This is a genomic window from Arenimonas sp., from assembly GCF_036275555.1.
GTDB lineage: Bacteria > Pseudomonadota > Gammaproteobacteria > Xanthomonadales > Xanthomonadaceae > Arenimonas.
This window is the reverse complement of the sequence record NZ_DASUDO010000031.1, coordinates 1-55,234: the sequence shown is the minus strand read 5'-3', so window position 1 is coordinate 55,234 and position 55,234 is coordinate 1. Positions and strand designations below refer to the sequence as shown.

The following is a 55,234-nucleotide window of genomic DNA, read 5'->3' as shown; positions in this document are numbered from 1 at the left end:
GTCGTCGTTTCAGCCGCCGGCTTCCTCGAGTGCGCGCTGGCGCTCGGCCTCGTCCTTGGCCTGGGTGTCCTCGACCTCGCGGGCCTTGTCCAGCGGCGCCTGCATCGCGTCGCGCAGTTCGGTGTTGGCGGCCTGCGGCTCGGGCACCGTGTCGGGCGTCGGGTCGGGCTTGGGGGCGTCGCAGGCGGTGGCCAGCACCAGGCTGGCCAGGATCAGGACGAGGCGCATCGGCATGCTCCGTGGGGCGTTGGCCGGTATCCTAACCCCGGGCCGCAGGGAGCATCCGATGACGATCAACCGCTGGCGACTGGATGGACAGGTGGCGCTGGTGACCGGCGCCAGCGCCGGCATCGGCCGCGCCATCGCCGCCGAACTGCTGGGCCTGGGCGCCGACCTGCTGCTGGTGGCGCGCGACGAGGCCGCGCTGGAGGCCACGCGCACCGAGCTCGAGGATGAGTTCCCGGAAGCCCGCGTGCGTGCCTTCCCGGCCGACGTGTCCGACGCCGAGCAGCGGCGCGAGATCTTCGACTGGGTCGAGGACCTGGGCGAGGGCCTGCAGCTGCTGGTCAACAACGCCGGCACCAACACCAGCCGCGCGGCGATGGATTACGGCGACGAGGAGTGGCGGCAGATCTTCGAGACCAACCTGTTCTCGGCCTTCGAGCTCAGCCGTTTCGCCTTCCCGCTGCTAAGCCAGCACGCGGTGTCGTCGATCGTGAATGTCGGCTCGGTCTCGGGCCTCACCCACGTGCGCACCGGTGCGCCCTACGGCATGAGCAAGGCCGCGCTGCACCAGCTGACGAAGAACCTGGCCTGCGAGTGGGCGGAGGACGGCGTGCGCGTGAATGCGGTCGCGCCCTGGTACATCCGCACCCGGCGCACGTCGGCCAAGCTGGCCAATCCCGACTACCTTGACGAAGTGATCGACCGCACGCCATTGGGCCGCGTCGGCGAACCCGAGGAAGTGGCCGCCGCGGTCGCCTTCCTGTGCCTGCCCGCCGCCAGCTACATCACCGGCGAGTGCATCGCCGTCGACGGTGGCTTCCTCCGCTACGGCTTCTGACAAGAAAAGGGGTCAGAGTAATTATTTGTTTCAAACAAATAATTACTCTGACCCCTTTTCTTCGGTCCTACAGGTTTCAGCGGCAGGATTCGGAGACGATGGCGTCGAGGCGCTGGACTTCGGACTTGCGGTAGGCGGCGGTGTCGCTGAAGGCGTGCAGCGCGTCGGAGCGCGCCTGCTTGAGCTTGGCCTTGAACTGGTCGCAGGCCGCGTCGTCCGAGAGTCGCACGCAGGATTCGGTGACCCAGCGGCATGTGCCGGCCGCGGCGCTCGAGCCGCGCACGTCGTAGCCCAGCACCGGCAGCGGCACGCAGCGCGTGTTCGGGTCGTAGTTCTCGCTGAAGCGCGCGCTGCCGTCGAAGTCGGTGCATTGGAAGATCGGCGGCGGCGGGAAGGGCAGGCCGTAGCCCAGGTCTTCCGGCGGCGGCGTGGCTTCGACCGGCGGCGCCTGCGGCGACGGCGCGGCGGCGGGTGCCGGGGCGGGCTCGCGCGGCCGCACCATGCTGCGCTCTGACTGCTGCTGGCCGGCCGGGCAGGGCTCGTCCTGCAGGGTGACGCGGCCCTTGGCGTCCTGGCAGCGGTAGACCGTCAGGTCCTGGCCCGCAGCCGGGCCGACGAGGGCGAGCAAACTCGCTAAGCTGGCGACAACCCAAGGGCGCATGCCGGGATTCTCCCTCCGCGCCCCCGCCACCGCCAGCCCGGGACACGCCATGACGCGCCTGCTGTTCATCCTCGCCCTGCTCGCCGCGCCGCCTGTTTTCTCCGCCATCCCCGCCGCACCCGACCGCACCGAGGGCGAAGGCCCGTATCCGCAGCTGATCCTGCGCGGCGCCACCGTGATCACCGGCACCGGCGCGCCGGCCTACGGCCCGGTGGACATCGTCATCGAGGGCGACCGCATCCGCGAAGTGCGCATCGTCGGCAGCGCCAACACGCCGATCGACCCCAAGGGCCGGCCCGTGCTCAAGGCCGGCGGCCGCGAGATCGACCTCGCCGGCCAGTTCGTGATGCCGGGTATCGTCGACCTGCACGGCCACATCGGCGGCGAAGAGCAGGGCGTGGACGCCGAGTACGTCTACAAGCTCTGGCTCGGCCATGGCATCACCTCGGTGCGCGACCCGGGCTGCGGCAACGGCATCGACTGGTGCGTGTCCGAGCAGAAGCGCAGCGAGCGCCACGCCATCACCGCGCCGCGCCTGTTTCCCTACGCCTTCTTCGGGCAGGGCCGCGAGATGCCCATCACCACGCCCGAACAGGGCCGCCAGTGGGTGCGCGACATGAAGGCGCGCGGTGCGCTCGGCATGAAGTGCTTCGGCTTCCGCCCGGACATCCTCGAGGCGGTGTTCGACGAATTGAAGAAGCAGGGCATGGGCAGCGCCTGCCACCACGCCCAGCTCGACGTCGCGCGCGTGAACGTGCTGACCACGGCGCGCTGGGGCCTCACCACGATGGAGCACTGGTACGGCTTGCCCGAAGCGCTGTTCGACGGCCAGACCGTGCAGCAGTACCCGGCCGGCTACAACTACCTCGACGAGCAGGACCGCTTCGGCGAGGCCGGCAAGCTCTGGGCGCAGGCCAGCGAAAAGGGCAGCGAACGCTACGAGGCGGTGATGAAGGAGCTGCTCGCGCTCGACTTCACGCTCGACCCGACCTTCAACATCTACGCCGCCAGCCGCGACCTGATGCGCGCGCGCCGCGCCGACTGGCACGAGGACTACACGCACCCGGCGCTGTGGGATTTCTTCACGCCCAACCGAGGCAACCACGGCAGCTTCTTCTTCGACTGGGGCAGCGAGGAGGAGGTGGCCTGGCGCGACAACTACCGGCGCTGGATGGCCTTCGTGAACGACTACAAGAACCGCGGCGGCCGCGTCACCGTGGGCAGCGATTCCGGCTACATCTACAAGACCTACGGCTTCGGCACCATCGAGGAGCTGGAGATGCTGCGCGAGGCCGGCTTCCATCCGCTGGAGGTGATCCGCGCCGCCACGCTGTCGGGCGCGCAAGTGCTGAAGGCCGACGATCGGCTCGGCACGGTCGAGCCCGGCAAGCTCGCCGACCTGGTGGTGCTGCCGGAAAACCCGCTGGCCAACCTGAAGGTGCTCTACGGCAACGGCCACCTGCGCCTGGGCGAAGACGGCCGCCTGCGCCGCGTCGGCGGCGTGCGCTACACGATCAAGGGCGGGCTGGTGTTCGACGCGCCGGCGCTGCTGGCCGACGTGCGCCGCAAGGTCGCCGAGGAAAAGAAGCGCCGCGGCATCGAGCGGCTCGCGCAGCCCGGCGAATAGCCGGGCCGCGCGCGCAGGCGATCAGGCCGCCTTCGTCGCCTTCTTCACCGCTTTCTTGGCGGCGGGCTTCTTGGCCGCGGTCTTGGTCGCTTTCTTGGTGGCCTTTTTCGCGGCTTTCTTGGCGGCCTTCTTGGCCGGCGCCTTCTTCGGCGCGGCCTCGGTGGCTTCCTTCTTCACGGCTTTCTTCGCCGGGGCCTTCTTGGCCGCGACCTTCTTGCCGAAGCGGCCGCCCTTGCGCACCGGCTTGCCCTCGGCCAGCAGCGCCACGCATTCCTCCTGCGTGAGGCTGGCGGGGTCGCGGTCCTTCGGGATCTTGCCGTTCTTCTCGCCATCGGTGATGTACGGGCCATAGCGGCCGTTCAACACCTGGATGTCGGTGCCCGGGAAGACCTTGATGGTGCGGTTGGCGATCATCTCGATCTTCGCCTGCACGCGTTCCACCGCCTGCTCGAAGCTGATCGTGTACGGGTCGTCTTCCTTGCCGAGCGAGGCGTAGGTGTCGCCCCACTTGGCGAAGGGACCGAATCGGCCAATGGCGACCGTGACGTCCTTCCCCTCGAACTGGCCCAGCGCACGCGGCAGGTTGAACAGCGGCAGCGCCTCCTCCAGCGTGATGGTGTGCATGCTGGTGCCGGGGCGCAGCGAGGCGAACTTGGGTTTGTCTTCGTCCTCGGCGGTGCCGATCTGCGCGAACGGCCCGTAGCGGCCCAGGCGTACCGACACCGGCTTGCCGGACTTCGGGTCGGTGCCGAGCACGCGCGATCCGGTGGCCTCGGAGCGGTCGACCGACTCGCTCTTCTCGTCGATCGTGGCCTTGAACGGCTTCCAGAAGCGCTCGAGCAGCGGCACCCAGGCCGCCTCGCCCGCCGCCACCGAGTCGAGCTCGTCCTCGAGCTTGGCGGTGAAGTCGTAGTCCACGTACTGCGTGAAGTGGCCGGTGAGGAAATTGGCCACCGCGCGGCCGACGTCGCTGGGACGGAAGCGGCGGTTGTCCAGGTACACGTACTCGCGGTTCTGCAGCACCTGGATGATGCTGGCATAGGTGGACGGACGGCCGATGCCGTATTCCTCGAGCGTCTTCACCAGCGAGGCTTCCGAGAAGCGCGGCGGCGGCTCGGTGAAGTGCTGGTCGGTATGGATGCTGCCCAGCGGCACGGTCTGGCCCGTCTTCATGGGCGGCAGCTTGCGGCCCTCGTCGTCGTCCTCGGCCGACTTGGCGTCCTTGCCTTCCTCGTACACGGCCAGGAAGCCCGGGTCGATGACGGTGGTGCCGCTGGCGCGGAAGCTGTGCTCGCTGCCGGCCGCCAGTTCGACCGAGACGGTGTTCATCGTCGCCGGCACCATCTGCGAGGCGACGGTGCGCTTCCAGATCAGTTCGTACAGGCGGCGGGCGTCGTCGTCGAGGTACTTCGCGATCGACGCCGGCGTGCGCAGGGCGGAAGTGGGGCGGATCGCCTCGTGCGCTTCCTGGGCGTTCTTGGACTTGGACTTGTACTCGTTGGGCTTGTCCGGCACCGCCTGGGTGCCGAAGTCGCGGGCGATCACGTCGCGGATCTCGACCACCGCGTCCACCGACAGGTTCACCGAGTCGGTACGCATGTAGCTGATGAGGCCGACCGAGCCTTCCTCGCCGATCGCCACGCCCTCGTAGAGCTTCTGCGCCACGCGCATGGTGCGCGAAGTGGTGAAGCCGAGCTTGCGCGCGGCCTCCTGCTGCAGGGTGGAGGTGATGAACGGCGGTGACGGACGGCGCTTGCGCTCCTTGCTCACCACGTCGGTGACGCGCAGGGCGTCGCCGGCGGCCTTCACCAGGCGCGCGCGCGCGGCTTCGGCGGCCTTGGATTCGGTGATCGTGAACTGCTCGAACTTCTGCCCGTCCAGCTTCACCAGCCGCGCCGTGAAGGCCTGCTGCGGGTGGTTGAGCTCGGCCTCGACCGACCAGTACTCGCGCGGCACGAAGGCTTCGATCTCCTCCTCGCGCTCGACGATCATGCGCAGCGCCGGCGACTGCACGCGGCCGGCGGACAGGCCGCGCTGCACCTTGCGCCAGAGCACGGGCGAGAGGTTGAAGCCGACCAGGTAGTCCAGGGCGCGGCGCGCCTGCTGGGCGTCCACCAGGTCGCCCGCGACCTGGCGCGGGTGCTCGACCGCCGCCTTGATCGCCTTGGGCGTGATCTCGGTGAACACCACCCGGTGCAGGGCCTTGCCCTTGAGCAGGCCGCGCTCCTTGAGGATCTCGGAGATGTGCCAGCTGATCGCCTCCCCCTCGCGGTCCGGGTCGGTCGCCAGGTAGACGGCTTCGGCGACCTTGGCGGCCTTGGCGATGGCCTCGACGTGCTTCTCGTTCTTTTCGATCAGCTCGTAGCGCATCGCGAAGCCATGCTCCGGGTCGACCGCGCCCTCCTTGGGCACCAGGTCGCGGACGTGGCCGTACGAGGCCAGGACGTGGAAGTCCTTGCCCAGGTACTTGTTGATCGTCTTGGCCTTGGCGGGCGACTCGACGATGAGGAGATTCTTGGCCATGGCCGGGGGGTTGCTCCGCTGGGGCGCGCTTCGGGGCGCCCAGATGGCACGGCCCGCGGGGGTCGCGGGCCGGGGGTCTTCTTTTTCATTAAGGCACCAGCCCGGCGGGCACTGTCAAGCCGGGCCGGCGGGCGGGAGGGCGCGGGCCGGGGCCCGGGGGCAGGCCCCGGCCCGGGTCAGTAGCAGGTGGACGGCAGGTATTTGGCTTGGTCGAGGTCGCTGGAGCAGGCGTAGCGGCCGTCGTCGTCGCGCGTCAGGTAGAGGCTGCGGCCGGCCAGGGCGTCGCTGGCATGCAGGCTGCCCAGGGCGAGTTCGATCACGCACCGACCTTCGCCCAGCGAGACCAACTGCACCGACAGCTGGCCGTCCAGGGTGGGCTCGGACAGGCCCAGGTCGTTGAAGTCCGTCGGGCAGCGGCCCTGGCTCTGGAAGTAATCCTCCACCGCGACCACCAGGCCGCGTCCTTCGGCCAGGGCCCGGGTCAGCTTGGAGCGGATGATGTAGTCCTGGTAGGCCGGCAGGGCGATCGCCGCGAGGATGGCCAGGATGAAGACCAGGACCAGGCCGCCGCCGCCGATCACCAGGGCGGCGAGCAGGCAGCCGTTCTTTTTCTTGTCCTCGCCGGCGGGCGAGGCGGCGACCGCCGCGACGGGCGCGACGGCGGCCGGCGCCATCGGCGGGCCCATGCCCAGCTCGTCGCGGAACTGCCGCAGCGGCGCCCACTGGGCCAGGCCCTCGCGCCAGACCAGGCTGTCGTCGGTCAGCTGGCCGGCCTGGAAGGCCGCCGCCACGGCCGCGGCATCCACCGGGCCCTGGCGGTTCCGGGCCTTGTCCACGTAGTACCAGGTATCCATCGTTTTCCCCACGCCGCGCCGGGCGGTTTTCCCCAATGAAAACGCCCGGCCGGGGCCGGGCGCCGTGTCGTTCCGGCCGGGCTAGTGCACCGGTTCGGGTTCGTCCTCGAACATCTGGCTTTCCATCCAGGCGTAGGCCGCTTCCGAGCCCGGCTGGTTGAACAGCACCATCAGCACGACCCACTTCAGGTCGTCCACGTCCACTTCGTCCTGGTCGAGCGCCATGACGCGGTCGAGCACCAGCTCACGCTGGTCGGCGTCGATCACGCCGGTCTGCTCGAGGAACATCAGGAAGCCGCGGCACTCGATGTCCAGGCGGTCGAGCTCGGGCTCGGCGTAGACGCGGACCGGGGTGTCGAGGCGGGCGACGGACGACGCCGGGCGCTGGCGGGCGAGTTCATCGAGCCAGTCGAAGGCTTTGTTGATTTCCGCGGGGCTGAAGCCGGCCTGGATCAGGCCATTCTGGAGCGAGTCACGGTCCCGGACGGCGTCGGGGTCGTCGTAGAAGTAGTGTTCGAACAGGTACAGCAGCACATCCAGGATGGTCTCTTTCATTACCCTCAGCCTGCGCCGCGGGGGCGCGTTGGGAAGGTCAGGGACGGCGGGCGTAGCGACCGTTGTCGGCGACCACTCGCCCTTCCAACTCCATGAGAAGCAGCATGGAGGACAGGGCGGCCACCGTCAATCCTGTCCGCTCGGCCAGGGAATCCATGCCGGTGGGGTCGTGGCCCAGCGCCGACCACAGCCGGTTGTGGTCTTCCCCGGTCGGCGGCTGTCCGCGGGCTGACCGGTCGGCCGGGGGGGGCGGGGCGGTTTCCAGGCGCCCGCGCAGCGCATCGGCCAAGGCCTGGGCGACCGGTGCCAGGGCCTCGACCACCTCCTCCGGCGACTCGACCAGGGCCGCGCCGTCCCGGATCAACCGGTGGCAGCCGCGGGCGGTGGGGTTGTCCACCGAACCGGGCAGGGCGAAGACCTCGCGGCCGGCCTCGGCGGCCAGCCGCGCGCTGATCAGCGCGCCCGAGCGCATCGCGGCTTCGATGACCACGGTGCCCAGGCTGAGGCCGGCGATGATCCGGTTGCGGCTGGGGAAGTGGGAAGCCAGCGCCCCGGTGCCGGGCGGGTGCTCGGTTGCCACCGCGCCCGTGGCCACGATGCGCGCCATCAGGCCGGCATGCGAGGCGGGATAGCAGCGGTCCGCCCCGGTACCGACCACGGCGACGGTGCGCCCGGCGGCGAGGGCGCCGGCATGCGCGGCCCCGTCGATGCCCTCGGCCAGCCCGCTGGTGACAGTCCAGCCGGCGCGGGCGAAGGCCTCGGCGAACCGGTGCGCGCGTTCGCGTCCGCCCGCGCTGGGATGGCGGCTGCCGACGATCGCCACCTGCGGGTGCCAGAGCAGCCCCGCGTCGCCCGCCACGAACAGCAGCGGCGGCGGGTTGGGCGCACGGCGAAGCAGTGCCGGGTAATCCGGATCCTGCCAGCCCAGCAGCCGGTGACCCGGCGCGGACCGCCAGGCCAGGTCGGCGGCGAGTGCGGCGGGATCGGGCTGTTGCAAGGCCATGCGCATTTCGGGCGCGAGTCCCAGGCCGGCCCCGTGGCGCGCCGCGTCGAGTGCGGCCGCCGGCGCGGGGCGGGCCTCGAGCAGGGCGCGCAGGGTCGCGGCCGGCAGGCCGGCGCGGGCGAGGATCAGGAGGGCGCGGTCGTTTTCCAAGGCCCCAAAAGCATCGCGGCGCCCGAGGGCGCCGCGATGTAGGAACACTGCCTGACGCGATGTCTTATTCGACCGCGTCCGGGTGCTTGAGCACGTCGCCCTGCGAAATCGGGCGGATGCCGTTCATCACCAGCGCGTAGCTGACCTTGTCGAAGGTGCGGAACACCATCAGGTGGCCGAGGAAATCATCCGGCATCTCGACCTTGTCGCGGTTGGCCATGAAGGCATTGCGGTTGGCGATCCGGTCCGGACGCACCGCACCCTCACTCCAGACGGAGAAGGTGTGGCCGTTGCGGATGCCCTCGCGGGCACCGACCGACAGCGCGACCACGTAGCGCGGACCGGCGCCCATGCCATCGGCCACGGCCAGGATGCGGCCGTTCTCCGGGATGCTGTCCGGGGCCCGCGGCATGAACTGCAGGTCGTAGGGCTGCGATTCCGGCGGCAGGACGCGGTCACCGACGCGGATCTCGCGGCCCTCGTCGCGCAGCAGCACCACGGCCACCTCGCCCTGGACGCGGGTCACTTCGCCGCTGGCGTGCAGCTGCAGTTCGTGGCCCAGGATTTCGCCGGTGGCTTCGCCGAAGCCCATCGGGGTCGTCCAGTGGCCGTGCATGCGGTCGCCGCGGTCATTCAGCGGGGTGAAGCCCGGGATGCGCCGGCCCTTGCCGCCGCCGAAGAGGTTGACCGGGCGGACGATGTCCACCAGCTGGCCCGGCTGGGCACCGTCGAGGCCGCGGACATAGACCAGCTGGCCGGCCGCCGCGCGCATCCGGTCTTCCTCGAGGCCGACCACGTGGGGCAGCGACTCGATGTCGTCCAGCACGGTGAACTGCTTCAGGAAGGGCTCGATGTCGGACAGCGGGATCGTGTTGACCGCCTCGCCGATCTGCGGGCCTTCGGCCTGCACGACGGGCTTGCCGTCGATGTAGACCAGGCTGAGCACGTCCCCCGGATAGATGAGGTGCGGGTTCTTGACCTGCGGGTTGGCCTGCCAGATCTCGGGCCAGAGCCAGGGCTTCTTGAGGAAGCGACCGGCAATGTCCCAAAGGGTGTCGCCCTTCTTGACCGTGTAGGTAGTCGGATGATCGCCGGCAAGCTCCGCCGCGACAGCGGCAGTGGCGATGGTGAGCAACATGGCAGCAGTAACTGCAAGAAGCCGTTTAAGCATGGCGGCTATCCACCTGATTTTCCCCGGACAGGTTGGGCGACTATAGCCCAAATCCCGTCCCTGAATGCAAGCCCACCCGGGCTATACTGACGGCCCGGTCCCTTGAGGTCCGGTTCCGTCCTCCCCATCTCACCGTCCATGGCCAAGCTCCCCATCCTGGAATTCCCCGATCCGCGCCTGCGGACCGTCGCCAAGCCGGTCGGGCAGGTCGACGACGCCCTCAAGGGCCTGATCGCCGACATGTTCGAGACCATGTATGACGCGCCGGGCATCGGCCTGGCCGCGACCCAGGTCGATGTCCACCTGCGCCTGCTCGTATTGGACGTAAGCGAGGACAAAAGCAGGCCAATGGTCTTCATCAACCCGGAGATCCTCGAAACCGAGGGCAGCCAGGTCTACCAGGAAGGGTGCCTGTCGGTGCCCGGCATCTACGCCGACGTCTCGCGCGCCGACCGCATCCGCGTGCGCGCGCTGGACCGCGACGGCAAGCCGTTCGAGCTCGATGCCGACGGCCTGCTGGCGGTCTGCATCCAGCACGAGATGGACCACCTGGCCGGCAAGGTCTTCGTCGATTACCTCTCGCCGCTCAAGCGCGAGCAGGTCCGCAAGAAGCTCGCCAAGCAGCAGCGCGCCGGCGCCGCCTGAGTGGCCCTGCGCATCGTCTTCGCCGGCACGCCCGGCTTCGCGGTGCCCTGCCTGCGCGCGGCCGCCGCCCGCGGCGAAGTGGTGGCGGTCTACACCCAGCCCGATCGTCCCGCCGGGCGCGGCCGCCAGCCCGCCGCGTCGCCGGTCAAGATCGAAGCCCTGGCACGCGGACTGCCGGTGTTCCAGCCCGAGAACTTCAAGTCCGCCGCGGCGCGCGAGCAGCTGCGCGAACTCAAGCCCGACCTGATGGTGGTCGTGGCCTACGGCCTGATCCTGCCGCAGTCCGTGCTCGACATCCCACGCATGGGCTGCTGGAACGTGCACGCCTCGCTGCTGCCGCGCTGGCGCGGCGCCGCGCCGATCCAGCGCGCGCTGGAGGCCGGTGACGCCGGGACCGGCGTCTGCCTGATGCAGATGGAGAAGGGCCTCGATACCGGCCCCGTGCTGCTGTCGCTGTCCACGCCGATCACCGCGGAGGATACCGGCGGCAGCCTGCACGATCGACTGTCCCTGCTCGGCGCCGAGGTGCTGGAGGATGGCCTGAAGCTGCTGCGCGCGGGCATGCGTCCGCTGGCGCAGCCGCAGCCGGCGGAAGGCGTCACCTACGCGCACAAGCTCGACAAGGCCGAGGCCCGCCTCGACTGGTCGCGGCCGGCGCGCGAACTGGCCAATCGCGTCCGCGCCTTCAACCCCTGGCCCGTGGCCGAGGCGGAGCTGGCCGGCGAACGCGTGCGCATCCACGCCGCCGCCGCCCTCGAAAACGCGCACGGACGCCCGCCCGGCACGGTGCTGGCCGCGGGCCGCGACGGCATCGACATCGCCTGCGGTGAAGGCGCGCTGCGCCTGCAGCAGGTGCAGCGCGAAGGCGGCCGCCCGATGGCCGCCGCCGATTACCTCAACGCCCGCCCGGCCCTGCGCGGCGCATGAATTCACCCGCCGGCGCCGCCTTGCGCGCCCGCGCCGCCCGCGTGCTGGCGGCGGTGCTGGGCGAAGGACGCTCGCTCAAGGCGATGCTGGGCCAGGCGCTGCCAGCCGTGCAGGATCCGCGCGACCGCGCCCTGCTCGAGGCGATCTGCTTCGGCGCGCTGCGCCACCGCCGCCGCTACGACCACGCCTTGTCGCAGTGGCTGGCCAAGCCGCTGGCCGCACGCGATTTCCCCGTGCACTGCCTGCTGCTGGCCGGCCTCGCGCAGCTCGATGCCCTCGGCCTGCCGGCGCACGCCGCCGTCGGCGCCACCGCCGAAGCCACCCGCGAACTCGGCCGGCCGCCGCTGGTCGGCCTGGTGAATGCGCTGCTTCGCCGCGCCAGCCGCGAGCCGCTGCCGGAGAGCAAGGACCTGGCCATCCGCAGCAGCCACCCGGACTGGCTGGTCGCCGCGCTGTACCGGGACTGGCCCGACGAGGTCGCGGCGGTGCTGGAGGCTAACAACCGCCCGGCGCCGCTGTGGCTGCGGGTCAACCCGGGCCAGCTGGGCATCGACCGCCTGATGCGCTCCCTGCGCGAAGACGGCCTTGCCGCCGCCACGGTGGAGGCGCTGCCCGACGCCGCGCGCGTGGACGACCCGATCCCGGTCGAACGGCTGCCGTTCTGGCACACCGGCGCGCTGGGCGTGCAGGACGGCGCCGCGCAGCTGGCCGTGCACGCGCTGGCGCCCGGCCCGGACGAGCGCGTGCTCGACGCCTGCGCCGCGCCCGGCGGCAAGACTGCGCAGATCGCCGAGCGCCTGTTCGGCGGCCACGGCGAGCTGCTCGCGCTGGATATCGAATCGCGCCGGCTCGCGCGCGTCACCGAGACGCTGGCGCGCCAGGGCCTCGACTACGACCGCGTGCAGGTGAAGGTGGCTGACGCCGCCGCGGTCGACGCCTGGTGGGATGGCCGCCCCTTCGATGCCATCCTGCTCGATGCGCCCTGTTCCGCCACCGGCATCATCCGCCGCCAGCCCGACATCAAGTGGCATCGGCGCGCGGACGACATCCCGGCGCTGGTGGCCCAGCAGGCGCGCCTGCTGGAGGCGCTTTGGCCGCTGCTGCGTCCCGGTGGCCGCCTGCTCTACGCCACCTGCTCGGTGCTGCGCGAGGAGAACGAACGCCAGGTCGACCGCTTCCTGGCGGCGCACGCCGATGCCTCCGCGGTGCCGCTCGACGCGCGCTTCGGCCGCCCCAGCGGCGCGGGCCGCCAGCGCCTGCCCGGCGAGGACGGCATGGACGGCTTCTTCTACGCGCTGTTGCAGCGGAAGGCCTGACGCCGAGCGCGCCGGTTTGACGATCGTCAGGACACGCCGCCAAGCCGCCTGCTAACGTTTTCCACCATGACCCCGTCCGCCGTCGATCGTCGCGACACCTGGCTGTTCTTCCTGCTGGCCTTCTGGGTGCTGGCGGTCGGTTTCGGCCTGCGCGATCCGTGGCCGGCCGACGAGCCGCGCTTCGTGCTGGTGGCGAAGCAGATGGTCGAGAGCGGCGACTTCCTGTTCCCGCATCGCGGCGCCGAGCTGTATCCGGACAAGCCGCCGCTTTATTTCTGGCTGCTGTCCCTGGCTTACGGCCTGATCGGCAGCTGGCGCTGGAGTTTCCTGCTGCCCTCGCTGCTGGCCGGCCTGGGCACGCTGGCGCTGGTGCGCGACCTCGCCGCGCGCCTGTGGTCGCCGCGCGCGGGGCTGTGGGCGGCGACGGCGGTGCTGGTGTGCTTCCAGTTCCTCTACCAGGCCAAGCGCGCGCAGATCGATCCGACCCTGGTGTTCTTCACCACGCTGTCGCTGTACGGGATCCTGCGGCACCTGCTGCTGGGGCCCGATTGGCGCTGGCTGTCGCTGGGCGGATTCGCGGCGGGGCTGGGCGTGATCAGCAAGGGCGTGGGGTTCCTGCCGCTGCTGGTGCTGCTGCCGTATGCGCTGATGGTGCGTGCGGGCTGGCAGGGACTCGCGCCGCGCGGCACCCACGATGGCGCACGCTGGGCGCTGCTGTTGCCCGCGTTCCTGGCGCCGGTGGTGCTGTGGCTGGGCCCGGTGCTGGCCGTGGCTTTCGCCAGCGGCAACCCGGAGCACGAAGCCTACCTGCGCAACATCCTGCTCAAGCAGACCGCGGAGCGTTACATCGATCCCTGGCACCACAACGAGCCGTTCTGGTACTTCGGCCAGGTGGTGCTGCTGTTCTGGCTGCCGTTCTCGCTGGCTTATCCGTGGCTCGTGGCGCCGTGGCGCGCGGCCTGGCGGGCACGCGATGCGCGCGTGTGGCTGCCGCTGGCCTGGGTGGCGCTGGTGCTGCTGTTCTTCAGCGCCAGCGGCGGCAAGCGCGACATGTACATCCTGCCGGCGCTGCCGGCGCTGGCGCTGGCGGCGGCGCCCTTCCTCGACGCGATTTCGGCGCGCGCGGGTTTCCGGCGCGCGGTGCTGGGCTTCGTGCTTTTCTTCTCCACCCTGCTGCTGGTCGCCGGCGCCATGGCCCTGTCCGGCGAGCCCGGTTTCGAGCGGAAATTGGTGCTGGAACGCGGGCTGGGCGACGAGGCGCGCTGGCTGTGGTGGATGCTCGCCGGCGTCGGGGGTGCGGGCCTGCTGGCCGCGGCGCTGGGGCGCGTGCGCCACGCGCTGGCGGCTTGCGCGCTGATGCTGGGCTTGCTTTGGAGCGGCTACGGCCTGGTCGTGCACCCGCTGCTGGACGATGAGAATTCGGCCAGGCGCCTGATGGCGACCGCACGCGAGCGCGCGGGCGACGACGTCGCCATCGGCCTGGTGGACTGGAAGGAACAGCAGCTGCTGCAGGCGGTGGGCCCGGTGGCGGAATTCGGTTTCCGGCAGCCGGTGCCGGTGCAGTTGGAGCGCGCCACGGCCTGGGTCCGCGAGGCGCCGGGCGAGCGGCGGCTGCTGGTCCAGCGCACCGGGGTCCTGGCGTGCGTGGCGTTCGACGACGCGGTCCAGGCCGAGCCGCTGGGCGCCGCCAACCGGCGCGACTGGTGGCTGCTGCGCGCCGGGGCGCTGGCCGGCTGCCCCTGACGCCGGCCGCGCGTACACTATGCGCACCCGGGGCGACCCGGGCGCGGCGGCGGCACCCCTCGACGACAAGGCCCAGGCTTCAATGAAGATCCTCATCCTCGGTGCCGGGCAGGTCGGCAGTTCGGTGGCTTCGGCGCTCGCGTCCGAGAACAACGACATCACCGTCGTCGACACCGACCACGCCCGCCTGCGCGAACTGGCCGAAAAGCTCGACATCCGCACCGTCGTTGGCCACGCCTCGCTGCCCAACGTGCTGGCCCAGGCCGGCGCCGACGAAGCCGAGCTGCTGGTCGCGGTGACCTCCAGCGACGAAGTGAACCTGATCGCCTGCCAGGTCGCCCAGCACCAGTTCCGCACGCCCACCCGCGTCGCCCGCCTGCGCGAGGCGCAGTACCTGGAAGTCGCCGCGCTGGCGGACCCCGAGCACTCGGCCGTGAGCGCGGCGATCAGCCCCGAGCAGCTGGTCTGCCGCCACGTCGAGCGGCTGATCGAATTCCCGGGCGCGCTGCAGGTACTCGATTTCGCCGATGGCCGCGCCCAGCTGGTGGCGGTTCGCGCCGTACCGGGCGGCGCCCTGGTCGGCCACGAGATCCGCGAGCTGCGCGAGCACCTGCCCACCGGCGTCGACGCCCGCGTGGCGGCGATCTTCCGCAAGGGCAAGCCGGTCAAGCCCGAGGGCAACACGGTGATCGAGGTGGACGACGAGGTGTTCTTCCTCGCCGACCGCAAGAACATCCTCACCGTGATGAGCGAGCTGCGGAAGGTCGACCCGCGCCCGGCCCGGCGCCTGCTGATCGCCGGCGGCGGCAACATCGGCCGCAACCTCGCCCGCAGCCTGGAGTCGCGCTATTCGGTGAAGGTACTCGAGCGTTCGAAGGAGCGCGCCCGCGGCATCGCCGAGGACCTGCTGAATTCGATCGTGCTGGTCGGCGACTGCGCCGACGAGGACCTGCTGCGCGAGGAAAACATCGACCAGACCGACGTCTACTGCGCGATGACCAACGACGACGAGGCCAACATCCTCTCGGCGATGCTGGCCAAGCGCATGGGCTGCCCGCGCGTGATCTCGCTGATCAACCGGCCGTCCTATGCCGAGCTGGTGGAAGGCGGCAGCATCGACATCGCGGTCAGCCCGCAGCTGGTGACGCTGGGCGCGCTGCTGGCGCACATCCGCGAGGGCGCGCCGGCGCGCGTGTACTCGCTGCGCCGCGGCGCCGCCGAGGCGATCGAGGCGGTGGTGCGCGGCGATCGCCGCACCTCGCAGGTGATCGGCCGCGGCCTGGATGAACTAGAGCTGCCGCCGGCCACCACCATCGGCGGCCTGGTGCGCGGCGACAAGCTGCTGATCGCCCACCACGACGTGGTGATCGAGCCCGGCGACCACGTCATCCTGTTCGTGATGGACAAGCGCGAAATCGCCCAGGTCAGCGCGCTGTTCCAGACCGGGGCGACCTGGCTGTGATGAGCCAGCGTTTCCGCGCCATCCAGCGCATCCTCGGCGTGATCATCGTGCTGTCGTCGATGACCAAGCTGCCGCCGGCGCTGTTGGCGCTGGCCTGGGGCGAGCAGGGCACGCCGCAGGTGTTCTTCGGCAGCTTCCTGGTCAGCCTGCTGATCGGCATCGGCCTGTGGGTGCCGGTGCGCAACGTGAACTACGACATGCGCCTGCGCGACGGCTTCCTGATCGTCACCATGACCTGGGTGTTCGCCAGCCTGGTGTCGGCCTTGCCCTTCGTGCACGGGCCGCCGAACCTGAGCTATACCGACGCGATCTTCGAGGCCACGTCGGGCCTGACCACCACGGGCGCGACGGTGATCAACGGGCTCGACGACCTGCCGCGCAGCGTCCTCTTCTACCGGCAGCTGCTGCAGTTCCTGGGCGGCATGGGCATCGTGATCCTGGCGGTGGCCATCCTGCCCATGCTCAAGATCGGCGGCACCCAGCTGTTCCGCGCCGAGAGCACCGGCCCCACCAAGGACACCAAGCTCACCCCGCGCATCGCCGAGACGGCCAAGGCGCTGTGGGCGGTCTATTTCGGCCTGACGGTGATGTGCGCCGCCTCGTTCTGGGTCGGCGGCATGAGCCTGTTCGACGCCATCGGCCACGCCATGTCCACCGTGTCCACCGGCGGCTTCTCCACCTACGACGCCGGCTTCGGCACCTGGAACAGCCCGGTGCTGGAGTGGATCGCGATCCTCTTCATGATGCTGGGCGGCATCAACTTCGGCCTGCATTACATCGCGTGGCGGCGGGCGTCCATGGGCGTGTACGGCACCGATTCGGAGCTGCGCTCCTTCCTCCGCATCGTCCTCGGCGCCAGCCTGATCGTCGCGGCCACGCTCTGGTTGGGCGGCGATTACGCGGGCATGGCGGATGCGTTCCGGATCGCGACCTTCCAGGTCGTCTCCAACATCACCACCACCGGTTTCGTGGTCACCGGTTTCGACCAGTGGACGGGCCCCGCGCCCTTCCTGGTCGTGACCATCGGCGTCATCGGCGGCTGCGCCGGCTCCACCGTGGGTGGCCTGAAGGTGGCGCGCGTGGTGATGGTGGTGCGCCAGGGCTATCGCGAGATCAAGCAGCTGGTGCACCCGAAGGCGCAGTTCCTGGTGAAGATGGGCGGCCGCCGCGTGTCCGAGAGCGTGGTGCTGTCGGTGAGCGGTTTCATAGCGATCTGGATGCTGTGCTTCATCATGCTGGTGGTCGGCATGAGCGCCACCGGCCTCGACCTCGAGACCTCGTACGGCGCCGTGGTGGCGACGATGGCCAACTCGGGCCCGGGCCTGGGCGCGGTCGCCTACAGCTTCGCGTCCGTCAATGACGCCGCCATCTGGCTCGGCACCCTCGGCATGATCCTCGGTCGCCTCGAAGTGTTCTCGCTGCTGGTGCTGCTTACGCCGGCGTTCTGGCGGGAGTAGCGGCGGCCTCCATCGCCGCGGCCAGCTGGTCGCGCAGCGCGCGCGCTTCGGCCTCGGGCAGGTAGCGCACCCGCAGCGGCGGTTCGAACGGGCTGGCGCCCACCGTGTCCATCAGCAGGCTGGCCATGCCGTGGCGGCGGTCGAAGGGCGAGCGCGACAGCGTCAGCGACTGCAGCTTGCGCACCTCGGCGAAGCGCCAGCGCTTGTCCAGCCAGCCTTCGCGCACCGCCACCAGCCCGCCTTCGAGGCTGTAGCCGGCGTAGCGCGCCCACACCACCGCGCGCAGCGCGAACACCGGCAGCAGCGCCAGCGCGGCCAGGCCCCACGGCCCGTTGAGGAAGGTCAGCACGCCCGCCACCGCGAGCGCGAACAGCGCCGGGATCGCGAACTGCCGGCGCCAGGCCTTCGGATGCAGCGGCCGCCACTGCGACATCGGCCAGGCGTGGCCGGGCAGCAGGTGGCGGATCAGGTCGGCCATCGCTTCCGGCGTCGCCACCGGCGCCAGGTCGCGCAGCGAGCGCTGGTCGTTGGCGGTTTCGATCGAGGCGCTGTCCACGCGCAGGCCCTGCCGGCCCAGCCAGCGATGGGTGAGGCTTTCGCGCAGGCTCCAGGCCTGGATGCGCGAGCGGGGCATGCTGGCGCGCAGGCGCGTGAGCAGGCCGCGCTGCGCGCTGAGGCGGCGGCCGTTCTCGGTGAGCACGAAGCCGTGGTACTGCAGCAGCGCCAGCAGCACCGACAGCAGCCGCAGCGCCACCAGCGCGAACACCAGCATCGCCACCGCCGCGACCACGCTGCCCGCCACGCCGAGTTCATAGGCCTTGGACCAGCCGGCGGCGTGGTCGGCGACGTATTCGATGGCGTCGCCCACCTGCTCGCCCGCGGTCTGCGCCGCGATGCCGAACCCCGCGGCGACCAGCAGCATGCCGCGGTTGGAGATCAGGCCCAGGCGAACGACCTCGCTGGTGGGCAGCTCGAGCAGGGTGCGGCCCTCCTGTTCGGCGGGCGCCGCGCCGGGCGCCGCCTCGCGCCGCGCCTCGCGGCCGTGGCTGCGCACCAGCCGCTCCAGCGCATGGGCATCGGCCAGCGACAGCACGCGCATCTCGCCTTCGGCCTGCATGCCGCCGGCGGACTCGAGCCGTACTTCGGCGACCTTGAACAGGCGGTGCAGCAGGGTCTGGTGCAGGGCCACGTTGTGGATGCGCTGGAACGGGATGTGGCGCAGGCTCTTCTGCAGCAGGCCCTTGCGGATGACGATGCCTTCGTCGTCGACCCGGAACCGGTAGGTGAAGTACTGCCCCAGCGACACCAGCACCAGCACGCCGGCGCCCACCAGGCCCCACAGCTCCCAACTGTTGCCGCGCCCGGTGAACAGCAGCACCAGCAGCGGCAGCGCGAAGCTCTTGAGCTGCTGGATCAGGACGAACAGCCAGGACCAGGGATGCAGCCGGCGTTCGTCGCCGCCCGCGACCACGCCCTCAGAGGGAGTCGTCATCGCGCTCCGCCTCCGGCAGCAGGGCGTCGCGCAGGGCCAGCGCGTCGGCGTCGAGCAGGCCGTGCTGGCGCAGCGCGTGCAGCCGGGTGCCGGCGGTGTGCACCACCAGCGTGGCCAGGCCGAAGCGGCGCTCGATCGGGCCGCGCTCGATGTCGAGGTGCTGCACGCGCGAACGCGGCACCAGCAGCTCGTGCTTCCAGACCAGGCCGCGCCGCACCTGCAGGCCGCGGGCGTCGAGCTTCCAGTGCGTGCGGCGCGCGCGGGCGCGGCCGAGCAGGGCGCCCGCGGCGGCCGTCGCGATGACCAGCGCCGCGCCCAGCACCAGCCGCGCCGGCAGCCCGTCGAAGGCCGTGCCCAGGATGCCCGCGCCGACCAGGAACGGCAGCCCGACCAGTGCGCCGACGATGGCCGAGACCTTGGCGGCGGCGGGCGGCAGCGCCTGCCAGTCGTCCGGCGCGGTCCAGGCGGGGGGAAGGGGCGTTTCGTTCAAGGCGTCACCTGCATTCTGGGCCGTAGGGGTCGATTTCGCTGGAGCCGGGTGGCCGCAGCGTGAAGCGTTTGTAGGTCCACTGGTATTGCCTGAAGTCACGCCGGGCGATGGCTTCCACGCCGGCATTCATCGCGGCGGTGGCGGCGGCGATGTCGGCGCCGCCGATCGCGGGGTCGGCAGGCTCGAGGTGCAGCTCGAAGCGGCCATCCCCGCGCCGCTCGGCGTAGGCAAACAGCACCGCCGCCCCGCTGCGCTCGGCCAGCCGCGGCACCAGGCTCAGCGTCAGCGCCGGCTTGCCGAAGAAGGGCGCGAACTCGCCCGCGCCCAGCTTGGGCTGCTGGTCGGGCGTGATGCCGACCACGCCCCCGGCCTTGAGCGCCTTCCACAGCGGGCGCATCGCGTTGCCTTCGGCCGGCACCAGGGTGATGTTCTCGCCGCCGCGGGCCAGGCGCAGGAAGCCGTCGCCAATGCGGCTGTCCGGCACGCGGTACACCAGGGTGAACGGCCCGCGCGCCGCCATCGCCTCGATCACCAGCTCGAGGTTGCCGTAGTGCGGCGCGGCCAGGATCACGCCGCGGCCCGCGGCCAGCGCGGCGGCCAGGTGCGCCTCGCCGGACACGGCCGCCACCAGCGCGAGGTTGTCGGCGCGTGGCCGGGTCCAGATGCGCAGCGTTTCGAAGGCGTTGCGGCCGGTGGCGCGCAGGATGCCGGCCACGGCCTGCTCGCGCGCCACGTCATCCGGCGCCGCGGCGACCAGGCCGAGGTTCCGGCGCGCGACGCGCGCCTCGCGGGTGTCGCGCCAGTGCGCGAACCGGCCGAGCCCGTCGCCCAGCCGCTGCTGCAGGCCCAGCGGCAGCCGCCCCACGCACCACGCGGCGGCGTAAAGCAGGCGGCTGGCGAACGGGATCGGGGGCATGCGCCGAGTGTAAGGGATGCCCGCCGGCGCCCGCGCCCTTACACTCGCGCCATGATCGCCCTCATCCAGCGCGTCACCGAAGCCAGCGTCCGCGTCGACGACGAACTCGTCGGTGCCATCGGCCCGGGCCTGCTCGCGCTGGTCGCGGTCGAGCCGGGGGACGACGAGGCCCGCATCGGGCGCATGGTCGATCGCCTGCTGGGCTACCGCGTGTTCGCCGACGCCGCCGGGCGCATGAACCGCTCGCTGGCCGACACCGGCGGCGGGCTGCTGCTGGTCAGCCAGTTCACCCTCGCCGCCGACACCTCGAGCGGCATGCGCCCCGGCTTCAGCACCGCCGCCACGCCCGAGGCGGCCCGGGCCGGGTTCGATCGCCTGGTCGCCGCTTGCCGGGACCGGCACCCGCGGGTTGAAACCGGGCGCTTTGGCGCCCACATGGTCGTCAGCCTGGTCAATGACGGCCCGGTGACCTTCCGACTGCAGTCCTGAGCCCCTCCGGGGCCTCCCTCTTTCCCCAATTTAATCAACAGGTTATCCACGGGGCGGCGGCACCTGTATACTGCGCGGTTCCATTTTCCCAGTCTCGGGACAGTTTTCATGGCCAACGATCGTCCGGCTCAGCAGTCCGAAATCAAGCAGCTGATCAGCAAGGGCCTCGAGCAGGGTTATCTGACCTATGCCGAGGTCAACGACCACCTGCCCGACGACATCGTCGATGCCGAGCAGCTCGAAGACATCATCGGCATGATCAACGGCATGGGCATCGAGGTGCACGAAGTCGCGCCCGATGCCGAGACCCTGCTGCTGTCCGATTCCTCCTCGCAGCGCGATTCCGACGACACCGCCGCCGAAGAAGCCGCCGCCGCGCTCACCGCGCTCGACAGCGAGGGTGGCCGCACCACCGACCCCGTGCGCATGTACATGCGCGAGATGGGCTCGGTCGAGCTGCTGACCCGCGAGGGCGAGATCGCCATCGCCAAGCGCATCGAGGAAGGCCTGAACCAGGTCCACGCCTCGCTGGCCAGCTTCCCGTGGTCGATCCAGCTGCTGCTCGAGGACTACGACCAGCACCTCGAGGGCAAGAAGCGCCTGAACGAAGTCGTGGTCGGCTTCCTCGACATCGAGGAGCCGGAGGAAGTGATCCCGGTCGCCGCGGTCGAGGAGATCTCCGAGGACGACGACGACGCCGAGGTCGCCGGTGGCGACGAGGAAGAAGCCGCGGTCGACACCGGCCCGGACCCGGCCGAGGTCGGCCGCCGGATGGACACGCTCAAGGGCCTGTACACCAAGTTCCAGAAGACCCACGCCAAGTACGGCGCCGCCGACAAGAAGACCATCAAGGTCCGCGAGGAGATGGCGGCCGAGTTCCTGCGCCTGAAGCTGCCGCTGGCGCTGATGGACGCCTTCGTGCGCAAGCTGCGCGAGGTGGTGAACTCGATCAAGGAGCACGAGCGCCGCATCCTCGACGTCTGCACCCGCAACGCCAAGATGCCGCGCAAGGACTTCCTGCGCGCCTGGCCGGGCAACGAGGTCAACCTCGACTGGGCCGACGACGTCATCCGCCGCAAGCAGAAGTGGTCGTCGGGCATGCGTGAGTTCAAGGACCTGATCGTGGCCGAGCAGCAGAAGCTGGTCGGCATCGAGCAGTCGCTGTGGCTCACCCTGCCGGACATCAAGGAAATCAACCGCGCGATGGCCTACGGCGAGGCCAAGGCCCGCAAGGCCAAGAAGGAAATGGTCGAGGCCAACCTGCGCCTCGTGATCTCCATCGCCAAGAAGTACACCAACCGCGGCCTGCAGTTCCTCGACCTGATCCAGGAGGGCAACATCGGCCTGATGAAGGCCGTGGATAAGTTCGAATACCGCCGCGGCTACAAGTTCTCCACGTACGCCACCTGGTGGATCCGCCAGGCCATCACCCGCTCGATCGCCGACCAGGCGCGCACCATCCGCATCCCGGTGCACATGATCGAGACGATCAACAAGCTCAACCGCATTTCCCGCCAGATGCTGCAGGAAATGGGCCGCGAACCGACCCCGGAAGAGCTGGCGAAGAAGATGGAGATGCCGGAGGACAAGATCCGCAAGGTGCTCAAGATCGCCAAGGAGCCCATCTCGATGGAGACCCCGATCGGCGACGACGAGGACAGCCACCTGGGCGACTTCATCGAGGACACCAGCATCGAGTCCCCGATCGAGGCCACCACCAACCTCGGCCTGATGGAGACCGTGCGCGACGTGCTCGCCGGCCTCACGCCGCGCGAGGCCAAGGTGCTGCGCATGCGCTTCGGCATCGACATGAACACCGACCACACCCTCGAGGAAGTCGGCAAGCAGTTCGACGTCACCCGCGAGCGCATCCGCCAGATCGAGGCCAAGGCCCTGCGCAAGCTGCGCCACCCGACCCGGTCGGAGCAGCTGCGGTCCTTCCTCGACCTCGAATAAGCCGCGGCTAGTGCTAGCATCTGGGGGCCCCGCATCCGCGGGGCCCTTTCGTTTGGGGACCTCGGGATGGCAAGCAACAACAAGCTCACGTGGTGGATCCTGGCGGGCCTGGTGCTCGGCGTGGTCGTCGGCACCACCCTCAACTACACCGTGTCGGACACGGCGCCCTGGGTTTCGGGCTTCGGCGTGGTCACTACCACCTTCCTGCGCCTGATCAAGATGATCATCGGCCCGCTGGTGTTCGCCACCCTGGCGGTGGGCATCGCCAAGATGGGCGACCTGGGCACGGTGGGGCGCGTGGGCATCAAGTCGCTGGCCTGGTTCATGGGTGCCTCGCTGGTGTCGCTGGGCCTGGGCCTGGTGCTGGTGAACCTGCTGCAGCCGGGCGTGAACCTCGGGATCGAGCTGCCCGACATCAGCGCGCGCAGCGACATCGCCGTCACCGGCCTGAGCTTCGCCGAGTTCGTGACGCGCCTGGTGCCGACCAGCATCGCCGATGCGATGGCCCGCAACGAGATCCTGCAGATCGTGGTGTTCTCGGTCTTCTTCGGCGTCGCCGCCTCGGCCGTGGGCGAGAAGGGCAAGGTGCTGGTGGATGCGCTCGAGGGCCTGTCCTACGTGATGCTCAAGGTCACGATGATCGTGATGTGGGCGGCGCCGTTCGCCGTATTCGCCGCGGTGGCGGCGGCCATCGCCAAGAGCGGCCTGGGCGTGCTGGCGGTGTACGGCAAGTTCATGGGCCAGTTCTACCTGGGCATAGCCATCCTCTGGTTCCTGCTGTTCCTGGCCGCGCTGGCGGTGCTGGGCAAGCGCGCGCCGAGGCTGTTCCGGGCGGTGCGCGAGCCGACGCTGCTGGCCTTCGCCACCGCCTCGTCCGAGGCCGCCTACCCCAAGACGCTGGCGCAGCTGGAGAAATTCGGCTGCAGCAACCGCGTTGCTTCGTTCGTGCTGCCGCTGGGCTACTCGTTCAACCTCGATGGCTCGATGATGTACTGCACCTTCGCGGTGATGTTCATCGCCCAGGCCTACGGCATCGACCTCACCCTGGGCCAGCAGCTGGCCATGCTGCTGGTGCTGATGGTCACCTCCAAGGGCATCGCCGGCGTGCCGCGTGCCTCGCTGGTGGTGATCGCGGCCACGCTGGCGCAGTTCAACCTGCCCGAGGCCGGCCTGTTGCTCCTGCTGGGCATCGACCACTTCCTCGACATGGCCCGCTCGGCCACCAACGTCATCGGCAACAGCGTCGCCACGGCGGCGGTGTCACGCTGGGAAGGCCAGCTCCGGCCCGAGGGCGAGCCGGTGCCCGAGGACCTGGCGCACGTGATCGAGCCGGTGCATTCACCCGATCACCGCCCCTAGGCCGCGGGCGGAACCGGGTGCGGCGGGCCCGGCAGCAGGGTTCCGCTGCTGCCGGTGCGCCGTCAGATCACCTCGGCCTCGATGTCGCTGCAGGCGCGACGCGCCATGGCCAGGTTGGCCTTGCTGCGGTCGAGCACGTAGTAGATGAACAGCCCCGGCTTGGCGCTGACCAGGCGGATGATGTGGTAGTGCTTGCCCAGCGAGATCAGGATGTCCTCGATCTTGTCGTTGAGGCCGAGCGCCTTCATCGTCTTGGCTTTCGCCCGCACGACTTCGGTATTGCCGGCGGCGGCAACTTCCAAGTCGACGCCGCTGCCGGCCGAGCCGAGCAGCATGCCGCTGTTGGCATCCACCACCGCGGCGCACATCGCGCCATCGACGTCCAGCAGCTTCTTCAGTGCATCATTGATGTTGGCCATTTTCGAACTCCAGTTGGGTGGAACGGCACCGGGGAGGGAGGGGTCGGCGTGGTGCGGCGCCGATCCGGGGACGGGTCATTCGGCGATCCGGGTGATCGCGGTTCCGGCGTTGCGGGCGGCCCACAGCAGGTGGCCGAGGATCGCCTGCTTGCTGGCGACCACCGCCAGCGAAAGCGGGGGATGCGCCTCGCGCAGCGACAGCAGCAACACGGTGCCGGTGTCGGACTCGATGATCAGGTTGCGCGAGGTGCTCAGGCCCGTTTCGCGGGTGATGGCGTCGGCCAGCGCGGTGATCGAACTGGTCATGGCGGCGACCTTCGCGGCCGCGGCCTCCGCGCCGTGGGCCTGGTAGGTCGCCACTTCGAAGCCGTCGGCGCTGGTCAGCACGGCAAGCTGGATGCCTGGGCTGTTCTCACCCAGCTGCCGCAGTTGCCGCTGGATCGATTCGACGGCGGTCTTGCCGAGGCGGTGCAGGGCTTTCATCGGTGGCTTTCCTCGGTGGGCGCGACTTCAATCAGGTTCACGAGTGCTTCCATGAGCAGCAGCACGTCATCGCGCTGGCGCACGTCCACGCTGAACACCGGCAGCGCCAGGCGGTCGATGCGGAGGCGGCGCAGCACGTCGGCGGGCTTGAGGCTGCCCGGCGCCTCCGTGCGGCCCAGGCCGATCACCAGCCGCCCTTCGCGTGCCTGGGCATCGAAGCTGGCCAGGTAGGTGTCCAGCTCGGTCAGCGCCGTTACGCGCGAGGCATCGAGCAGGAGGATCACGCCCAGCGCGCCGGTGCCCAAGATCTGCCACATGAAGTTGAAGCGGTCCTGGCCGGGCGTGCCGTACAGGCGCACCACCAGGCCGTCGTCGAGCTGGATCTGCCCGAAATCGAGCGCCACCGTCGTGGTGTCCTTGTCGGCGCTGGCGCGGTCGGCGTTGTGCACTTCGGTCGCGACCGGCGCGGTGTCGCTGAGCGCGGCGATGGCCGTGGTCTTGCCCGCGCCCATCGGGCCGGTGAACACGATCTTGATTTCCCTGCCTTCGTACATGGCCGCTCCTCAGTGGTCCGTCGCCGCAAGCCCGAGCTTGCCGCGCAGCTTCGACATCAATCCCGTCATGAAGCCCGCGGGCCTGGGCGGGGCAATCGTTTCGCGCTCCGGCCGGTGTTCCGGCTTGAGCAGGCCGGAGGCCGCGCAGGCGTTGAGGTAGCGGTTCACCGCCAGCCGGCCCGCTTCGTCGCCCTGGCCCACCAGCGCCACCAGTTCATCGCGCGTGCGCGCCTCCGCCGTCATCAGCGCACTCATCCGCAGGTGCAGTCGTTCCGGTCGGATCCGGCCGAAGTCAGGCCAGAGGCGCAGCCGGTACGGCGTGTCGGATTCAAGCGTGGCGCTGAGCTGGCCGCGCCCCGAGTTAAGGCCGATCTGCCAAAGCAGCTGGAAGCCGTCCTGCCGCGGCAAGGAAGCCGGCGGCGGGTCGCAGGGTTCCAGCGGTGCCTGCGGTACGTCGCCGCGACGGATCGCGGCAATGGCACCCGGGCTGGCGGCGAACTCGCGCAGGTCGTCCCGCACGCAAATGGATTCGCCCTCGGCGACGTCCACCTTCCACCAGCGACCGCTGCCGCTCTGCAGCGACAGCGCGTGCAGCGCATCGAACAGCGCCCAGCTGGGATGGCTCAACGGCGGCGCGGCGGGCGCGGCCGGATCCGCGACCGGGCCGTCCAGCTCCAACTCCTGCATCAGGCCCAGCACCTGGAAGACGCGGAAGGGATAGTCGAGCTGCAGCCGGAAGCCGGCGGCGTCGTCGTCGCTGCGCTTGACGTGCACCACCTGCCGGACGCTGGCCGGCACGCTGATCGCGCCGCCGGCGGCGGCCCCCATGAACAGGACTTCGGCCTTGCTGGCGTCCGCCTGCACCCACTGCGAACTCACGCGTCCGCGGAGCACGTCCATCATGCAGCGCAGCGCGGTGCCGGCGTCGCCGTCGAGGCCCGCGAGGGCGTAGGTCCGAAGCTTTCCGCTGGCAGCTGCCGTGTGTTGCATGGGGGGCGTCCGGGGTTCGACGGAACCCACTCTGCTCCCGGACCACGGTGGCGCACATCGGGGTGATGCTGGAAAGCGGTGCGGGGGGTTTACGCGATCAACGATCGGTGCGGCCCCGGGCCCGCTAGGTGAATCCCCTAGGCGCGCCCTTCGCGCGCCACCCAAAGCGTGGCGTAGCGCACAAGTTGCAGCGCGCAGCCGAGTTCCAGCTTGCGCTGGAGATTGCCGCGATGGGCTTCGACGGTCTTGACGCTGCGGTGCATGCGCGCCGCGATCTGCTGGGTCGTGAGGCCTTCGCCGATCAGGCGCAGCACCTCGGCCTCGCGCGGACTGAGCGAGGCTTCGCCGGTGGCGCGTTCGGCGCGATGCCCGGCCATCGCCGACAGCATCTTCGTCTGCACCTGCGGGCTGACCACGATGTCGCCGCGGGCCACGCTGAGCACCGATTCGACCAGGCGATCGGGCGCGGATTCCTTCATCACGTAACCGCGCGCACCGGCGCGAAGCGCGCGCTCGGCATGCAGCGATTCGTCGAAGACCGACAGCACCAGGCAGCGGGTCGGCATCGCCGCGTCCTTGAACCGCGCCACCAGGTCCAAGCCTGATTCGCGCCCCAGCGACAAGTCGACGATGGCGACGTCCGGCGGGCAGGCGCTGGCGGCCGTCAGGGCCGAGCCGATGTCGGCCGCCTCCTGCACCCGGGCATCCGGGATCTGGGAGGTGAGCAGGTAGCGCACGCCTTGGCGCACGACCGGGTGGTCATCGACGACGAGGATGTTCATGGCGGGGAATCCATCGGGGGCTGGGGCGGGAAGAGCGAGGGGGCGAGCACGCTGGCTTGCGGGAACCGGGCGACGACGTGGGTCCAGCCTTTGCGCCGCGCGATCCGGAGGCGGCCGCCGAGATGGCGCGCGCGCAGCCGCATGCTGTGCAGGCCGATGCCACCCGGGCCGGGCTCGGCGCGACGCGGCGGAACAGCGAAGCCGCGGCCGTCGTCGCTGACCGCGAGGCGCAGGTGGGCGCCGCGCAGGGCCAGCGTCACCCGCACCGTGCGGCAGGCGCCGTGGCGGGTGGCGTTGTTGAGCGCTTCCTGGCAGATGCGGAAGATCTGTCGCGCGGCATCGGCGCTGGCGCTTTCGCTCGACGCCCGTGCGGCGGGCTCGATGGCGAGCTGGCAGGAGAGGCCGTACATCCGCTCGGCGTCCGCGCAGAGTCGGTCGAGTGTCGAGATCACGTCGCCTTTCTCGAGCTCGGTCGGGCTGAGCTGGCGCGACAGCGTGCGCACGTCCTCGACGCAGCGCCCCAGGATCACCTTGATCCACTCCGCGTCGGCCGCCGCATCGGCATTGATGCCGCCGAGCTTGCTGGCAAGCGCCTTGGCGAGGAAGGCCGCACCGGCCAGCTCCTGGCCCAGGCCGTCGTGCAGCTCGCGGCCGATGCGTTCCTGCTCCTGTTCCGCGACCGAGATCAGCGCATGTTCCAGCCGCCGGCCGGACAGCGCGATGCTGGCTTGGCCGGACTCGGCGGCGATCGATGAAGCGCGCAGGGGCATGGGGCGCGGACCTGGGTGGGGTATGCGCTGGTGTAGATCAATTTCATGTCGCCAGGAAGCGCGGGAGCGTGGAGACGTGGCGCCGGTCACGGATTTGCCGCTCGTCGCGGATGGGCGGGCGCAGGCGCCGCCGGTCGCCCCGGGCGCGCGGCGCGGGGCGGGTCACGCGTTACAATCCGGGCCGCGGGGCCTATAGCTCAATGGTCAGAGCACGGGACTCATAATCCCTTGGTTCCAGGTTCGAGTCCTGGTGGGCCCACCACTCTGCCGCATTCCGGTCATGCACGCCCGCTACGCTGCCGGGCTGCATCCCGAGGAAGCCCCGTCATGACCGCCACCCTGCGCGCCAGCCTGCTGGCGTCCTCCCTCGCCATCCTCCTGGCCGCCTGCTCCGGGCCGGCCAACGCGCCTGGCGCCGACGCGCCCGCGGAGGCCGCCGCGCCGGCCGCGCCCGCCCCGACCGACGAAGCGGGCCTGCGCAAGGCCGTGCGCGAGGCGACCTCCGCCCAGCGGGTGTACGCGCCGGCCGGCGACAACGCCATCGAGTACTACCTGGCGCTGCGCGACCTGCGCCCCGAAGACCCGGCGGTCGCCACCGCGCTGATGGAGCTTCTGCCCTACGCCGTCATCGGCAGCGAGCAGGCCGTTGGCCGCGAGGACTTCACCGAGGCGCGGCGATTGCTGGGCCTGATCGAACGCGCGGACGCCAGTGCTCCCGCGCTCTCGCGCCTGCGTGAAAGCATCACCGCTGCCGAGGCCAGCGCCGCGCGCCGGCTGATCGCCGAGGCCGAGGCCGCCAAGCTGCGCCAGCAGCAGGCCGCGGAGCAGGCGGCCGCGGAAGAACGCGAGCGCCAGCTGGCCGGGCAGGTCGTACGCCCAACGCCTGCACCGACGACCGCTGCGTCCCCTGCGGCGGCGTCTGCCGCGGCGGTGCCGCCGCCCACGGCGGCGCCGGCCGTTCCCCGGGTTTCGGCGAATGGCATCGGGACTGAAGTCCCTCCCACCCGAGGGGCGGCGCCAGCCCCGGCGGAGCCGCGCCTGATCAGCGCGCCGCCGCCGCGCTATCCGCTCACGGCGATGCGGCGCAAGCTCGAAGGGCAGGTGACGCTCGAGTTCACGGTGCAGCCCGACGGCAGCGTGTCGTCCCCGCGCGTGGTCAGCGCCACGCCGGAAGGCGTGTTCGACGAAGCCGCGCTGGTGGCGGTCTCGCGCTGGCGCTTCGAGCCGCTGCCGCGCGCGGTGACCACGCGAAGGCAGCTGCAGTTCAAGCCCTGAGCCCGGTGGTAAGGTTTCCTGACCTCAATTCAGGAACACCAGGGTGGACGGGTTGCCGGCGGCGGTGCAGAAGTATCGGGCGGAGTACCGGGCGACGGAAATCCCCGCGCGCTACCGCGGGACGGCGCATGCGCTGTTCACCTTCGGCGCGGTGCCATTGTTGCTGGCGGCTTGCCTGCTGCCGCTTGAGGCCGTGTCGTGGCGGGAGTGGCTGGTGGTGCCGGCCGCGCTGGTCTACGCGAACCTGGTCGAGTACGTCGGCCACCGCTGGCCCATGCACCGGCCCTTCCCCGGTCTCGGCCTGGTCTACAGGCGCCACGCCGGCCAGCACCACCGCTTCTTCACCCACGAGGCCATGCCGGTCGAATCGCGCCGCGACTTCCGGGCGCTGCTGTTCCCGCCGGTGCTGGTGGTGTTCTTCTTCGGCGGCTTCGCGGCGCCGGTGTGGTTCCTGCTCGAGGCCTTCGTGTCGGCCAACGTGGCCTGGCTGTTCGTGGCCACCGGCATCGCGTATTACCTCAACTACGAGGTGCTGCACACCGCCTACCACCTGCCGGAGAGCCACTGGCTGGCGCGCGTCGGGCTGGTGCGGCGGCTGCGCTGGCTGCACCAGGCGCACCACGACCCGCGGCTGATGGCCAGCCGCAACTTCAACATCACCTATCCGCTGGGCGACTGGCTGTTCGGGACCCTTCACCGCCGTCGGCCTGGGCCGAACGCTTGAGCTCGAGCTTGGCAATCGTTGCGTTGTGCACTTCGTCCGGACCATCCGCCATCCGCAGCGAGCGCGCGGCCACGTAGAACTGCGCCAGCGGGAAATCGTCGCTGACGCCGGCGCCGCCGTGGGCCTGGATCGCCCAGTCCACGATCTGTTGCGCCATCTTCGGCGCGACCACCTTGATCATCGCGATCTCGCGGCGGGCGACCTTGTTGCCCACCATGTCCATCGCCTGCGCGGCCTTGAGCGTCAGCAGGCGCGCCTGCTCGATCAGGCAGCGCGACTCGGCGATGCGCTCGTGCCACACCGAGTACTCGCCGATCGGCCGGCCGAAGGCCACGCGCGTGCGGACGCGCCGGCACATCAGCTCCAGCGCGCGCTCGGCCAGCCCGATCAGCCGCATGCAGTGGTGGATGCGGCCCGGACCCAGCCGGCCCTGCGCGATCTCGAAGCCGCGGCCTTCGCCGAGCAGCAGGTTCGAGGCCGGCACGCGCACGCCCTCGAGCGCGATGTCCATGTGACCGTGCGGCGCCTCGTCGTAGCCGAACACGGTGAGCGGCCGGATCACGCGGATGCCCGGCGCGTTCGCCGGCACCAGGATCATCGACTGCTGCTGGTGCACCTCGGCGGCCGGGTCGGTCTTGCCCATCACGATGAACAGCTCGCAGCGCGGATCGCCTGCACCCGAGGACCACCACTTGTGCCCGTCGATCACGTAGTCGTCGCCGTCGCGGCGGATCGCGCACTGGATGTTGGTGGCATCCGACGAAGCCACGTCCGGCTCGGTCATCAGGAAGGCGGAGCGGATGCGGCCTGCGAGCAGCGGGTCGAGCCAGCGTGCCTTCTGTTCTTCGGTGCCGTAGCGCTCCAGCGTTTCCATGTTGCCGGTGTCCGGCGCCGAGCAGTTGAACACCTCGGGCGCCCAGGGCACGCGGCCCATTACCTCGCACAGCGGCGCGTACTCGAGGTTCGACAGCCCCTCCGGCGCGCGTTCGGAGCGGGGCAGGAACAGGTTCCAGAAGCCGCGCTCGCGCGCCAGCGGCTTGAGCTCCTCGATCACCGGGTTCGGCACCCAGGGGTTGCCGGCGGCGCGCGCCCTGTCGGCTTCGGCCCGGTAGCGGGCTTCGTTCGGATAGATATGCGCGTCGAAGAAATCGCCCAGGTCGCGCAGCATCGCCTGCACGCGCGGGGAATAGTTGAAGTCCATGGCCGTCCTGCGGAGTCGGGGATTCGCCAGGCCCGGCGGGGGCTTGCGGCGACTGCGGCCAGCCTAGGCCGCGCGGGCGAAGGCTGGCAAGGCCGTCCCGGCTTGACATGCAAATGCGAACCATTATCATCAAGTCCGCACCCCGTCCCGGAGCCCGCCATGAACCTGCCGCCCTTGCCCGCCCAGGCCCACGCGCCGACCGCCGAATCCCTCGCCAGCGAGCTGCCGCTCGCCTTCGACAGCCGCGAACTGCTGCGCGGCGTCCGCGAAGTGCTGATCCGCCACGCCGGCCAGGTCTACCGCCTGCGCCACACCCGCAACGACAAGCTGATCCTGGTGAAGTGAGGCCGGGCCGCGCGCGCTGGGCATAATGGCGCGTCCCGCCACCGCCCGAAGCGCACCGATGACCCTGCTCGAAACCGTCGAACACCAGACCGGCCCCGATCCGCGCTGGTCCATCCTCTGGCTGCACGGCCTCGGCGCCGATGGCCACGACTTCGCGCCGATCGTGCCGGAGCTGCTGCGTGCGGGCTGGCCCGCGCTGCGCTTCGTGTTCCCGCATGCGCCGGTGCGCGCGGTGACGATCAACAACGGCGCCCGCATGCGCGCCTGGTACGACATCCGCAACCTGCAGATCGACCAGCGCGCCGACGAGCAGGGCGTGCGCGAGTCCATCGCCCAGGTCGAGGCGCTGATCGCCCGCGAGGTCGAGCGCGGCGTGCCGCCCGAGCGCATCCTGCTGGCCGGCTTCTCGCAGGGCGGCGCCATCGCGCTGGCCGCGGGCGTGCGCCGCGAGGCCGCGCTGGGCGGCCTCGTCGCGCTGTCCACCTACCTGCCGATGGCCAGCACCACCGCCGCCGAGGCCACCAAGGCGGGGCTGGGCACGCCGGTCTTCATGGCCCACGGCGTGCACGATCCGGTGGTGCCCGAATCCCTGGGCCAGCGCAGCCGCGTGGCGCTGGAATCCCTGGGCATGGCCATCGACTGGCACGCCTATCCGATGCCGCACAGCGTCTGCGCCGAGGAGATCCGCGACCTCGGCGACTGGATGCACCAGCGCTTCCTCGCGGGCTGAACGCGGCGCGGGCCTCGGGCATACTGCCCGCATGAAGCTCCTGCTCGTCGACGACGAACCGCTGGCCCGGCAACGCCTGGCCGCGCTGCTGCGCGAGCTCGGCGGCCAGGACGTGGTGGGCGAGGCCGGCAACGGCCGCGAGGCAGTCGAAATGGCCGAAGCCCTCGGCGCCGAGTGCGTGCTGATGGACATCGCCATGCCGGTGATGGACGGGCTCGAGGCCGCGCACCACCTGGCCGGCCTGCCGGCGCCGCCCGCCGTCGTCTTCTGCACCGCCTTCGACCAGCACGCGCTGGCCGCCTTCGAGGCCGCCGCGGTGGATTACCTGGTCAAGCCCGTGCGCCGCGAACGCCTGGCGGAAGCGCTCGAGCGCTCCCGCCGCCAGCTGGCCGCGCGCGAACCCACGCGCCAGCTGCCGGCCGACGCCCAGCGCCGCCGCAGCCATCTCAGCGCGCGCCTGCGCGGCAGCCTGCGCCTGATCCCGGTCGAGGATATCCACTACCTGCAGGCCGAAGAGAAATACGTCGTCGTGCACCACGCCCGCGGCGAGGACCTGATCGAGGAATCGCTCAAGTCGCTCGAGGCCGAGTTCGCCGACCGCTTCCTGCGCATCCACCGCAACTGCCTGGTCGCCAACGACGAGTTCGCCGAACTGCGCCGTTCGCCCGACGGACAGGTGCACGCCATCCTTCGCAATTCCAAGACCCCGCTCGAAGTCAGCCGGCGCTGCCTGCCGCTGCTGCGCGAGCGGCTCAAGCATCTCTGAGGGGAGAGACCCGATGCCGACCATCCGCCTGGCCACCCGCGAAAGCGCGCTGGCGCTGTGGCAAACCAACCACGTCGCCGACCGCCTGCGCGCCGTGCATCCCGGGCTCGAGGTCGTGCTGGTGCCGATGACCACGCGCGGCGACCAGGCCATCGACCAGCCGCTGGTCGAGATCGGCGGCAAGGGCCTGTTCCTGAAGGAGCTCGAGGTGGCGATGCTGGAAGGGCGCGCCGACGCCGCCGTGCATTCGCTCAAGGACGTGCCGATGGAGCTCGACGGCCCGTTCGAGCTGCCGGCCATCCTCGAGCGCGCCGATCCCTTCGATGCCTTCGTGTCGGTGAAGTACGCCGCCTTCGAGGAGCTTCCCTTCGGCGCGCGCGTCGGCACGTCTTCGCTGCGCCGCCAGGCGCTGCTGCGCGCGCACCGCCCCGACCTGGTGCTGGTGGACCTGCGCGGCAACGTCAACACGCGCCTGGCCAAGCTCGACGCCGGCGACTACGACGCCATCGTGCTGGCCTGCGCCGGCCTCGAGCGCCTGGGCATGGGCGAGCGCATCCGCGAACGGCTGTCCGCGCCGCGCTTCATCCCGGCCGCCGCGCAGGGCGCCGTGGTCATCGAGTGCCGCCAGGGCGACGCCGCCGTCCGCGACCTCGTGGCCGTGCTCGACCACGCCGAAACCCGCGCCTGCGTCAGCGCCGAGCGCGCCATGACCCGCGCGCTGGGCGGCAGCTGCCACGTGCCCATCGCCGCCTTCGCCACGCTCAACAAGGACCGGATGTCGCTCGAAGGCCTCGTGGGCGACGCCAAGACCGGCCAGACCGTCCGCGGCTATGCCAGCGGCCCGATGTCCGAACCGGACAAGCTGGGTACCCAGGTCGCCGACATGCTCGTCGCCCGCGGCGCCGACGCGCTGCTGCCCTGAACCTGTAGGAGGGCCTTCAGGCCCGAAGCTTTTCGCCAAAAAGCCTCGGGCCTGAAGGCCCTCCTACCGGTTGGGGCTAGTAGTACAGCGTCACGACGTGGCGGGCCTGGGCGAAGAACAGCCAGCGCTCCACCGCCGCGCCCAACATCGCCGAGACCGCGGCGAGGCCCATCGGCCAGGCCGCATTGGCGTGCGGCAGCAGCCAGACCGGCAGTGCGCACAGCGCCGGCACGACCGCGAACAGCAGCACCGCGATGACCCGCAGCCGCCGCGCGTGCTTGCGCGCCAGCACATGGCCCATTTCGGTCGTGAGGTAGTTGGCCTCGGTGTGCGGCCGCTCGAACACCGACGCCACGCGGTCGGGCGGCAGCCCCAGCGCCGAGGCGCGCGTGGCCGGCAGCGGATCGCCATCGATCGCGCGCCAGTAGCCGTGCTTGAGCCACGCCAGCAGCGCCGACGAGAAAATGATGGCCAGTCCGCCCAGGTTCCAAAGGTCGCTGAACGCCGCCAGCAGCCAGGCCAGCAGGATGCCGCCGGTATGCAGCGCGAACAGCAGGTAGACCGGCACGACCCGCCGGTTCGACCAGGCCGGAATCGGCGTCAGCGAGGCGTAGATCATCGCCGTGCAGGCCACCGTGGCCAGCGAGAGCAGGGCAAGCAGGAGCAGCAGCGTCGGCCCCATCGTCTTGAGCACGTGCGAGCCGGTGAGCGCGCCGACCAGCAGGGCCACGAACGGCAGGTAGCAGGCCAGCGCCAGCACGCCCTCGCGCGACAGCCAGCTGCTGCGCCACTGGCTGAAGGCGCGCCACGCGCGCAGCGGCTTGCCCAGGTGCAGGGTGGAGCTGAGCAGGCCGGCGGTGACCAGCACGAAGCCGAGCAACATCGCGATGCCGTGCCCCGCCAGGCCTTCCTTCCCGGGCGGGAAACCCCATAGCGCGAGTGCCGCCCAGAACCAGAGCCCGTAGCCGGCGCCGGAAAGCGTGGTGAAGAAGATGACGGAAAAGGCCGGATGCATGTCAGCGACTCAGCGCGCGGTCGAGCCAGCGCAGCAGCGGGTTGAGTTTCGTGGTGTCCAGGGTTTCCTCCGGCGTGGCCTGCGCCTCGCCGGGCGGGCCGGCGCGGCGCGCGCGCTGCGGCAGGTAGCGGTTCACCGGCGCGTAGCCAAGCTCCGGCATCAGCGCCACGCCGCCGCGCTCGACCACCAGCTTCGAGACGGCCGAATCGGGATCGCCCAGGTCGCCGAAATGGCGCGCCTTGGTCGGGCAGGCCTGCACGCAGGCCGGCTGGCGCGAGGCCTCGGGGATGGTCTCGTTGTAGATGCGGTCCACGCACAGCGTGCATTTCTTCATGACCCCTTCGACCGCGCTGTACTCGCGCGCGCCGTAGGGGCAGGCCCAGCTGCAGAGTTTGCAGCCGATGCACTTGTCCTCGTCCACCAGCACGATGCCGTCCTCCACGCGCTTGTAGCTGGCGCCGGTGGGGCAGACGGTGACGCAGGCCGGCGTCTCGCAGTGCAGGCAGCTGCGCGGGAAGTGCAGGGTGGTGGCGGGCTGGGCCGGCGTGGCGGCCACTTCGTAGGAATGCACGCGGTTGAACCAGACGCCGCTCGGATCCTTGCCGTACGGCTGCTCGTCGGTGAGCGGCCCGGCGATGCCGCCGGCGTTCCACTCCTTGCACGACACGGCGCAGGCGTGGCAACCGACGCAGGTGTCGAGGTCGATCACCAGGCCGAGCTTGACCTTCGAGGGAGGCGGGAGTGTCGTCATGGCGTCGGCGTAAAGGGCCAGATCATCGGGATCATGATGATGCCGATGACCCAGAACAGCAGGTTGAGGGGAATGCCGACCTTCATGAAGTCGGTGAAGCGGTAGTTGCCGATGCTGTAGACCATGGTGTTGGTCTGGTAGCCGACCGGCGTCGAGAAGCTGGTGGACGCCGCGAAGGTGACGGCGACCAGGAAGGGCGTCGGGCTCAGGCCCATCGAGATCGCCGCGGAGACGGCGATCGGCACCAGCAGCACCGCGGCCGCGGCGTTGCTCATCAGCTCGCTCAGCACCAGCGCCATCAGGTACACCACCGCCAGCACGACCACCGGGTTCATGCCCTCCATGCGGCCGATGGTGTTGCTGGCCAGGATGTCGGCGGCGCCGGACTGCTGCAGCGCGATGCCCAGCGGCAGCACGCCGGCCAGCAGCACGATGATCCGCCAGTCGATGGCCTCGTAGGCCTCCTCCGGCTCCAGGCACTTGGTGACGACCAGCGCGACGCAGCCGATCAGCGCGGAAATGACGATCGGCATCAGGCCGAGGCCCGAGGAGACGATGACCGCGGCCATGATCAGCAGTGCCAGCGGCGCGCGCCGGCGCGAGTGGGCTTCGTCCTCGCGCTCGGTCACGACCACCAGGTTCGGGTTTCGGCGCAGCGACGGCAGCTCGTCGCGCGGCGCCAGGATCAGCAGCACGTCGCCCACGTTCAGCGTCACCTCGCGGATCTTCTCGCGCAGCACCTCGCCGCGGCGATGGATGGCCAGCACGGTGGCGTTGTAGTGCCAGCGGAAGTCCAGCTCGCGCAGGGTCTCGCCGGCGAAGCGGGAGTTCGGCGCCACCATCACCTCGACCAGCGACTGCGAGTCACCGGCGAACTTCTCGTCGCGCAGCTTGAACTCCGGCTCGATCTCCAGCTTCATCTGGTCCTTGAGCTCGCTCAGCCGGCTCCAGTCGCCGCGCGCCAGCAGCACGTCGCCCACCTGCAGCACTTCGGCGCGGGGCGACCACACCTCTTCCTTGCCGCGGATCAGTTCGAGCACGTAGACGCTGAATTTCTCGGCGAGCTTGCTCTGGGCGACCGACTGGCCGATCAGCGGCGAACCGTCCATCACGCGCAGTTCGGTGATGTACTTGCCCAGCTCGTAGGTTTCGGTGATCTCGGTGGCCGCACGGTCGGGCAGCAGCCAGCGACCCACCGTCATCAGGTAGACGATGCCGGCCACCGTGCAGGCCACGCCGAGCGCGGTGAACTCGAACAGGCTGAAGCCGGGCTGGCCCAGGTCCTTGGCCAGCGAGTTCACCAGCAGGTTGGTGGAGGTGCCGATGAGCGTGCAGACGCCGCCCATCTGCGCGGCGTACGAGAGCGGGATCAGGTATTTCGACGGCGACAGGTTCTTGGCGGCCGTCGCCGCCAGCACGATCGGCAGGAACACCGCGACGGCGGCCGTGTTGTTGACGAACGCCGACACCGTCGCGATCGTGAGCATCACCGCCAGCCCGAACGCCCAGGGCCAGCGGATGCGCGCGAACAGCAGGCCCAGAGAGCGCAGCGCGCCGGTCCGCTGCAGCCCGGCGCTGAGCACGAACATCGCCGCGACGGTGATGGTGGCTTCATTGGCGAAGCCCGAGATCGCCACGTCGGGACCCACCACGCCCAGCAGCACCAGCGCCGACAGCGCCAGGATCGCGACGATGTCCACCGACAGCTTCTCGCTGACGAACAGCGCCACCGCGCCCGCCATCACGCACAGCGTGAGGATGGCGTCCCAGCCCATCAGCGCGGGCTCCTGAAGCCGGCGCCGTAGCGCAGCGGGCGGTCGTCATCGGGCCCGGCGCCCAGCGGCGGGAACTGCGGCAGGCTGGCCTCGTGCGCGCCGGCCTTGTGCAGGCGCACGCGCAGGTCGAACCAGGCGGCCTGGCCGGTCACCGGGTCGGCATTGGCGTAGTCGCCGCCGGGCAACTGGTCGGAGATCAGGTGGTTGAGCAGGAAGCCCTTGCGCGATTCCGGCGCATCCGGCGACAGCTTCCAGGCGCCCCGGCGCTTGCCGATCGCGTTCCACGTCCACACCGTGTCGGGCTGCACGTTGCCGGCCAGGCGGCACTGCACGGTGATGCGGCCGTGGTGCGAATCCACGTGCACCCAGTCGTCGTCCACCAGCCCGTGCCGCGCCGCGGTGTCGGGATGCAGGTACAGGAAGTTGCGCGCCGTGATCTGCCGCAGCCACGCGTTCTGCGAGCCCCAGGCGTGGTACATGAACGGCGGGCGCTGGGTGACGGCGCTCAGCGGGTAGTGCTGCAGGTCGAGGCGCGCGCCTTCGAAGGGTTCGTACCAGGTCGGCAGCGGGTCGAAGTAGCGGGCCACGCGTTCGCGCTCGGCCTGCGGCGGCTGCACCGGGCCGTGGCCCTGCGCCGCGAGCCGGAACTTCTGCAGCGTCTCGGAATACAGCTGCAGCACCACCGGCTCGGCCTTGGCGATGAAGCCCATCTGCTGCGACCACTGCAGGTAGTCGCGGTTGGCCATCTTGAAGTAGCGGCCCGCGGCCGGCACCGGCGCTTCCCAGAAGCCGCCGTGGCGGCGGTAGTGCTCGAGCTGGTCGGGATTCGGCGGGCCCTTGCCGTGCTGGCTGCCGTCGCCGCGCCAGCCGGCGAGCAGGCCGACGCCGGGCGCGCGCTCGTGGTTGACGATGTAGTCGGCGTAGTCGGCGTAGCGCGGCGTGCCGTCCTCCTTGAGCAGCGCCGGCAGGCCGATGCGCGCGCCGAGGTCGAGCAGCACCGACTGGAAGCCGCGCACGTCGCGGCCCTCGCGCTGCGTCGCCGCGTCGAGCACCGGGTGGCGGATGGCATCGGCGGCGTGGTCGGCGTCGGAGATCGGCCGGTCGAGCAGCGAGATCGCGTCGAAGCGCTCGAGGTAGGTGGTGTCGGGCAGCACCAGGTCGGCATAGGCCACCATCTCGCTGGAATACGCGTCCGAGTAGATGATCTTCGGGATGCGGTACTCGCCGCTGGCGTCCTTGTCGGTCAGCCACTGCTGGGTCTCGGCGGTGTTCATGGCCGAGTTCCAGCTCATGTTGGCCATGAACAGGAACAGCACGTCCACCGGTTTCGGATCGGCCGCCCAGGCATTGCGGATGACGGTGTGCAGCATGCCGTGCACGGCCAGCGGGTAGCGCCAGGAATAGGCGTGGTCCAGCCGGCGCGGCTGGCCGTGGGCATCCACCAGCAGGTCCTCGGGGCCGTGGATGAAGCCCAGCGGGGGCGCGTCGAGCGCACCGTTCGGCTGGCGCGCCTTGCCTGGCCGGTTCGCCGGCGGGATCGGCCGCGGGAACGGCGGCTGGTAGCGGAAGCTGCCCGGCGTATCCACCGCGCCCAGCAGCAGCTGCAGCAGGTGCAGGGCGCGGCAGGTGTGGAAGCCGTTGCTGTGCGCGCTGATGCCGCGCATGGCGTGGAAGGACACCGGGCGGCCGACCATCCTCTCGTGGCGCACGCCGTGGCTGTCGGTCCAGGGCTGCTCGATCACGCAGGGCGCGTCGAAGGCCGCGGCCGCGAGCTCCTTCGCGATGCGGCGGATGGTGGCGGCGGGCACGCCGCAGCGCTCGGCCACGGCGTCGGGGGCGTATTGCGGGTCGAGGTAGCGTTCGGCGACGAGGTGGAACACGGGCACGGCGCGGCGGCCGTCGGGGAGGGTGAACTCGCCGACGATGGCGGGGGTGATGCCGGTGGATTCGGCGGGGGTGGGGCGCCCCTCTCCCCAACCCCTCTCCCCCGAGGGGAGAGGGGCTTTTGACTCCCTCTCCCTTTGGGGGAGAGGGTTGGGGAGAGGGGGGCTTTTCCCGCGCGCCCAACACAAGGCCTTGCCCTCGCCATCCCGCGCGAACAACCCGTCATCCGCCCCACCCGGATTGCGAACGACCAGCCAATGCGCATTCGTGCAGCGCACCAGGTAATCCAGGTCGACCTTGTCCGCCTTCAACAGTTCATGGACCAGCGCGAACGCAAACAACCCGTCGGTCCCCGGCCGGATCCCGATCCACTCATCCGCGATCGCGCCATACCCCGTGCGCACCGGATTGACCGCCACCACCTTGGCGCCGCGGCCCTTGAGCTTGCCCAGGCCCAGCTTGATCGGGTTCGAGTCGTGGTCCTCGGCCACGCCCCACAGCATCAGGTACTTCGAGTGCTCCCAGTCCGGCTCGCCGAACTCCCAGAAGCTGCCGCCCAGCGTGTACAGCCCGCCCGCGGCCATGTTCACCGAGCAGAAGCCGCCGTGCGCGGCGTAGTTGATGGTGCCGTACTGCTGCGCCCACCAGCCCGTGAGCGCCTGCGACTGGTCGCGGCCGGTGAAGAAGGCCAGGCGGTCGGGGTCGCGCTCGCGGGTCTCGCGCAGCCAGCCGGCCGCCAGCGCCAGCGCCTCGTCCCATTCGATCTCGCGGAACTTGCCCTCGCCGCGCTCGCCCACGCGCAGCAGCGGCTTGTCCAGCCGCGCCGGCGAGTAGTGCTGCATGATGCCGGCCGAGCCCTTGGCGCAGAGCACGCCGCGGTTCACCGGGTGGTCGGGGTTGCCCTCGATGTAGCGCACTTTTCCGTCGCGCAGGTGCACGTTGATGCCGCAGCGGCAGGCGCACATGTAGCACGTGGTCTGTTTGACCGCGTCGCCGACGGGCGTTTGCAGTTCGAGCACGGGATCGGACATGGGGCCATTGTGCCGGTCGCGGCCGTCCGCGGCGAGGGCCGCGGCGCGGCCTCACTCCGGCGGCAGGATCCGGATCGCGCTGGAGTTGAAATCGGAGTAGCGGATTTCCGAGTGGATCGGCTGGCCGCCGTGCTGGCTGGTGACGTCGAGGCGCAGGATCAGCCGGGACTTCGTGGACACCCAGGCCACCGTGGTGGCTTCGCTGCCACCCGAGGCCGCCGCCGGTGCGCCGGACATGGCCGAGGGCGGGGCCACGGCCTGCACGTAGCGGAACTTGCGCACCGGCTCGCCGTCCAGGCTGTCCTCGCCCAGGTCCTCGACCGCCATGCCCTCCTGCAGCCTGCGCAGGAAGGCTTCGTCGCGGTACGACGAAGTCAGGCTCTCCGTGGCGATCGGTAGTTTCATGATTCGGCCACCGATTTCCATGTAGCCGGAGTCCCCGATCACGACCGAGGTCGGGCCGTTCGGGATGCTGACGCGATACCGGTCGGGCGCCTGGAATTCGAGCTGGGTGACGGAGCGGCCGGGTTCGAGCACCGTGATCTCGGCGCGGAAGCTCTTCAGGGCGAGGAAGGCCTGCCAGGCCTTGAACAGTTCGTCCCCGGCGTCGTCGGCACGGGCAACGGCAGGGGCTAGGGCGAGCAGCAGGGGCAGCAGGGCGAGTGAAACGAGGAGGCGGCGGAGCATGGGGGGACTGTCCTTCGCTTGGAGGCGGGATGCGCCAATGCCATTCTAGGCACACCCGCGAACCCCCTGGACTGAACCGATGGACCGCTACGAGCGCATCCTGGCCCTGCACCGCAGCCTCAAGACCGCCCGCTACCCGGTGCCGATCAAGGGGCTGATGGAGGAACTGGCCTGCTCGCGCGCCACGCTGTACCGCGACATCGCCTTCCTGCGCGACGCGCTGGGCGCGCCGATCGAGAGCGAAGGCGAGGGCAGCATCCGCTACGACCAGAAGGAGGCCGAGCGCTTCGAGCTGCCCGGCCTGTGGCTGAACTCCGACGAGCTGCACGCGCTGCTGGCCGCGCACCAGCTGCTCGACCGCACCGGGCAGGGCGTGCTGTCGAGCGCGCTGGCGCCGCTCAAGGGCCGCATCGAGTCGCTGCTGGCGCAGCAGGCCGGCGGCAAGCGCTGGCCGGTCGAGCGCGTGCGCGTGATCGCCAGCGGCGTGCGGCGCCGCGACGAGCTCGCGTTCCGGCTAGTGGCCAGCGGCGTGCTGGAGCGCCGGCAGCTGGCCTTCGACTACCTGGCGCGCTCGACCAACGAACGCACCCACCGCACGGTGTCGCCGCAGCGGCTCACGCACTACAAGGACAACTGGTACCTCGACGCCTGGGACCACGACCGCGAGGGGCTGCGCAGCTTCTCGGTCGATCGCATCCAGCACGCCAAGCTGCTCGACGGCGCCGCCCGCGACCTGCCGGACGCCGAGCTGAACCAGCACCTCGCCTCGAGCTACGGCATCTTCTCGGGCACGCCCAAGGGCATCGCCACCATCGTGTTCTCGGCCAAGGCGGCGCGCTGGGTGGCCGACGAGCACTGGCACTCGAAGCAGGAGGGCCGCTTCCTGCCCGACGGCCGCTACGAGCTGAAGCTGCCCTACAGCCACGCCAAGGAACTGCTGATGGACGTGCTGCGCTACGGCGCCGACGCCGAAGTGGTGGCGCCGGAGGCGCTGCGCCAGCAGGCGCGCACGCTGCTGCAGCTGGCGCTGTCCTCGTATGAGCGCTGAGGCGCCGCGCAAGCGGGTCGCGCCCGGCAAGAACGTCGCCCTGGTGCTGGGCGCCGGCGGCGCCCGCGGCATCGCCCACGTTGGCGTGATCCAGGCGCTGGAGGCGCGCGGCTACCGCATCGCCGGCATCGCCGGGTCCTCGATGGGTTCGCTGGTGGGCGGCATCTACGCCGCGGGGCGCCTGAACGAATACAGCGAGTGGGCGCGCGGGCTGGAACGCGGCGACGTGCTGCGCCTGCTCGATTTCGCCTTCGGCTACCCGGGCCTGATCCGCGGCGAGCGCGTGATCGGCGCATTGCGCGAGCTGGTCGGCGAGCACCTGATCGAGGAGCTGCCGATTCCCTACGTCGCCGTCGCCACCGACCTGGTGCGGCAGCGGGAGGTGTGGCTGACGCGCGGCAAGCTGTTCGATGCGATCCGCGCTTCGATCGCGATCCCGATGGTGTTCACGCCGCATGTGTTCGACGGCCGCGAGCTGGTGGACGGCGGGCTGCTGTCGCCGGTGCCGATCGCGGCCACCCGCGCCATGCGCGCCGACCGCGTGATCGCCGTGGACGTGAACGGCCCGGTGAGCTGGCTCAATCCGGGCCTGGAGCCACGCCACGAAGAGCTCGCGGCCGGCCACGGCATCGACGAGAGCGTCGAGTCACTCGACGAGGATGGCCCGGCCACGCTGCGCGAGCGCATGGCCGCGATCTGGGAGGGCCTGGCCAAGCCCGGCAACGGCGCGCCCAAGCCCGAGAAGAGCCGCGGCGTGATGGACCTGATGTCGCGCTCGCTCGACACCATGCAGGCCCACATGTCGCGCGTGCAGCTGGCCCAGGACCCGCCCGACCTGCTGATCCAGATCTCCCGCGAAACCGCCACCTTCTACGAATTCTGGCGCGCCGCCGAACTCGTCGAGAAAGGCCGCGAATCCGCCGAAAAAGCCCTCGACGCCGCCGGCCTCTAGAAAACCAAATGAACCAGGTTCATTTGGTTCACTGGAAGCCGGGTTGGCCGAGCTGATCGGGGAACTGCGGCACGCGCTGCAGTTTCGCCGGGTCGTAGCCGTAGGCGGCGAACTTCGCACGCAGCTGTTGGTACTGGGCGTCGTCCATGGCCTGGTTGCGCGAGAAGATCCAGGCCAGGTTGCGCTTGGGGTGGCCGATCAGCGCCCAGGAATAGTCGGGGGCGACCTCGAGGATGAGGTAATCCGCCTTCACCAGCCCGCCGAAGAACGCGATCTTCCACTGCGCGTTGTTGGTGCCCGGCACCACGGTGGCGACGCCGTTCATGGTCTTCTCGGGTTTGTCGAAGGCCTTGCGGTAGGCGTAGACGTTGCCGATGCGGCCGTCGGGGCGCCGGTCGTAGATGTCGGCCGTGGCCAGCTTTCCGTTCTCGGCGAAGTAGGGGATGTTGGCGATCACCCACCAGCGCCCCATGTAGCGGTCCAGGTCGACGACGGCGTTCGTGGTGAGCGGGGGCATGGCGTTTCCTCCGGTGCTGGCGCAGGCGGCGAGCAGCAGCAGGCCGGGCAGGAGCAGGTACAGCGCGGCGCGTCGCATGGCGTGCCTCCGATCCAGGGTGTGGCCCGAGGCTGCGCCCCCCTTCCTGAAGCTGGCGTCAAAGCGAGCCCCTGTAGGAGGGACTTCAGTCCCGAACATCCCGCCCGGGACCAATCTCGACCCGTGAGACACCGCCCCGGCACGCTCTCCCCACGCCCACCGGAGACCGCCCGCATGCCCCGCCTCCCCGCCCGCCCCGAACCCGTCGATCCGCGGCTGTCCCGCCTGCTCTGGCAGGCGATGGCGCTGGCGCTGCTGGCCCTGCTGGTGCTGGCCATGTTCCGCGGCGCGGTCCCCGGCGCGCTGGCCTTCTGGCTGCTCGCCGCCCCCGCCACCGCTCTGCTCACGCTCCATCGCCACGTGCTGGCGACGGCGTGGCGTGCGCGCCTCGTCCGCGCCACGCCACGCCGCCGCCCCCTGCAAATGAACCAGGTTCATTTGCGGTCGCATGCGCAGGGTCGGAACGCGGTGCCGCGGTATCGGCTCAGTCGCGCACGCCGAGGCGCTTTCGCTCCAGCCGCCGCAGGAACTCCGACATGATGCGGCGGTACAGGTCTTCGCCCAGGTAGGCATCCTCCACGCCGGCGTCGATGCTCGGGTTGTCGTTGACCTCGATGATGACCGTGCGGTCCTTCACCATCTTCAGGTCCACGCCGTACAGCCCGTTGCCGATGGCATTGCTGGCGCGCGTGGCCAGCCGCACCACTTCCGAGGGCGCCTCGCGGATCGGCAGTGTCTTGAAGCCGCCGGAGCGCACCGTGCCCTTGGCCGCGCCGGCCTTGGGCGCGTGGTCGTAGATCTGCCAGTGCCCGCGCGACATGAAGTACTGGCAGGCGTACAGCGGCTCGCCGTCGAGCACGCCGATGCGCCAGTCGAACTCGGTGTACAGGTACTCCTGGGCCAGCAGCAGCGCCGTCTGCTGGAACAGCTGGTCGGCGGCGGCCCGCAGCTGCTCGACCGTCTCGACCTTGTGGATGCCGCGCGAGAACGACCCGTCCGGGATCTTCAGCACGATCGGCAACCCCAGCAGGTCGGGGAGCGCCGCCAGCTTCTTCGCGTCGTCGCGGAACACGATCTCGGTGCGCGGCGTCGGCAGCTTCTTGCTGCGCAGCCGGTCGTGGAGGTAGATCTTGTTGGTGCAGCGAAGGATCGACACCGGGTCGTCCATCACCACCATGTCCTCGCGGTCGGCGCGGTGCGCGAAGCGATAGGTGTGGTTGTCGATCGCGGTGGTCTCGCGGATGAACAGCGCGTCGTACTCCGCCAGCCGCGTGAAGTCGCGCTTGCCGATCGGGTCCACCTCGATGTCCAGCTCCTTGCCGGCCTCGATGAAGTGCTTGAGCGCCTTCTTGTTCGACGGCGGCATCGCCTCGTTCGGGTCCTGCAGCATCGCCAGGTCGTAGCGGTACTTGCGACGTGCCCTCGGCTTGCGCCACAGCTTGCGGCTGAAGGCATCGAGCGCGTTGGCAAACGCATCTTCCTGGTCGTCCGACAGCGTGTGCAGCCCCGCCGGCTTGATCGCCGCGATCTGCCACACCCGCTGGCGCTCGAACTCGATCCGCAGCACGGGGCAGGGGAAGGTCTCGAACACCTGCTGGGCCAGGTCCTCCAGCGGCGCGTAGTTGGTGGCGCCGAAGTAGACCAGCAGCCCGAAGTCGCTGGCATCGCGCGAGCCCTCGGGCAGGAACTTGCCGAGCTGCGTGTTCAGGTCCTCGATGTCGATGCCGTACAGCGAGCGCCGGCGCAGGTCGTTGATGGTGCGCACGCTGGGGATCACCTTGTGCCCGCGCGCCTCGGCCAGCAGCGAGACGTAGTAACCGGTGCCCATGTACTTGTAGTTGCGGCACAGGTTGATCACCTGGGTGCGCTCGCCCTCGGCGCCGACGTCGCCCCGCAGGTAGTCGGCGGCCGCCACCACGTTGTCGGAAGGATAGTAAGAGCCCCAGTCGGAGGGCTTTTCGACGACGATGACGAGGCGGCTCATGGCGATGGCGCAGCGGGGGGTGACGCGAGTGTGAGCCTTCCCGCCGACCTTGGATAGACTGGCCCGATGCCGCCGTCCCTCCGCCTCCGCACCGCCCGCGCCGCCGACCTGCCGGCGCTGCTGGCGCTCGAGCAAACCTTCCCGGGCGACCGCATGTCGGCGCGCCAGTTCCGCCACCACCTGGCCAGCCCGCGGGCGCGCTGGCGGGTCGCCGAAGCGGACGGCCGGCTGCTGGGTTACGCCCTGGTCTTGTTGCGCCGCGGCAGCGACCGCGCCCGCCTGTATTCGATCGCCGTGGACCCCGCCGCCCGCGGCCAGGGCCTTGGCCGCCGCCTCCTGGCCGCCGCCGAGAAAGACGCCGTCCGGGCCGGCTGCACCGCCATGACGCTCGAGGTGCGCCAGGACAACCCCACCGCCAACGCCCTCTACCAATCCGCCGGCTACCGCCGCCTCGCCGCCCTCCCGGCCTATTACGAAGACGGCGCCCCCGGCTGGCGCTACATCAAGTAAACCACCCCAAATGAACCTGGTTCATTTGGGGTGGGGACCGTGACTTTGGGCCTACGGCGGGTTCACGAGGGGGCGTGGTAGCGTCCGGGGCCTGCACCACTTCCGGGGAACCACTCAATGCGCCTGACCACCCTCGCCTGGCTCACCGCCGGCGCGCTCTCCCTTTCGCTGCCCGTCGCGGCCCAGAATCCCACCATGCACACCACGCCCGACGACCCCCACCTCTGGCTCGAAGACGTCGAGGGCAAGGAGGCGCTGGACTGGGTCCGCGCCCGCAACGCCGTCTCCGAGAAGCAGCTCGCCGGCGACCCCGGCTTCGAAGCGCTGCGCACCAGCCTGCTCGAAGTCCTCGACTCCGACGCCCGCATCCCCTACGTCGGCAAGATGGGCGACTACTACTACAACTTCTGGCGCGACAAGCAGAACCCGCAGGGCGTCTGGCGCCGCACCACCCTGGCCGAGTACCGCAAGGACGCGCCGAAGTGGGAAGTGCTGCTCGACATCGACGCCCTCGGCAAGGCCGAAGGCGTGAACTGGGTCTGGGGCGGCGCCAACTGCCTGCGCCCCGAGTACGACCGCTGCCTGATCGCACTGTCCCGCGGCGGCGCCGATGCCACCGTCACGCGCGAGTTCGACGTCTCCGACAAGGCCTTCGTCGAAGGCGGCTTCTCGCGCCCCGAGGCCAAGGGCCAGATGGGCTGGATCGACCTCGACACCGTATACGTCGGCACCGATTTCGGCCCCGGCTCGATGACCAGCTCGGGCTACCCGCGCATCGCCAAGGAGTGGAAGCGCGGCACGCCGATGGCCGACGCCAAGGTCGTGTTCGAAGGCAAGGACGAGGACATCTCGATCGGCGCCTACCGCGACGACACCCCGGGCTACGAGCGCGACTGGGTCTACCGCGGCCTGACCTTCTACACCAACGAGCTCTACCTGCGCGGCCAGGACGGCAGCCTCACCAAGCTCGACCTGCCCGACGGCGCCCAGAAGAGCGCCTTCCGCGAATGGCTCAGCGTCGAGCTGCGCCAGCCCTGGACCGTCGCCGGCAAGGAGCACCCGGCCGGCAGCCTGCTCGCGATCCGCCTCGATGACTTCCTGAAGGGCGACCGCGACTTCGACGTGCTGTTCGCGCCGACCGCCAACACTTCGCTGGCCAGCAGCAGCGTCACCAAGGACCACGTGCTGATCAACGTGCTCGAGGACGTCAAGAACCGCATCTACGTGCTGACCCCGGGCGAGAACGGCTGGAAGCGCGAGCCTCTGGCCGGCGCGCCGGCCTTCGGCACCGTCAGCGTCAGCGCGGTGGATGCCGATGAGTCGAACGACTACTTCATGACCGTCACCGACTACCTGACGCCGACCTCGCTGCTGATGGGCACCGTCGGCCAGGCGCCGTCGCCGCTCAAGCAGCTGCCGGCCTTCTTCGACGCCAGCCAGCACGAGATCAAGCAACACTTCGCCACCAGCAAGGACGGCACCAAGGTTCCGTACTTCATGGTCTCGCGCAAGGACCTCGAGCTCGACGGCGACAACCCGACGCTACTCTACGGCTACGGCGGCTTCGAGGTCTCGCTGACCCCGGGCTACTCGGCCGGCGTCGGCCGCGCCTGGCTGGCCGATGGCGGCGTGTACGTGGTCGCCAACATCCGCGGCGGCGGCGAGTACGGCCCGCGCTGGCACCAGGCCGCGCTCAAGGAAAACCGCAACAAGGCCTACGAGGACTTCGCCGCGGTGGCCGAGGACCTGATCGCCCGCAAGGTCACCCGCCCGGCGCGCCTGGGCATGCAGGGCGGCAGCAACGGCGGCCTGCTGATGGGCAACATGACGGTGATGTACCCGCAGCTGTTCGGCGCCGTGGTCTGCCAGGTGCCGCTGCTCGACATGCAGCGCTACCACAAGCTGCTGGCCGGCGCGTCCTGGATGGCCGAGTACGGCGACCCGGACAAGCCGGAGGAGTGGGCCTTCCTGCGCAAGTACTCGCCGTACCACAACGTCGGCAAGGACGTGGACTACCCGCCGGTGCTGTTCACCACCTCCACCCGCGACGACCGCGTGCACCCGGGCCACGCCCGCAAGATGATGGCGCTGATGGAAGCGCAGGGCCACGACGTGACCTACTACGAGAACATCGAAGGCGGCCACGGCGGCGCCGCCAACAACGCCCAGTCGGCCTACATGAGCGCGCTGGCCTACACCTTCCTCAAGCAGAAGCTGTTCAAGGACAACTGAGATGACGACCCGCCTGCTGCCTTTCGCCGCGAGCCTGCTCGCCGTCGCCCTGGCCGGCTGCTACTCGCCGCCGGCCGAGCCGGAGGCGAGCGCCGACACCGCCACCGCCGCGCCGGCCGTCCGCTCGCCGAGCGCGCTGGCCGAGCTGCCGCCCGCGCCCGTCGCCGCCGCCAAGCCCTACGAAGTGAAGGCCCCGCACGGCGCGGCCCGCAACGACGAGTACTACTGGCTGCGCGACGACAAGCGCGAGAACCCGGAGATGCTGGCCTACCTCAACGCCGAGAATGCGTACACCGACACCGTGCTCAAGCCGCTCGAGGCGCTCGAGGAGACGCTGTACAACGAGCTCGTCGGGCGCGTGAAGCAGGATGATTCCTCGGTGCCGTACTTCGAGGACGGCTACTGGTATTACACGCGCTTCGAGACCGGCAAGGAGTATCCGATCCACGCCCGCCGCAAGGGCAGCATGGACGCGGACGAGCAGGTGCTGTTCGAAGTGAACGAGCTGGCCGCCGGCAAGAGCTTCTACCAGCTCGGCACCTACGAGGTGAGCCCGGACGACCGCCTGGTCGCTTACGCCGAGGACACCAACGGCCGCCGCCAGTACACCGTGCGCATCAAGGACCTGGCCACCGGCGAGGTGCTGCCCGACGTGATCACCGGCGTCTCCGCCAACCTGATGTGGGGCGACGACGGCCGCACGCTGTACTACGTCGAGAATGATCCGGTCACCCTGCTGACCAAGCGCGTCAAGGCCCACGTGGTGGGCGGCGACGTGGCCAAGGCGAAGCTGGTGTACGAGGAGACCGACGAAACCTTCTACATGGGCATCGGCCGCACGCGCTCCGACGACTACCTGTGCATCAGCGTCTCCAGCACCGTCTCGTCCGAGATGCGCTGCACCGAGGCCGATGCGCCGGGCGAGTTCAAGGTGTTCGCGCCGCGCCAGCGCGACTTCGAGTACGACGCCGACCATTACGGCGGCCGCTGGGTCGTGCACACCAACTGGGATGCCACCAACTTCCGCGTCATGACGCTCGCCGACGGCCAGCCCTGGGGCGACCGCGGCCAGTGGCAGGAGTTGGTGCCGCACTCGGCCGACGTGCTGATTTCCGGCGTCACGCTGTTCAAGGGCTTCATGGCGATCGGCGAGCGCTCGGGCGGCCTGCAGCGCGTGCGCATCCGCCACGACGACGGCAAGGAAGAGTTCGTGCAGGCCGAGGAGAGCGCCTACTCGATGGGCGTCTCGATCAATGCCGAGCCCGAGACCGACTGGCTGCGCTACACCTACACTTCGCTCACCACCCCGGCCAGCACGTTTGAAGTGAACGTGCGCACCGGCGAGCGCAAGCTGCTCAAGGAGCAGCCGGTGCTGGGCGGCTTCGACAAGGCCAACTACGTCACCGAGCGCCTGTGGGCCACGGCCCGCGACGGCACGAAGGTGCCGGTGTCTCTGCTCTACCGCAAGGGCTTCGAGAAGAACGGCCAGGCGGCGCTGTACCAGTACTCGTATGGCTCCTACGGCAGCAGCTCGGACCCGGGCTTCAACGCCAACGTGATCAGCCTGGTGGACCGCGGCGCGGTGTACGCCGTGGCGCACATCCGCGGCGGCCAGGAAATGGGCCGGCAGTGGTACGAGGACGGCAAGCTGCTCAACAAGATCAACACCTTCACCGACTTCATCGACGTCACCGATTTCCTGGTCAAGGAAGGCTATGCCGCGCCCGACCGCGTCGCCGCCATGGGAGGCAGCGCCGGCGGCCTGCTGATGGGCGCGGTGGCCAACATGGCGCCCGAAAAGTACAAGGTGATGGTGGCGCACGTGCCGTTCGTGGACGTGGTGACGACGATGCTGGACGAGTCGATCCCGCTCACCACCAACGAGTTCGACGAGTGGGGCAACCCGAAGGACCCGGTGTTCTACGACTACATGCTGTCGTACTCGCCCTACGACCAGGTGGCGGCCAAGGCTTACCCGTCGATGCTGGTCACCACCGGCCTGTGGGATTCGCAGGTGCAGTACTTCGAACCCGCCAAGTGGGTCGCCCGCCTGCGCGCGAAGAAGACCGACGCCAATCCGCTGCTGTTCCGCACCAACATGGAAGCGGGCCACGGCGGCAAGTCCGGCCGCTTCCAGCGCTACCGCGAGCGCGCCGAGGAGTATGCGTTCGTGCTCGACCAGCTGGGCCTGGTCCAGCAGTAAGGGTTTGAACGCGGATCAAGGCGGATAAACGCCGATCAAAGCGGATAAAGCGGTTTTAATCGGGAGGGGCTTTCCGGCGACGGGAGGCCCCCTTTCTATTGATGTGGCCTCAGGAACCAAGAGCGTTTTTGCCACGGATGAACACAGATGAACACTGATAAAAAGCATTCATTGCTCTATCCGTGTTCATCTGTGTTCATCCGTGGCCAAAAACGCTTTTCCATCCAGTCGCTCTATCCGCACTTATCCGTTCTTTCCGCTTTGATCCGCGTTACTGCGGTTGAGTTTGACCTGCTCACCACCCCGCCTGGTCCAGCAACGCCTCGGTAGCCGGGTCGGCGGGTTTGGCGACGAGGCCGCCGCGCGGGTTCACGTAGACCTGGTAGGTCGCGCCGTCGAGCATCGGCAGGTAGGCCGCGCTGCCCCAGCGCGCGTCGGCGATGGGCAGGTCGGCCAGCCAGCGTTCGCGGAATTCCCAGAAGTCCCACTCGCCGCGCAGGTCGTGCACGCTGCGTTCGGCGGTGAGCTCCTGCTTCGGGTCGCCGTAGCGGCCGGACAGGCGCTCGAAGCGGTAGACCGGGCGCATCCCGGCCAGCTGGCCGGGCAGGGTCCAGCGGACTACGCGGGCGTCGAGCTGCCATTCGTCGCCCAGCAGTTCGAGCGTGCGCGGCGCCTCGTCGCCCAGCACCAGCGTCGCCTCGTACCGTTGCGGTGCGAGCTGGCGCAGGCTGATGGTCGCGGCCGGCACGTCCTCGAGCAGCCAGGCGTACTGCCGCAGCAGCCCGCCCAGGCCGGCCAGGGCCAGCGCCACCAGAACCAGCACGGTGCCAATGGTCCGCAGCAGCCAGCGCGAGCCGCCGCGCGACTTGCCGCGGGACTTGCCGCGCCAGGCCAGCAGCCCCAGCAGGAAAAGCACCGCCGCCGCCACCCACAGCCAGGTCGAGATCGCCATCGCCCACCCCACGCTAAAGGACTGGGCCCAGACTATACTCGGCGCATGAACAAGCCCCGACTTGCCCTGCTGCTGTTGAGCCTCGCCCTGGTCGCCGCCTGCGGCACCAAGGGCGACCTGGTGCCGCCGCCGGCGGACGCGCCGCCCGCCAAGGCCGAAACGCCCGCGGCATGAGTGCGTCCCGCCCCCTGCATTTCTCGAAGATGCATGGCGCCGGCAACGACTTCGTCGTGATCGACCTGCGCGGCGGCCAGCCCGCGCCGCCCGCCGCGCTGGTGCGCCAGCTGGGGGACCGCCACTTCGGCGTCGGCTTCGACCAGCTGCTGACCATCGAAGACAGCCACGCCCTCGACTGCGTCGCCCGCTACCGCATCTGGAACGGCGACGGCTCGCCCGCGCAGCAGTGCGGCAACGGCGCCCGCTGCGTCGCCGCCTGGCTGCGGCGCGACGGCGCGGCCACCGGCGCGCGCTTCCGCATCGACAGCCCGGCCGGCGTGATCGACGTCGAGTGCCTGCCCGACGGCCGCTATTCGCTGGGCATGGGCCGGCCCGTGTTCGCGCCCGCGAAGGTTCCCTTCCACGCCGCGGCCGACGCGGCCGTGCACGAGCTGCTGGTCGAAGGCAGCCCGCTGCGCTTCGGCGTCGCCTCGATGGGCAACCCGCATGCGGTGATCGAAGTGGACAGCGTGGACGCGGCGCCGGTACACCGGCTGGGCCCGGCGCTGCAGGCGCGGCCCGAGTTTCCCGAAGGCGTGAACGTTGGCTTCGCGCAGGTGCTGGCGCGCGACCGCATCCGCCTGCGCGTGTTCGAGCGCGGCGCGGGCGAAACCCTGGCCTGCGGCAGCGGTGCCTGCGCCGCGGTCGCGGTGCTGGTGCGCCAGGGCCGCGTCGACCGCGCCGTGCAGGTGGAATTGCCCGGCGGCGTCCTCGCCATCACCTGGCCGGCCGACGAGGCGCCGGTGACCATGGCCGGCCCCGCCACCTTCGTGTTCGAGGGCGAATTCGCCGTCGCCACGCCATAATGCCGGCATCGCCCGGAACGACCCGCCGCACGAGAGGCCCCCGATGATCGAAGAGAAGAACGAGCGCCTGAGCGCCCACGAGGTGGCGACCTTCCTGCGCCGCCACCCGAAGTTCCTGGGCCAGTTCCCGGACCTGGCGCTGTCGCTGGTGGTGCCCAAGGACGAGGGTTCCGCCGCCTCGCTGGCCAGCTACCAGCTCGACGTGCTGCGCGACAAGAACCGCGAGCTCACCCGCCGCCTCAACGAGCTCTACGCCAACGCGCAGGAGAACGAGCGCCTCACGGTGCGCACTCACCAGCTGAGCCTGGCGTTGATGCGCGCCGGCTCCGCGGCCGACACGCTCAAGGCGATGGTGGCGGTGCTGGGCGAGGACTTCCAGGGCGAGATCGTGCGGGTGGTGCTGTTCAAGCCGGTCGCGGGGCTGGAGGCGGACTGGCTGCAGGTGGTCGCCGAGAAGGACGCAGCGCTGGCGCCGTTCCGCGACTTCATCGCCGGCAACGAGCCGATCTGCGGCCGCCTCAACCAGGACAAGCTGGCCCTGCTGTATGGCGCCGAGCAGGCGCGCGCCGCGTCGGCCGTGCTGCTGCCGCTGCCGGGCGTGGGCATGCTTACCGTCGGCAGCGCCGATGCGAACCGCTTCTTCCCGGGCATGGGCACGCTGTTCCTGCGCCTGATGTCGGAAGCGCTCGTCACCGCGCTGGGCCGCTACGCGCACGCCTGATGCCGTGAGCGCCGACGCGCCGCTGCAGGCGGGCATCGAGGCTTTCCTGGGCTACCTCGCGGTGGAGCGGCGGCTGTCGGCGAACACGCTCGACGCCTACCGCCGCGACCTGGGCGACCTGGCCGCATGGATGGACGCGCAGGGCCTCACCGACTGGCGCCGGCTGAAGCAGGAAGCCCTGCGCAGCTACGTCGCCGGCGCGCACCGGCGCGGGCTGTCGGGCAAGAGCCTGCAGCGGCGGCTGTCGGCGGTCCGCAGCTTCTACCGGCATCTGAACCGCAGCGAGAGTTCGGAGCTCAATCCCGCGTTGGGGCTGCGCGCGCCCAAGTCCGCGCGCAAGTTGCCGCAGGTGCTCGATGCCGACGAGATGACGCGGCTGGTGGAAGTGCCGGTGGACGGACCCGACGGATTGCGCGACCGCGCGATGCTCGAGCTGTTCTATTCCTCGGGCCTGCGGCTGTCGGAGCTGTGCGGGCTGCGCTGGAGCGCGCTCGACCTGGCCGACGGCCTGGTGACGGTGCTGGGAAAGGGCGGCAAGAGCCGCGTGGTGCCGGTGGGCAGCCACGCGCGCGAGGCGCTGCAGGCCTGGCGCGAGGCGTCTTCGCCGGGCGTCGGGGCGCACGTGTTCCCGGGGCGAAGCGGCGGGCCGGTCAGCCCGCGCACGGTGCAGCAGCGCCTGCGCAGGCTGGCGATGCAGCAGGGCCTGTTCAAGCGCGTGCACCCGCATTTGCTGCGGCACAGCTTCGCCAGCCACGTGCTCGAATCCAGCGGCGACCTGCGCGGCGTGCAGGAACTGCTCGGCCACGCCGACATCGCCACCACCCAGATCTACACCCACCTCGACTACCAGCACCTCGCCAAGGTGTACGACGGCGCGCACCCGCGCGCGAAGCGGAAGGGCGGCGGCAGCGGCTGAACGCGGCAGGATAGGCCAAGGGTCACCCCTTGCCCCTGCCGCGGGGCGTCCCCACAACCGGAGGACGCCCAGGAGGCCCCATGGACCCCAGTCAGAACCCCAACGTCTTCCACGCCACCACCATCGTCAGCGTGCGCCGCAACGGCCGCGTCGTGGTGGCTGGCGACGGCCAGGTGACCCTTGGCCACACCGTCATGAAGTCGAACGCGCGCAAGGTGCGCCGCCTCGGCCGCGATGGCCAGGTGCTCGCCGGCTTCGCCGGTGCCGCGGCCGATGCGTTCACGCTGTTCGAGTTGTTCGAATCGAAGCTGGAGAAGCACGGCCAGCTGACCCGGGCCGCCGTGGAGCTGGCGAAGGATTGGCGCACCGAGCGCCGCTTCGGCAAGCTCGAGGCGCTGCTGGTGGTGGCCGACCGCGAGACCTCGCTGGTGGTCAGCGGCACGGGCGATGTCATCGAGCCCGAGGATGGCCTCGTCGCCATCGGTTCCGGCGGCATGTACGCCCTGTCGGCCGCGCGCGCCCTGATGGCGCACACCGACCTCGACGCGCACACCATCGCGGTGGAAGCGCTGAAGATCGCCGGTGACGTCTGCATCTACACCAACCGCAACATCGTCAGCGAGGAGCTGTGAGCGTGAGTTCCACCATGACCCCCCGTGAGATCGTCCAGGAACTCGACCGCCACATCGTGGGCCAGCAGCAAGCCAAGCGCGCCGTCGCCATCGCGCTGCGCAACCGCTGGCGCCGCATGCAGCTGGACGATGCGCTGCGCAACGAGGTGATGCCGAAGAACATCCTGATGATCGGCCCCACCGGCGTCGGCAAGACCGAGATCGCGCGCCGCCTGGCCACGCTGGCCAACGCGCCGTTCGTGAAGGTGGAGGCCACGCGCTTCACCGAGGTCGGCTACGTCGGCAAGGACGTCGACGCGATCATCCGCGACCTGGCGGAGATGGCCGTCAAGCAGACGCGCGTGGCGGAGATGCGCAAGGTGCGCACGCGCGCGGAGGATGCCGCCGAGGAGCGCATCCTCGATGCCCTGCTGCCGCGCGCGCAGGCCGTGCGCGTCTGGGGCGAGGATCCGAAGCCGAGCGAGGAGAACAATGCGACGCGCGAGAAGTTCCGCCAGATGCTGC

General features: G+C 70.2%; 54 protein-coding genes and 1 tRNA gene. 30 read left to right on the top strand and 25 right to left on the bottom strand.

What is annotated here, in order from left to right; genetic code table 11:
* Positions 1–9: 9 nt before the first annotated feature.
* Positions 10–228, bottom strand: a complete 219-nt coding sequence (locus tag VFV21_RS08110; RefSeq protein WP_329668926.1) for a hypothetical protein — start codon at positions 226–228, stop codon at positions 10–12.
* Between the two features lie 58 nt (positions 229–286).
* Here VFV21_RS08110 and VFV21_RS08105 point away from each other — a divergent pair, with 58 nt between their 5' ends.
* Positions 287–1,063 carry an SDR family oxidoreductase gene (locus VFV21_RS08105; protein ID WP_329668925.1) on the top strand — a complete coding sequence of 259 codons (777 nt, stop codon included), beginning with the start codon at positions 287–289 and terminating at the stop codon, positions 1,061–1,063.
* A 76-nt stretch (positions 1,064–1,139) separates the two neighbouring features.
* Here VFV21_RS08105 and VFV21_RS08100 read toward each other — a convergent pair whose 3' ends face one another.
* Positions 1,140–1,691, bottom strand: a complete 552-nt coding sequence (locus tag VFV21_RS08100) for a DUF4124 domain-containing protein (RefSeq protein WP_329668924.1) — start codon at positions 1,689–1,691, stop codon at positions 1,140–1,142.
* An 82-nt stretch (positions 1,692–1,773) separates the two neighbouring features.
* Between VFV21_RS08100 and VFV21_RS08095 the strand changes: the two genes are divergently transcribed.
* Positions 1,774–3,351, top strand: a complete 1,578-nt coding sequence (locus tag VFV21_RS08095; protein ID WP_329668923.1) for an amidohydrolase family protein — start codon at positions 1,774–1,776, stop codon at positions 3,349–3,351.
* Between the two features lie 21 nt (positions 3,352–3,372).
* Here the strand turns inward: VFV21_RS08095 and VFV21_RS08090 are convergent, their stop codons facing one another.
* The 5 genes from VFV21_RS08090 to VFV21_RS08070 all read right to left on the bottom strand — a co-directional run bounded on the left by VFV21_RS08090 (position 3,373) and on the right by VFV21_RS08070 (position 9,607).
* Positions 3,373–5,874, bottom strand: coding sequence for a DNA topoisomerase I (locus tag VFV21_RS08090; protein WP_329668922.1), 2,502 nt, complete (start codon positions 5,872–5,874; stop codon positions 3,373–3,375).
* A gap of 176 nt (positions 5,875–6,050) precedes the next feature.
* Positions 6,051–6,728, bottom strand: coding sequence for a pilin (locus tag VFV21_RS08085; protein WP_329668921.1), 678 nt, complete (start codon positions 6,726–6,728; stop codon positions 6,051–6,053).
* A gap of 81 nt (positions 6,729–6,809) precedes the next feature.
* Positions 6,810–7,283, bottom strand: a complete 474-nt coding sequence (locus tag VFV21_RS08080) for a DUF494 family protein (protein WP_034211705.1) — start codon at positions 7,281–7,283, stop codon at positions 6,810–6,812.
* 37 nt (positions 7,284–7,320) lie between these two features.
* Positions 7,321–8,436, bottom strand: a complete 1,116-nt coding sequence (gene dprA, locus VFV21_RS08075) for a DNA-processing protein DprA (RefSeq protein ID WP_329668920.1) — start codon at positions 8,434–8,436, stop codon at positions 7,321–7,323.
* A 64-nt stretch (positions 8,437–8,500) separates the two neighbouring features.
* Entirely contained in the window at positions 8,501–9,607 is a 1,107-nt protein-coding gene (locus VFV21_RS08070; RefSeq protein ID WP_329668919.1) for a LysM domain-containing protein, read from the bottom strand.
* A gap of 138 nt (positions 9,608–9,745) precedes the next feature.
* Between VFV21_RS08070 and def the strand changes: the two genes are divergently transcribed.
* The 6 genes from def to VFV21_RS08040 all read left to right on the top strand — a co-directional run bounded on the left by def (position 9,746) and on the right by VFV21_RS08040 (position 17,157).
* Entirely contained in the window at positions 9,746–10,252 is a 507-nt protein-coding gene (gene def / locus VFV21_RS08065) for a peptide deformylase (RefSeq protein ID WP_329668918.1), read from the top strand.
* A gap of 6 nt (positions 10,253–10,258) precedes the next feature.
* The gene (gene fmt, locus VFV21_RS08060; protein ID WP_329668990.1) at positions 10,259–11,179 is read left to right on the top strand and encodes a methionyl-tRNA formyltransferase; all 921 of its coding nucleotides are present in this window, start codon (positions 10,259–10,261) and stop codon (positions 11,177–11,179) included.
* The gene (rsmB, locus tag VFV21_RS08055; protein WP_329668917.1) at positions 11,176–12,495 is read left to right on the top strand and encodes a 16S rRNA (cytosine(967)-C(5))-methyltransferase RsmB; all 1,320 of its coding nucleotides are present in this window, start codon (positions 11,176–11,178) and stop codon (positions 12,493–12,495) included. Before fmt ends, rsmB begins: the two co-directional genes overlap by 4 nt.
* Before the next feature lie 66 nt (positions 12,496–12,561).
* Positions 12,562–14,238, top strand: coding sequence for a glycosyltransferase family 39 protein (locus tag VFV21_RS08050; RefSeq protein WP_329668916.1), 1,677 nt, complete (start codon positions 12,562–12,564; stop codon positions 14,236–14,238).
* A gap of 82 nt (positions 14,239–14,320) precedes the next feature.
* On the top strand, positions 14,321–15,700 hold the full coding sequence (gene trkA / locus VFV21_RS08045) for a Trk system potassium transporter TrkA (protein ID WP_034211752.1): 1,380 nt from the start codon (positions 14,321–14,323) through the stop codon (positions 15,698–15,700).
* The gene (locus tag VFV21_RS08040; protein WP_329668915.1) at positions 15,700–17,157 is read left to right on the top strand and encodes a potassium transporter TrkG; all 1,458 of its coding nucleotides are present in this window, start codon (positions 15,700–15,702) and stop codon (positions 17,155–17,157) included. The genes trkA and VFV21_RS08040 overlap by 1 nt, the downstream gene beginning before the upstream one ends.
* Here the strand turns inward: VFV21_RS08040 and VFV21_RS08035 are convergent.
* The 3 genes from VFV21_RS08035 to VFV21_RS08025 are packed head-to-tail and all read right to left on the bottom strand — an operon-like array spanning position 17,132 to position 20,055.
* Positions 17,132–18,649: a PH domain-containing protein gene (locus VFV21_RS08035; RefSeq protein WP_329668914.1), complete on the bottom strand. Its 1,518-nt coding sequence runs from the start codon at positions 18,647–18,649 to the stop codon at positions 17,132–17,134. The two genes, VFV21_RS08040 and VFV21_RS08035, sit on opposite strands and share 26 nt — an antisense overlap.
* Complete coding sequence (locus VFV21_RS08030) at positions 18,633–19,139, bottom strand: PH domain-containing protein (protein WP_329668913.1); 507 nt, start codon at positions 19,137–19,139, stop codon at positions 18,633–18,635. Before VFV21_RS08030 ends, VFV21_RS08035 begins: the two co-directional genes overlap by 17 nt.
* 4 nt (positions 19,140–19,143) lie before the next feature.
* The gene (locus tag VFV21_RS08025; RefSeq protein WP_329668912.1) at positions 19,144–20,055 is read right to left on the bottom strand and encodes a lipid A biosynthesis lauroyl acyltransferase; all 912 of its coding nucleotides are present in this window, start codon (positions 20,053–20,055) and stop codon (positions 19,144–19,146) included.
* Between the two features lie 51 nt (positions 20,056–20,106).
* On the opposite strand from VFV21_RS08025, the gene dtd reads away from it, so the two are divergent.
* From dtd to VFV21_RS08010, 3 genes are all read left to right on the top strand, one after another.
* The gene (gene dtd, locus VFV21_RS08020) at positions 20,107–20,544 is read left to right on the top strand and encodes a D-aminoacyl-tRNA deacylase (protein ID WP_329668911.1); all 438 of its coding nucleotides are present in this window, start codon (positions 20,107–20,109) and stop codon (positions 20,542–20,544) included.
* A gap of 108 nt (positions 20,545–20,652) precedes the next feature.
* Positions 20,653–22,500, top strand: coding sequence for an RNA polymerase sigma factor RpoD (gene rpoD, locus VFV21_RS08015; protein WP_329668910.1), 1,848 nt, complete (start codon positions 20,653–20,655; stop codon positions 22,498–22,500).
* Positions 22,501–22,566: 66 nt separating this feature from the next.
* On the top strand, positions 22,567–23,859 hold the full coding sequence (locus VFV21_RS08010; RefSeq protein ID WP_329668909.1) for a dicarboxylate/amino acid:cation symporter: 1,293 nt from the start codon (positions 22,567–22,569) through the stop codon (positions 23,857–23,859).
* Between the two features lie 62 nt (positions 23,860–23,921).
* Here the strand turns inward: VFV21_RS08010 and VFV21_RS08005 are convergent, their stop codons facing one another.
* The 6 genes from VFV21_RS08005 to VFV21_RS07980 all read right to left on the bottom strand — a co-directional run bounded on the left by VFV21_RS08005 (position 23,922) and on the right by VFV21_RS07980 (position 27,857).
* Positions 23,922–24,278, bottom strand: coding sequence for a hypothetical protein (locus VFV21_RS08005; protein WP_329668908.1), 357 nt, complete (start codon positions 24,276–24,278; stop codon positions 23,922–23,924).
* A gap of 75 nt (positions 24,279–24,353) precedes the next feature.
* Positions 24,354–24,761 carry a roadblock/LC7 domain-containing protein gene (locus VFV21_RS08000; protein WP_329668907.1) on the bottom strand — a complete coding sequence of 136 codons (408 nt, stop codon included), beginning with the start codon at positions 24,759–24,761 and terminating at the stop codon, positions 24,354–24,356.
* Positions 24,758–25,315, bottom strand: a complete 558-nt coding sequence (locus tag VFV21_RS07995; protein WP_329668906.1) for a GTP-binding protein — start codon at positions 25,313–25,315, stop codon at positions 24,758–24,760. Before VFV21_RS07995 ends, VFV21_RS08000 begins: the two co-directional genes overlap by 4 nt.
* 9 nt (positions 25,316–25,324) lie before the next feature.
* Positions 25,325–26,305, bottom strand: coding sequence for a hypothetical protein (locus VFV21_RS07990; protein ID WP_329668905.1), 981 nt, complete (start codon positions 26,303–26,305; stop codon positions 25,325–25,327).
* Positions 26,306–26,442: 137 nt separating this feature from the next.
* A complete protein-coding gene (locus VFV21_RS07985; protein WP_329668904.1) occupies positions 26,443–27,087 on the bottom strand; it encodes a response regulator transcription factor in 645 nt (214 codons plus the stop codon).
* Positions 27,084–27,857 carry a sensor histidine kinase gene (locus tag VFV21_RS07980; protein ID WP_329668903.1) on the bottom strand — a complete coding sequence of 258 codons (774 nt, stop codon included), beginning with the start codon at positions 27,855–27,857 and terminating at the stop codon, positions 27,084–27,086. The genes VFV21_RS07985 and VFV21_RS07980 overlap by 4 nt, the downstream gene beginning before the upstream one ends.
* A 186-nt stretch (positions 27,858–28,043) precedes the next feature.
* On the opposite strand from VFV21_RS07980, the gene VFV21_RS07975 reads away from it, so the two are divergent.
* From VFV21_RS07975 to VFV21_RS07965, 3 genes are all read left to right on the top strand, one after another.
* A tRNA-Ile gene (locus VFV21_RS07975) sits at positions 28,044–28,119 on the top strand.
* A gap of 65 nt (positions 28,120–28,184) precedes the next feature.
* The gene (locus VFV21_RS07970) at positions 28,185–29,132 is read left to right on the top strand and encodes an energy transducer TonB (RefSeq protein ID WP_329668902.1); all 948 of its coding nucleotides are present in this window, start codon (positions 28,185–28,187) and stop codon (positions 29,130–29,132) included.
* A gap of 43 nt (positions 29,133–29,175) precedes the next feature.
* Positions 29,176–29,856, top strand: a complete 681-nt coding sequence (locus VFV21_RS07965; RefSeq protein ID WP_329668901.1) for a hypothetical protein — start codon at positions 29,176–29,178, stop codon at positions 29,854–29,856.
* On the opposite strand, the gene VFV21_RS07960 is transcribed toward VFV21_RS07965, so the two are convergent.
* A complete protein-coding gene (locus tag VFV21_RS07960) occupies positions 29,789–31,057 on the bottom strand; it encodes an acyl-CoA dehydrogenase family protein (RefSeq protein WP_329668900.1) in 1,269 nt (422 codons plus the stop codon). The genes VFV21_RS07965 and VFV21_RS07960 overlap by 68 nt on opposite strands.
* 159 nt (positions 31,058–31,216) lie before the next feature.
* Between VFV21_RS07960 and hemP the strand changes: the two genes are divergently transcribed.
* Genes hemP through hemC form a run of 4 tightly spaced genes read left to right on the top strand, consistent with a single transcriptional unit; the run spans position 31,217 to position 33,820 of the window.
* Positions 31,217–31,402 (top strand): hemin uptake protein HemP, encoded by a 186-nt coding sequence (hemP, locus tag VFV21_RS07955; RefSeq protein ID WP_329668899.1) that lies wholly within the window; start codon positions 31,217–31,219, stop codon positions 31,400–31,402.
* Between the two features lie 58 nt (positions 31,403–31,460).
* Positions 31,461–32,132, top strand: a complete 672-nt coding sequence (locus VFV21_RS07950; RefSeq protein WP_329668898.1) for an alpha/beta hydrolase — start codon at positions 31,461–31,463, stop codon at positions 32,130–32,132.
* A 31-nt stretch (positions 32,133–32,163) separates the two neighbouring features.
* Positions 32,164–32,898 (top strand): LytTR family DNA-binding domain-containing protein, encoded by a 735-nt coding sequence (locus VFV21_RS07945; protein ID WP_329668897.1) that lies wholly within the window; start codon positions 32,164–32,166, stop codon positions 32,896–32,898.
* Positions 32,899–32,911: 13 nt separating this feature from the next.
* The gene (gene hemC / locus VFV21_RS07940; RefSeq protein ID WP_329668896.1) at positions 32,912–33,820 is read left to right on the top strand and encodes a hydroxymethylbilane synthase; all 909 of its coding nucleotides are present in this window, start codon (positions 32,912–32,914) and stop codon (positions 33,818–33,820) included.
* Between the two features lie 76 nt (positions 33,821–33,896).
* Here hemC and VFV21_RS07935 read toward each other — a convergent pair whose 3' ends face one another.
* From VFV21_RS07935 to VFV21_RS07915, 5 genes are read right to left on the bottom strand one after another with little or no spacing between them, the layout of a single operon-like run.
* Positions 33,897–34,835, bottom strand: a complete 939-nt coding sequence (locus VFV21_RS07935) for a dimethyl sulfoxide reductase anchor subunit family protein (protein WP_329668895.1) — start codon at positions 34,833–34,835, stop codon at positions 33,897–33,899.
* A 1-nt stretch (position 34,836) separates the two neighbouring features.
* A complete protein-coding gene (locus VFV21_RS07930; protein WP_329668894.1) occupies positions 34,837–35,586 on the bottom strand; it encodes a 4Fe-4S dicluster domain-containing protein in 750 nt (249 codons plus the stop codon).
* Entirely contained in the window at positions 35,583–37,361 is a 1,779-nt protein-coding gene (locus tag VFV21_RS07925; protein WP_329668893.1) for an SLC13 family permease, read from the bottom strand. The genes VFV21_RS07930 and VFV21_RS07925 overlap by 4 nt, the downstream gene beginning before the upstream one ends.
* On the bottom strand, positions 37,361–40,276 hold the full coding sequence (locus tag VFV21_RS07920; protein WP_329668892.1) for a molybdopterin oxidoreductase family protein: 2,916 nt from the start codon (positions 40,274–40,276) through the stop codon (positions 37,361–37,363). The genes VFV21_RS07925 and VFV21_RS07920 overlap by 1 nt, the downstream gene beginning before the upstream one ends.
* A 51-nt stretch (positions 40,277–40,327) precedes the next feature.
* Positions 40,328–40,963, bottom strand: coding sequence for a hypothetical protein (locus VFV21_RS07915; RefSeq protein ID WP_329668891.1), 636 nt, complete (start codon positions 40,961–40,963; stop codon positions 40,328–40,330).
* A 79-nt stretch (positions 40,964–41,042) separates the two neighbouring features.
* Here VFV21_RS07915 and VFV21_RS07910 point away from each other — a divergent pair, with 79 nt between their 5' ends.
* Both VFV21_RS07910 and VFV21_RS07905 read left to right on the top strand, forming a co-directional pair.
* Positions 41,043–42,011: a YafY family protein gene (locus VFV21_RS07910; RefSeq protein ID WP_329668890.1), complete on the top strand. Its 969-nt coding sequence runs from the start codon at positions 41,043–41,045 to the stop codon at positions 42,009–42,011.
* Complete coding sequence (locus VFV21_RS07905; RefSeq protein ID WP_329668889.1) at positions 42,001–42,963, top strand: patatin-like phospholipase family protein; 963 nt, start codon at positions 42,001–42,003, stop codon at positions 42,961–42,963. Before VFV21_RS07910 ends, VFV21_RS07905 begins: the two co-directional genes overlap by 11 nt.
* 28 nt (positions 42,964–42,991) lie before the next feature.
* On the opposite strand, the gene VFV21_RS07900 is transcribed toward VFV21_RS07905, so the two are convergent.
* A complete protein-coding gene (locus VFV21_RS07900) occupies positions 42,992–43,558 on the bottom strand; it encodes a lipocalin family protein (protein WP_329668888.1) in 567 nt (188 codons plus the stop codon).
* A 174-nt stretch (positions 43,559–43,732) separates the two neighbouring features.
* On the opposite strand from VFV21_RS07900, the gene VFV21_RS07895 reads away from it, so the two are divergent.
* Positions 43,733–44,098, top strand: a complete 366-nt coding sequence (locus VFV21_RS07895) for a hypothetical protein (protein ID WP_329668887.1) — start codon at positions 43,733–43,735, stop codon at positions 44,096–44,098.
* Here the strand turns inward: VFV21_RS07895 and VFV21_RS07890 are convergent.
* Complete coding sequence (locus VFV21_RS07890) at positions 44,043–45,542, bottom strand: RimK family protein (RefSeq protein WP_329668886.1); 1,500 nt, start codon at positions 45,540–45,542, stop codon at positions 44,043–44,045. The two genes, VFV21_RS07895 and VFV21_RS07890, sit on opposite strands and share 56 nt — an antisense overlap.
* 66 nt (positions 45,543–45,608) lie before the next feature.
* Here VFV21_RS07890 and rimI point away from each other — a divergent pair, with 66 nt between their 5' ends.
* From rimI to VFV21_RS07875, 3 genes are all read left to right on the top strand, one after another.
* Positions 45,609–46,052 carry a ribosomal protein S18-alanine N-acetyltransferase gene (rimI, locus tag VFV21_RS07885; RefSeq protein ID WP_329668885.1) on the top strand — a complete coding sequence of 148 codons (444 nt, stop codon included), beginning with the start codon at positions 45,609–45,611 and terminating at the stop codon, positions 46,050–46,052.
* A 117-nt stretch (positions 46,053–46,169) separates the two neighbouring features.
* Positions 46,170–48,284 carry a prolyl oligopeptidase family serine peptidase gene (locus VFV21_RS07880; protein ID WP_329668884.1) on the top strand — a complete coding sequence of 705 codons (2,115 nt, stop codon included), beginning with the start codon at positions 46,170–46,172 and terminating at the stop codon, positions 48,282–48,284.
* A gap of 1 nt (position 48,285) precedes the next feature.
* Positions 48,286–50,487: a S9 family peptidase gene (locus VFV21_RS07875; protein WP_329668883.1), complete on the top strand. Its 2,202-nt coding sequence runs from the start codon at positions 48,286–48,288 to the stop codon at positions 50,485–50,487.
* A 295-nt stretch (positions 50,488–50,782) separates the two neighbouring features.
* On the opposite strand, the gene VFV21_RS07870 is transcribed toward VFV21_RS07875, so the two are convergent.
* On the bottom strand, positions 50,783–51,439 hold the full coding sequence (locus tag VFV21_RS07870; protein WP_329668882.1) for a hypothetical protein: 657 nt from the start codon (positions 51,437–51,439) through the stop codon (positions 50,783–50,785).
* Positions 51,440–51,484: 45 nt separating this feature from the next.
* Here VFV21_RS07870 and lptM point away from each other — a divergent pair, with 45 nt between their 5' ends.
* The 6 genes from lptM to VFV21_RS07845 form a co-directional block, all read left to right on the top strand.
* Positions 51,485–51,613, top strand: coding sequence for an LPS translocon maturation chaperone LptM (gene lptM, locus VFV21_RS13465; protein ID WP_349256354.1), 129 nt, complete (start codon positions 51,485–51,487; stop codon positions 51,611–51,613).
* The gene (dapF, locus tag VFV21_RS07865; RefSeq protein WP_329668881.1) at positions 51,610–52,461 is read left to right on the top strand and encodes a diaminopimelate epimerase; all 852 of its coding nucleotides are present in this window, start codon (positions 51,610–51,612) and stop codon (positions 52,459–52,461) included. The genes lptM and dapF overlap by 4 nt, the downstream gene beginning before the upstream one ends.
* A gap of 43 nt (positions 52,462–52,504) precedes the next feature.
* Positions 52,505–53,182, top strand: a complete 678-nt coding sequence (locus VFV21_RS07860; protein WP_329668880.1) for a DUF484 family protein — start codon at positions 52,505–52,507, stop codon at positions 53,180–53,182.
* Positions 53,183–53,186: 4 nt separating this feature from the next.
* Positions 53,187–54,098: a tyrosine recombinase XerC gene (xerC, locus tag VFV21_RS07855; RefSeq protein WP_329668879.1), complete on the top strand. Its 912-nt coding sequence runs from the start codon at positions 53,187–53,189 to the stop codon at positions 54,096–54,098.
* A gap of 80 nt (positions 54,099–54,178) precedes the next feature.
* Positions 54,179–54,730 (top strand): ATP-dependent protease subunit HslV, encoded by a 552-nt coding sequence (gene hslV, locus VFV21_RS07850; protein ID WP_329668878.1) that lies wholly within the window; start codon positions 54,179–54,181, stop codon positions 54,728–54,730.
* Between the two features lie 14 nt (positions 54,731–54,744).
* Positions 54,745–55,234 (top strand): AAA family ATPase (locus VFV21_RS07845; protein ID WP_329668877.1); only part of this gene is annotated, 490 nt, incomplete at its 3' end.

Bases quoted from the DNA above. Each gene is read 5' to 3' on its own strand.
- VFV21_RS08110 (WP_329668926.1), bottom strand. From the start codon at position 228: ATGCGCCTCGTCCTGATCCTGGCCAGCCTGGTGCTGGCCACCGCCTGC.
- VFV21_RS08105 (WP_329668925.1), top strand. From the start codon at position 287: ATGACGATCAACCGCTGGCGACTGGATGGACAGGTGGCGCTGGTGACC.
- VFV21_RS08095 (WP_329668923.1), top strand. From the start codon at position 1,774: ATGACGCGCCTGCTGTTCATCCTCGCCCTGCTCGCCGCGCCGCCTGTT.
- VFV21_RS08090 (WP_329668922.1), bottom strand. From the start codon at position 5,874: ATGGCCAAGAATCTCCTCATCGTCGAGTCGCCCGCCAAGGCCAAGACG.
- VFV21_RS08085 (WP_329668921.1), bottom strand. From the start codon at position 6,728: ATGGATACCTGGTACTACGTGGACAAGGCCCGGAACCGCCAGGGCCCG.
- VFV21_RS08080 (WP_034211705.1), bottom strand. From the start codon at position 7,283: ATGAAAGAGACCATCCTGGATGTGCTGCTGTACCTGTTCGAACACTAC.
- VFV21_RS08070 (WP_329668919.1), bottom strand. From the start codon at position 9,607: ATGCTTAAACGGCTTCTTGCAGTTACTGCTGCCATGTTGCTCACCATC.
- def (WP_329668918.1), top strand. From the start codon at position 9,746: ATGGCCAAGCTCCCCATCCTGGAATTCCCCGATCCGCGCCTGCGGACC.
- rsmB (WP_329668917.1), top strand. From the start codon at position 11,176: ATGAATTCACCCGCCGGCGCCGCCTTGCGCGCCCGCGCCGCCCGCGTG.
- VFV21_RS08050 (WP_329668916.1), top strand. From the start codon at position 12,562: ATGACCCCGTCCGCCGTCGATCGTCGCGACACCTGGCTGTTCTTCCTG.
- trkA (WP_034211752.1), top strand. From the start codon at position 14,321: ATGAAGATCCTCATCCTCGGTGCCGGGCAGGTCGGCAGTTCGGTGGCT.
- VFV21_RS08040 (WP_329668915.1), top strand. From the start codon at position 15,700: ATGAGCCAGCGTTTCCGCGCCATCCAGCGCATCCTCGGCGTGATCATC.
- VFV21_RS08035 (WP_329668914.1), bottom strand. From the start codon at position 18,649: ATGACGACTCCCTCTGAGGGCGTGGTCGCGGGCGGCGACGAACGCCGG.
- VFV21_RS08025 (WP_329668912.1), bottom strand. From the start codon at position 20,055: ATGCCCCCGATCCCGTTCGCCAGCCGCCTGCTTTACGCCGCCGCGTGG.
- dtd (WP_329668911.1), top strand. From the start codon at position 20,107: ATGATCGCCCTCATCCAGCGCGTCACCGAAGCCAGCGTCCGCGTCGAC.
- rpoD (WP_329668910.1), top strand. From the start codon at position 20,653: ATGGCCAACGATCGTCCGGCTCAGCAGTCCGAAATCAAGCAGCTGATC.
- VFV21_RS08010 (WP_329668909.1), top strand. From the start codon at position 22,567: ATGGCAAGCAACAACAAGCTCACGTGGTGGATCCTGGCGGGCCTGGTG.
- VFV21_RS08005 (WP_329668908.1), bottom strand. From the start codon at position 24,278: ATGGCCAACATCAATGATGCACTGAAGAAGCTGCTGGACGTCGATGGC.
- VFV21_RS08000 (WP_329668907.1), bottom strand. From the start codon at position 24,761: ATGAAAGCCCTGCACCGCCTCGGCAAGACCGCCGTCGAATCGATCCAG.
- VFV21_RS07995 (WP_329668906.1), bottom strand. From the start codon at position 25,315: ATGTACGAAGGCAGGGAAATCAAGATCGTGTTCACCGGCCCGATGGGC.
- VFV21_RS07990 (WP_329668905.1), bottom strand. From the start codon at position 26,305: ATGCAACACACGGCAGCTGCCAGCGGAAAGCTTCGGACCTACGCCCTC.
- VFV21_RS07985 (WP_329668904.1), bottom strand. From the start codon at position 27,087: ATGAACATCCTCGTCGTCGATGACCACCCGGTCGTGCGCCAAGGCGTG.
- VFV21_RS07980 (WP_329668903.1), bottom strand. From the start codon at position 27,857: ATGCCCCTGCGCGCTTCATCGATCGCCGCCGAGTCCGGCCAAGCCAGC.
- VFV21_RS07970 (WP_329668902.1), top strand. From the start codon at position 28,185: ATGACCGCCACCCTGCGCGCCAGCCTGCTGGCGTCCTCCCTCGCCATC.
- VFV21_RS07960 (WP_329668900.1), bottom strand. From the start codon at position 31,057: ATGGACTTCAACTATTCCCCGCGCGTGCAGGCGATGCTGCGCGACCTG.
- hemP (WP_329668899.1), top strand. From the start codon at position 31,217: ATGAACCTGCCGCCCTTGCCCGCCCAGGCCCACGCGCCGACCGCCGAA.
- VFV21_RS07950 (WP_329668898.1), top strand. From the start codon at position 31,461: ATGACCCTGCTCGAAACCGTCGAACACCAGACCGGCCCCGATCCGCGC.
- VFV21_RS07945 (WP_329668897.1), top strand. From the start codon at position 32,164: ATGAAGCTCCTGCTCGTCGACGACGAACCGCTGGCCCGGCAACGCCTG.
- hemC (WP_329668896.1), top strand. From the start codon at position 32,912: ATGCCGACCATCCGCCTGGCCACCCGCGAAAGCGCGCTGGCGCTGTGG.
- VFV21_RS07935 (WP_329668895.1), bottom strand. From the start codon at position 34,835: ATGCATCCGGCCTTTTCCGTCATCTTCTTCACCACGCTTTCCGGCGCC.
- VFV21_RS07930 (WP_329668894.1), bottom strand. From the start codon at position 35,586: ATGACGACACTCCCGCCTCCCTCGAAGGTCAAGCTCGGCCTGGTGATC.
- VFV21_RS07925 (WP_329668893.1), bottom strand. From the start codon at position 37,361: ATGGGCTGGGACGCCATCCTCACGCTGTGCGTGATGGCGGGCGCGGTG.
- VFV21_RS07920 (WP_329668892.1), bottom strand. From the start codon at position 40,276: ATGTCCGATCCCGTGCTCGAACTGCAAACGCCCGTCGGCGACGCGGTC.
- VFV21_RS07915 (WP_329668891.1), bottom strand. From the start codon at position 40,963: ATGCTCCGCCGCCTCCTCGTTTCACTCGCCCTGCTGCCCCTGCTGCTC.
- VFV21_RS07910 (WP_329668890.1), top strand. From the start codon at position 41,043: ATGGACCGCTACGAGCGCATCCTGGCCCTGCACCGCAGCCTCAAGACC.
- VFV21_RS07905 (WP_329668889.1), top strand. From the start codon at position 42,001: ATGAGCGCTGAGGCGCCGCGCAAGCGGGTCGCGCCCGGCAAGAACGTC.
- VFV21_RS07900 (WP_329668888.1), bottom strand. From the start codon at position 43,558: ATGCGACGCGCCGCGCTGTACCTGCTCCTGCCCGGCCTGCTGCTGCTC.
- VFV21_RS07895 (WP_329668887.1), top strand. From the start codon at position 43,733: ATGCCCCGCCTCCCCGCCCGCCCCGAACCCGTCGATCCGCGGCTGTCC.
- VFV21_RS07890 (WP_329668886.1), bottom strand. From the start codon at position 45,542: ATGAGCCGCCTCGTCATCGTCGTCGAAAAGCCCTCCGACTGGGGCTCT.
- rimI (WP_329668885.1), top strand. From the start codon at position 45,609: ATGCCGCCGTCCCTCCGCCTCCGCACCGCCCGCGCCGCCGACCTGCCG.
- VFV21_RS07880 (WP_329668884.1), top strand. From the start codon at position 46,170: ATGCGCCTGACCACCCTCGCCTGGCTCACCGCCGGCGCGCTCTCCCTT.
- VFV21_RS07875 (WP_329668883.1), top strand. From the start codon at position 48,286: ATGACGACCCGCCTGCTGCCTTTCGCCGCGAGCCTGCTCGCCGTCGCC.
- VFV21_RS07870 (WP_329668882.1), bottom strand. From the start codon at position 51,439: ATGGCGATCTCGACCTGGCTGTGGGTGGCGGCGGCGGTGCTTTTCCTG.
- lptM (WP_349256354.1), top strand. From the start codon at position 51,485: ATGAACAAGCCCCGACTTGCCCTGCTGCTGTTGAGCCTCGCCCTGGTC.
- dapF (WP_329668881.1), top strand. From the start codon at position 51,610: ATGAGTGCGTCCCGCCCCCTGCATTTCTCGAAGATGCATGGCGCCGGC.
- VFV21_RS07860 (WP_329668880.1), top strand. From the start codon at position 52,505: ATGATCGAAGAGAAGAACGAGCGCCTGAGCGCCCACGAGGTGGCGACC.
- hslV (WP_329668878.1), top strand. From the start codon at position 54,179: ATGGACCCCAGTCAGAACCCCAACGTCTTCCACGCCACCACCATCGTC.